Annotated in this window: 53 protein-coding genes and 1 tRNA gene (2 of these 54 cut by a window edge); 5 read left to right on the top strand and 49 right to left on the bottom strand. The window is 35.8% G+C overall.

Going from position 1 to position 57,671, the window contains the following annotated elements; translation table 11 throughout:
• From ftsY to C7390_RS00445, 20 genes are all read right to left on the bottom strand, one after another.
• Positions 1–799, bottom strand: partial view of a signal recognition particle-docking protein FtsY gene (ftsY, locus tag C7390_RS00540; protein WP_022501717.1) — the 5' portion only. Its footprint begins 137 nt before the window's first position; only the first 799 of its 936 coding nucleotides appear in the window; it begins with the start codon at positions 797–799; its stop codon lies beyond the left edge, outside the window.
• Position 800: 1 nt separating this feature from the next.
• Positions 801–4,379: a chromosome segregation protein SMC gene (gene smc, locus C7390_RS00535; protein ID WP_116443397.1), complete on the bottom strand. Its 3,579-nt coding sequence runs from the start codon at positions 4,377–4,379 to the stop codon at positions 801–803.
• Positions 4,380–4,395: 16 nt separating this feature from the next.
• Positions 4,396–5,106 (bottom strand): ribonuclease III, encoded by a 711-nt coding sequence (gene rnc, locus C7390_RS00530; RefSeq protein WP_022501715.1) that lies wholly within the window; start codon positions 5,104–5,106, stop codon positions 4,396–4,398.
• A 235-nt stretch (positions 5,107–5,341) separates the two neighbouring features.
• Positions 5,342–5,575, bottom strand: a complete 234-nt coding sequence (gene acpP / locus C7390_RS00525; protein WP_022501714.1) for an acyl carrier protein — start codon at positions 5,573–5,575, stop codon at positions 5,342–5,344.
• Positions 5,576–5,772: 197 nt separating this feature from the next.
• Complete coding sequence (plsX, locus tag C7390_RS00520) at positions 5,773–6,789, bottom strand: phosphate acyltransferase PlsX (protein ID WP_055306619.1); 1,017 nt, start codon at positions 6,787–6,789, stop codon at positions 5,773–5,775.
• A gap of 291 nt (positions 6,790–7,080) precedes the next feature.
• Complete coding sequence (rpmF, locus tag C7390_RS00515) at positions 7,081–7,260, bottom strand: 50S ribosomal protein L32 (protein WP_022501712.1); 180 nt, start codon at positions 7,258–7,260, stop codon at positions 7,081–7,083.
• A gap of 4 nt (positions 7,261–7,264) precedes the next feature.
• The gene (locus tag C7390_RS00510; protein WP_022501711.1) at positions 7,265–7,789 is read right to left on the bottom strand and encodes a YceD family protein; all 525 of its coding nucleotides are present in this window, start codon (positions 7,787–7,789) and stop codon (positions 7,265–7,267) included.
• Positions 7,790–8,014: 225 nt separating this feature from the next.
• On the bottom strand, positions 8,015–9,214 hold the full coding sequence (locus C7390_RS00505; protein ID WP_055174816.1) for an acetate/propionate family kinase: 1,200 nt from the start codon (positions 9,212–9,214) through the stop codon (positions 8,015–8,017).
• Positions 9,215–9,463: 249 nt separating this feature from the next.
• Positions 9,464–10,465 (bottom strand): phosphate acetyltransferase, encoded by a 1,002-nt coding sequence (pta, locus tag C7390_RS00500; RefSeq protein WP_116443396.1) that lies wholly within the window; start codon positions 10,463–10,465, stop codon positions 9,464–9,466.
• A 241-nt stretch (positions 10,466–10,706) separates the two neighbouring features.
• Entirely contained in the window at positions 10,707–11,261 is a 555-nt protein-coding gene (locus C7390_RS00495) for a 2'-5' RNA ligase family protein (RefSeq protein WP_116443395.1), read from the bottom strand.
• A gap of 97 nt (positions 11,262–11,358) precedes the next feature.
• A complete protein-coding gene (locus tag C7390_RS00490; RefSeq protein WP_318295440.1) occupies positions 11,359–12,717 on the bottom strand; it encodes a tRNA(Met) cytidine acetate ligase in 1,359 nt (452 codons plus the stop codon).
• A gap of 483 nt (positions 12,718–13,200) precedes the next feature.
• Positions 13,201–14,565, bottom strand: a complete 1,365-nt coding sequence (locus C7390_RS00485) for a PFL family protein (RefSeq protein WP_022503197.1) — start codon at positions 14,563–14,565, stop codon at positions 13,201–13,203.
• Positions 14,566–14,615: 50 nt separating this feature from the next.
• Complete coding sequence (locus C7390_RS00480; protein ID WP_022503196.1) at positions 14,616–14,888, bottom strand: ACT domain-containing protein; 273 nt, start codon at positions 14,886–14,888, stop codon at positions 14,616–14,618.
• A gap of 76 nt (positions 14,889–14,964) precedes the next feature.
• Positions 14,965–15,762, bottom strand: a complete 798-nt coding sequence (locus tag C7390_RS00475; RefSeq protein ID WP_022503195.1) for an MBL fold metallo-hydrolase — start codon at positions 15,760–15,762, stop codon at positions 14,965–14,967.
• A 59-nt stretch (positions 15,763–15,821) separates the two neighbouring features.
• On the bottom strand, positions 15,822–18,029 hold the full coding sequence (locus tag C7390_RS00470; protein ID WP_116443393.1) for a cell division FtsA domain-containing protein: 2,208 nt from the start codon (positions 18,027–18,029) through the stop codon (positions 15,822–15,824).
• Positions 18,030–18,072: 43 nt separating this feature from the next.
• A complete protein-coding gene (gene coaE, locus C7390_RS00465; RefSeq protein ID WP_022503194.1) occupies positions 18,073–18,663 on the bottom strand; it encodes a dephospho-CoA kinase in 591 nt (196 codons plus the stop codon).
• Positions 18,664–18,711: 48 nt separating this feature from the next.
• Positions 18,712–21,396, bottom strand: coding sequence for a DNA polymerase I (polA, locus tag C7390_RS00460; protein ID WP_116443392.1), 2,685 nt, complete (start codon positions 21,394–21,396; stop codon positions 18,712–18,714).
• A gap of 73 nt (positions 21,397–21,469) precedes the next feature.
• Positions 21,470–21,838: a zf-HC2 domain-containing protein gene (locus tag C7390_RS00455; RefSeq protein ID WP_022503192.1), complete on the bottom strand. Its 369-nt coding sequence runs from the start codon at positions 21,836–21,838 to the stop codon at positions 21,470–21,472.
• Positions 21,839–22,187: 349 nt separating this feature from the next.
• Complete coding sequence (locus tag C7390_RS00450; protein WP_082421574.1) at positions 22,188–23,219, bottom strand: cytidylate kinase-like family protein; 1,032 nt, start codon at positions 23,217–23,219, stop codon at positions 22,188–22,190.
• Positions 23,220–23,231: 12 nt separating this feature from the next.
• A complete protein-coding gene (locus C7390_RS00445) occupies positions 23,232–24,572 on the bottom strand; it encodes a sodium:proton antiporter (RefSeq protein WP_116443391.1) in 1,341 nt (446 codons plus the stop codon).
• Between the two features lie 345 nt (positions 24,573–24,917).
• Here C7390_RS00445 and C7390_RS00440 point away from each other — a divergent pair, with 345 nt between their 5' ends.
• Positions 24,918–25,265, top strand: a complete 348-nt coding sequence (locus tag C7390_RS00440; RefSeq protein WP_090141423.1) for a hypothetical protein — start codon at positions 24,918–24,920, stop codon at positions 25,263–25,265.
• Between the two features lie 64 nt (positions 25,266–25,329).
• Here C7390_RS00440 and C7390_RS00435 read toward each other — a convergent pair.
• From C7390_RS00435 to spo0A, 4 genes are all read right to left on the bottom strand, one after another.
• Positions 25,330–25,412: transfer RNA gene (locus C7390_RS00435), tRNA-Leu, on the bottom strand.
• 165 nt (positions 25,413–25,577) lie between these two features.
• Entirely contained in the window at positions 25,578–27,017 is a 1,440-nt protein-coding gene (glgA, locus tag C7390_RS00430) for a glycogen synthase GlgA (RefSeq protein WP_022503188.1), read from the bottom strand.
• 91 nt (positions 27,018–27,108) lie between these two features.
• Complete coding sequence (locus C7390_RS00425) at positions 27,109–28,191, bottom strand: C40 family peptidase (protein ID WP_055174840.1); 1,083 nt, start codon at positions 28,189–28,191, stop codon at positions 27,109–27,111.
• A gap of 137 nt (positions 28,192–28,328) precedes the next feature.
• Positions 28,329–29,117, bottom strand: coding sequence for a sporulation transcription factor Spo0A (gene spo0A, locus C7390_RS00420; RefSeq protein WP_055174841.1), 789 nt, complete (start codon positions 29,115–29,117; stop codon positions 28,329–28,331).
• Between the two features lie 272 nt (positions 29,118–29,389).
• Here spo0A and spoIVB point away from each other — a divergent pair, with 272 nt between their 5' ends.
• Positions 29,390–30,658 (top strand): SpoIVB peptidase, encoded by a 1,269-nt coding sequence (spoIVB, locus tag C7390_RS00415; RefSeq protein ID WP_055174844.1) that lies wholly within the window; start codon positions 29,390–29,392, stop codon positions 30,656–30,658.
• A gap of 92 nt (positions 30,659–30,750) precedes the next feature.
• Here the strand turns inward: spoIVB and recN are convergent, their stop codons facing one another.
• The 20 genes from recN to C7390_RS00315 all read right to left on the bottom strand — a co-directional run bounded on the left by recN (position 30,751) and on the right by C7390_RS00315 (position 48,501).
• Positions 30,751–32,433, bottom strand: coding sequence for a DNA repair protein RecN (recN, locus tag C7390_RS00410; protein ID WP_116443390.1), 1,683 nt, complete (start codon positions 32,431–32,433; stop codon positions 30,751–30,753).
• Positions 32,434–32,464: 31 nt separating this feature from the next.
• The gene (gene argR, locus C7390_RS00405; protein ID WP_022503183.1) at positions 32,465–32,917 is read right to left on the bottom strand and encodes an arginine repressor; all 453 of its coding nucleotides are present in this window, start codon (positions 32,915–32,917) and stop codon (positions 32,465–32,467) included.
• Between the two features lie 19 nt (positions 32,918–32,936).
• A complete protein-coding gene (locus C7390_RS00400) occupies positions 32,937–33,788 on the bottom strand; it encodes an NAD(+)/NADH kinase (protein ID WP_022503182.1) in 852 nt (283 codons plus the stop codon).
• A 46-nt stretch (positions 33,789–33,834) separates the two neighbouring features.
• Complete coding sequence (locus C7390_RS00395) at positions 33,835–34,641, bottom strand: TlyA family RNA methyltransferase (RefSeq protein ID WP_022503181.1); 807 nt, start codon at positions 34,639–34,641, stop codon at positions 33,835–33,837.
• A complete protein-coding gene (gene dxs / locus C7390_RS00390; protein ID WP_022503180.1) occupies positions 34,631–36,517 on the bottom strand; it encodes a 1-deoxy-D-xylulose-5-phosphate synthase in 1,887 nt (628 codons plus the stop codon). Before dxs ends, C7390_RS00395 begins: the two co-directional genes overlap by 11 nt.
• Before the next feature lie 20 nt (positions 36,518–36,537).
• A complete protein-coding gene (locus C7390_RS00385; RefSeq protein ID WP_022503179.1) occupies positions 36,538–37,446 on the bottom strand; it encodes a polyprenyl synthetase family protein in 909 nt (302 codons plus the stop codon).
• Complete coding sequence (xseB, locus tag C7390_RS00380) at positions 37,439–37,648, bottom strand: exodeoxyribonuclease VII small subunit (protein WP_022503178.1); 210 nt, start codon at positions 37,646–37,648, stop codon at positions 37,439–37,441. The genes C7390_RS00385 and xseB overlap by 8 nt, the downstream gene beginning before the upstream one ends.
• Before the next feature lie 13 nt (positions 37,649–37,661).
• Complete coding sequence (gene xseA / locus C7390_RS00375) at positions 37,662–38,858, bottom strand: exodeoxyribonuclease VII large subunit (protein WP_022503177.1); 1,197 nt, start codon at positions 38,856–38,858, stop codon at positions 37,662–37,664.
• Positions 38,859–38,910: 52 nt separating this feature from the next.
• On the bottom strand, positions 38,911–39,309 hold the full coding sequence (nusB, locus tag C7390_RS00370; protein WP_022503176.1) for a transcription antitermination factor NusB: 399 nt from the start codon (positions 39,307–39,309) through the stop codon (positions 38,911–38,913).
• 71 nt (positions 39,310–39,380) lie between these two features.
• Positions 39,381–39,767, bottom strand: a complete 387-nt coding sequence (locus tag C7390_RS00365) for an Asp23/Gls24 family envelope stress response protein (protein ID WP_116443389.1) — start codon at positions 39,765–39,767, stop codon at positions 39,381–39,383.
• A gap of 74 nt (positions 39,768–39,841) precedes the next feature.
• On the bottom strand, positions 39,842–40,426 hold the full coding sequence (locus tag C7390_RS00360) for a SpoIIIAH-like family protein (RefSeq protein ID WP_022503174.1): 585 nt from the start codon (positions 40,424–40,426) through the stop codon (positions 39,842–39,844).
• A gap of 15 nt (positions 40,427–40,441) precedes the next feature.
• The gene (locus tag C7390_RS00355; RefSeq protein ID WP_022503173.1) at positions 40,442–40,909 is read right to left on the bottom strand and encodes a hypothetical protein; all 468 of its coding nucleotides are present in this window, start codon (positions 40,907–40,909) and stop codon (positions 40,442–40,444) included.
• A 134-nt stretch (positions 40,910–41,043) separates the two neighbouring features.
• The gene (locus C7390_RS00350; protein WP_055306630.1) at positions 41,044–41,625 is read right to left on the bottom strand and encodes a stage III sporulation protein AF; all 582 of its coding nucleotides are present in this window, start codon (positions 41,623–41,625) and stop codon (positions 41,044–41,046) included.
• Positions 41,626–41,636: 11 nt separating this feature from the next.
• Positions 41,637–42,758 (bottom strand): stage III sporulation protein AE, encoded by a 1,122-nt coding sequence (locus tag C7390_RS00345; protein WP_318255868.1) that lies wholly within the window; start codon positions 42,756–42,758, stop codon positions 41,637–41,639.
• A gap of 128 nt (positions 42,759–42,886) precedes the next feature.
• The gene (locus C7390_RS00340) at positions 42,887–43,267 is read right to left on the bottom strand and encodes a stage III sporulation AC/AD family protein (protein WP_022503170.1); all 381 of its coding nucleotides are present in this window, start codon (positions 43,265–43,267) and stop codon (positions 42,887–42,889) included.
• A gap of 12 nt (positions 43,268–43,279) precedes the next feature.
• A complete protein-coding gene (spoIIIAC, locus tag C7390_RS00335) occupies positions 43,280–43,474 on the bottom strand; it encodes a stage III sporulation protein AC (protein WP_022503169.1) in 195 nt (64 codons plus the stop codon).
• Positions 43,475–43,503: 29 nt separating this feature from the next.
• Positions 43,504–44,025, bottom strand: a complete 522-nt coding sequence (locus tag C7390_RS00330; protein WP_055306632.1) for a stage III sporulation protein AB — start codon at positions 44,023–44,025, stop codon at positions 43,504–43,506.
• Entirely contained in the window at positions 43,995–44,891 is an 897-nt protein-coding gene (spoIIIAA, locus tag C7390_RS00325) for a stage III sporulation protein AA (protein WP_318255867.1), read from the bottom strand. Before spoIIIAA ends, C7390_RS00330 begins: the two co-directional genes overlap by 31 nt.
• Positions 44,892–45,063: 172 nt before the next feature.
• Positions 45,064–47,772, bottom strand: a complete 2,709-nt coding sequence (locus C7390_RS00320) for an ABC transporter permease (protein ID WP_116443386.1) — start codon at positions 47,770–47,772, stop codon at positions 45,064–45,066.
• A gap of 27 nt (positions 47,773–47,799) precedes the next feature.
• Positions 47,800–48,501, bottom strand: a complete 702-nt coding sequence (locus C7390_RS00315; RefSeq protein ID WP_022503165.1) for an ABC transporter ATP-binding protein — start codon at positions 48,499–48,501, stop codon at positions 47,800–47,802.
• A 119-nt stretch (positions 48,502–48,620) separates the two neighbouring features.
• On the opposite strand from C7390_RS00315, the gene C7390_RS00310 reads away from it, so the two are divergent.
• Together C7390_RS00310 and C7390_RS00305 are read left to right on the top strand one after the other, a co-directional pair.
• Entirely contained in the window at positions 48,621–49,940 is a 1,320-nt protein-coding gene (locus C7390_RS00310; RefSeq protein ID WP_116443385.1) for a D-alanyl-D-alanine carboxypeptidase family protein, read from the top strand.
• A 124-nt stretch (positions 49,941–50,064) separates the two neighbouring features.
• A complete protein-coding gene (locus C7390_RS00305; RefSeq protein WP_055174874.1) occupies positions 50,065–50,934 on the top strand; it encodes a polysaccharide deacetylase family protein in 870 nt (289 codons plus the stop codon).
• A gap of 144 nt (positions 50,935–51,078) precedes the next feature.
• Here the strand turns inward: C7390_RS00305 and C7390_RS00300 are convergent, their stop codons facing one another.
• The 5 genes from C7390_RS00300 to C7390_RS00280 all read right to left on the bottom strand — a co-directional run bounded on the left by C7390_RS00300 (position 51,079) and on the right by C7390_RS00280 (position 56,928).
• Positions 51,079–52,389 carry an ABC transporter permease gene (locus C7390_RS00300; RefSeq protein ID WP_022503162.1) on the bottom strand — a complete coding sequence of 437 codons (1,311 nt, stop codon included), beginning with the start codon at positions 52,387–52,389 and terminating at the stop codon, positions 51,079–51,081.
• On the bottom strand, positions 52,389–53,435 hold the full coding sequence (locus C7390_RS00295) for an ABC transporter ATP-binding protein (protein ID WP_116443384.1): 1,047 nt from the start codon (positions 53,433–53,435) through the stop codon (positions 52,389–52,391). The genes C7390_RS00300 and C7390_RS00295 overlap by 1 nt, the downstream gene beginning before the upstream one ends.
• A gap of 224 nt (positions 53,436–53,659) precedes the next feature.
• On the bottom strand, positions 53,660–54,457 hold the full coding sequence (locus C7390_RS00290) for a gluconate 5-dehydrogenase (RefSeq protein ID WP_055174880.1): 798 nt from the start codon (positions 54,455–54,457) through the stop codon (positions 53,660–53,662).
• 222 nt (positions 54,458–54,679) lie between these two features.
• Complete coding sequence (gene kduI, locus C7390_RS00285; protein WP_116443383.1) at positions 54,680–55,522, bottom strand: 5-dehydro-4-deoxy-D-glucuronate isomerase; 843 nt, start codon at positions 55,520–55,522, stop codon at positions 54,680–54,682.
• Positions 55,523–55,611: 89 nt separating this feature from the next.
• A complete protein-coding gene (locus C7390_RS00280; protein WP_055306637.1) occupies positions 55,612–56,928 on the bottom strand; it encodes a pyrimidine-nucleoside phosphorylase in 1,317 nt (438 codons plus the stop codon).
• A gap of 209 nt (positions 56,929–57,137) precedes the next feature.
• On the opposite strand from C7390_RS00280, the gene C7390_RS00275 reads away from it, so the two are divergent.
• Positions 57,138–57,671, top strand: partial view of a 3-deoxy-7-phosphoheptulonate synthase gene (locus C7390_RS00275; RefSeq protein WP_022503158.1) — the 5' portion only. 498 nt of this gene lie beyond the right edge of the window; the window shows 534 of its 1,032 coding nt (coding positions 1–534); it begins with the start codon at positions 57,138–57,140; the stop codon falls past the right edge of the window.

Here is a 57,671-nt window from a genome sequence, read left to right as displayed (position 1 = left end):
CAACGGCGATACCACCCTTAGCTGTTCCGTCCATCTTAGTAAGAATAATTCCTGTTATATTAGTTACATCATTGAATTCGCGTAGCTGTGAAAGTGCGTTCTGACCAGTTGTCGCATCAAGGACTATAAGATTTTCCCTATACGCATCAGCATACTCTCTTTCAATAACTCTGTCAATCTTGCGTAATTCTTCCATAAGATTTTTCTTATTCTGAAGCCTTCCGGCTGTATCACATAAAAGAACATCTGCGTGCCTTGCTTTTGCCGCTGCTATAGAATCATATATTACAGCCGCTGGGTCAGAGCCCTCATTCTGTGCAATTATATCTGCACCTACCCTGTTAGCCCATTCTGTAAGCTGTTCAATGGCAGCAGCCCTGAATGTATCAGCCGCAGCAAGGACAACCTTTTTGTTCTGCTCTTTTAAATGGCCTGCAAGCTTTCCTACAGAGGTAGTCTTTCCAACACCATTAACACCAATAAGCATAACAATTGACTTAGTATTCTCAAATTCATATGCATTGGGCCCAAGGTTCATCTTCTCTTTGATTGTATCAATCAATAACTGCTTGCAATCTTTAGGGTCTTTTATTTTATTCTCTTTAACCTTAGCCTTAAGGTCTTCAATAATCTCATCAGTTGCCCTGACACCAATATCTCCCATAATAAGAGTCTCTTCAAGTTCTTCGTAGAAATCATCATCAATTGAAGAAAAGCCATTAAATATATTATCAATGCCCGATACGATATTATCTCTGGTCTTTGTAAGACCTTCTTTAAGTTTACTAAAAAGTCCCATATTAACTCTTCCTTTCTTTAGGCTCATTCAGATCATTGGCAATAAGGTCTACAGAAACAAGAGTTGATACACCCTTCTCCTGCATAGTAATACCATATAATCTGTCTGCCGCAGCCATAGTTCCACGTCTGTGGGTAATTACAATAAACTGTGTATGCTTTGTAAGCTTATGAAGATAATTAGCATATCTTCCAACATTAGAATCATCAAGTGCAGCTTCAATTTCATCAAGAAGACAGAATGGTGATGGCTTTAAGTTCTGTATGGCAAATAATAACGCTATTGCTGTGAGAGCCTTTTCTCCACCTGATAACTGCATCATATTCTGAAGCTTCTTTCCTGGTGGCTGGGATACAATTATAATTCCTGCTTCAAGTATATCTTCATCTTCCACAAGTTCAATTGTACCACGTCCGCCGCCGAATAATTCCTTGAATACCTTATCAAATTCCACTTTTATCTCTTCAAATTTGGCAGTAAACTGTGTTCTCATTCCATTATCAAGTTCAGTTATAACCTTCATAAGTGACTGTTCAGCCTCAATCATATCATCGTGCTGTGTCTTTAAGAAAGTATAACGCCCACTGACTTCTTTATATTCTTCAATAGCATTAACATTTACATCACCAAGCTTCTTAATAGAAGCTTTAAGTATATTAATCTGCTTTCTTAAGTCATTAAGATTAGTTAATTCATCACTCTTTAATTCCAATGCATAGCTGTATGTAAGCTCATACTCATTCCACATATAATCAACAAGCGAATCATTAGATTCATCAAGCTTATCGTGCTGGTTATGAAGACGCATACTTTCTTTTTCAAGAAGGATAATCTGCTCATTAAGGGTTTCTCTTTTCTTAAAGAACTCCTTATGGCTTGCAGTAACCTTTTCTTTGTCAGCTTTAAGCTTAGCCAGCTTCTCGTTATTAGCTTCAAGCTCTTTAACTGTCTTTTCAATATTATCCTTAACATCAGTTATTTCCTGCTGTTTAGTCTTTATTAATTCTGCTGTCTGATTTATCTTATCGTTAATACTCTCTTTTTCATTATCAAGACTATTAATCTCATCAGAAAGTCTTTGAATATTTTCATTAATAAATGCAGCTTTCTGTTCAACTGATGAATGTGATATCTTTAAATTCTCAAGCTTAAGTGATACTGCCGCCTCATTCGCTTTCTTTTCTTCAAGCAGCTTATTAAGGTTCTCAATCTCTTTTCTTGAAGCCTCATTCTCGCTGTCAAGCACATTAAGACTTCCGCTTACCTGCTGTTTATTGCTGTTGACTTTTGATATTTCAGCATCTATGCCTGCCTGTTCATTTACTGCATTTGAATATCCATCAATTATCTCTTTTAACTTGTTATCAGCCTGCTTAAGAGTTACATCTAAAGTATTCTTCTTAATATGTATCTCTCTTTGCTGTTTATTTAACTGGTCAAGATTATCCCTGTTCTTACCGACTTCACTTCTAAGCTCCGATATAGAAGCTTTGGTTTCTGTTATTGTCTTGCTTATGCTTGAAACCTCTGTCTTAAGCTCTTCAATCTCTCTTCTTCGTCCAAGAAGGTTGCTTGAATTCTTAAAAGCACCACCAGTCATTGAACCGCCTGGATTAAGCTGCTCACCTTCAAGTGTTACAATTCTTAATGAATATTTATACTTTCTTGCAATTACCAGAGCATTTTCTATATTATCAACTACAAGAATACGGCCAAGCAGATACTTGGCAAGTCCTTCATATTCAAAAGACACTCTTACAAGATTGCTCGCAACTCCTACAACACCCTTTTCATTAATACAATTATCATTCTCTAATGTATTTCTTGAATGAATAGCATTGAGTGGTAAAAATGTTGCACGGCCAAGCTTATTTACTTTAAGGTAATTAATAAGCTCCTTAGCAGTATTCTCTTTATCAGTAACTATGTTCTGGATTGTTCCACCAAGTGCAGTTTCAATAGCAGTTTCATACTGCTTCTCTACTTTAATAATATCTGCGATAACACCAAGAATACCAGGGTTACTGTCCTTTAATTCCATTATCTTACGGATACTGTTGCCATATCCGTCATATCGTTCAGTTATATTAACTAAAGATTCAAGTCTTGACTTGCTTCTATGGTAATTCTGTGTAAGCTTGTCAAGTTCCTGTGTCTTCTCAGCTATTACACCCTTAATAGATGTTACATTGGCATTGCCTTCTGCAATAGAAGCATTGATACTGCTTATATTAACATCACATTCTTTTAACTGTGAAGTAATAGAAGCTATTACCTGTCTTTGTGCTGTTTCATCACTTTTTCCAGTTATTATCCTGCTGTTTAACTGCGATTTACGGATTTCAAGCTGTTCAAGCATTGTAATGAACTTCTGGTTCTCTGCTTTGATAGATGACTGTTCTGTCAGATTATCATATATAAGTGTCTGACGGTTCTCTATCTGTCCTGATATTCCGTCTATCTCAGCCTTTACAGCCTCAGCTTCCTCATTAATGGCATTAAGCTTTGTGTTATATTCATTAATCTCTGTATTAATCGCCTCTGCCTGCTTCTTTAATTCATTAATCGAAGCTGTCTTGGCAGTCTTATCCTTCTCAATGTCATTAATTCTCTCAGAATGAAGCTGCTTGTTGGCGTTAAATGTCTTAACCTGTTCCTCAAACAGATTAATCTCACCCTTGAACTTCTGGTTATCAAGCTCTAATGCAGAAGATACCTGATTAGTCTGCTCGATTGTAAGATTAAGCTCATTAAGCTGGTTCTCAGCCTCTTCATATTCTGCCTTAGTAGCATCATATTCATTTCTTGAGCCAGCCAGATCATTATCAGCAATCTCTATTTTATTATCAAGCTCAGCAATTTCTTTTCTTATACGGTCAGTTTCTAATAAAAATGCGTTGACATCATATTTTTTCAAATCTGACTTTAAATTAAGATATTCCTTGGCTTTCTCAGACTGTACCTGTAATGGTCCAACCTGCTTTTCAAGCTCTGATAAAATATCATTAACACGGACAAGATTATTTCTTTCATTGTCAAGCTTCTTAATAGCCGCAGCTTTACGGCGTTTAAATTTAACAATACCTGCCGCCTCGTCAAAAAGCTCCCTGCGCTCCTCAGGTTTACCACTAAGAATTTTATCAATCTGTCCCTGTCCGATAATTGAATAACCTTCTTTACCGATACCCGTATCATAGAACATCTCTGTTACATCTTTTAATCGACAGGTATGTCCGTTAATCTTGTATTCACTTTCCCCTGAACGGTACACTCTTCTTGATACCGTAACTTCATCATATTCAACAGGAAGCGCATGGTCACTATTATCAAGTGTTATTGCAACATACGCAAAACCAACAGGTTTACGGTTCTGTGTTCCTGCAAATATGACATCTTCCATTTTCGCCCCACGAAGCTGCTTCGCACTTTGTTCACCAAGAACCCATCTTACAGCATCGGCAACATTACTTTTCCCAGAGCCATTAGGACCTACAATGCCTGTAATTCCGTTATGAAAGTCAAATACTATCTTATTGGCAAATGACTTAAAACCCTGAACCTCTATACTCTTTAAATACATATATACAATTCCTTTGCTATTTTCTTATAGGAAATTCATATCCCTGCTTCTTTAATTCCACAAGTGCCTCATATGCCGCGTGCTGTTCAGCGTGCTTCTTGGTATGACCCTTGGCTGTAACGTGGAACATTCCATCGACCTTCGCACTTGCAATAAAGTCTTTATCGTGCTCTGGTCCTGATTCTCCTATAATCTCGTATACAACTTCCTTATGTGCCGCCTGTACGACTTCCTGTAAAATAGTTTTGCTATCATAAAAGAGTTGCTTGCTTTCCAAATCATTAAGAATAAATGATTTAACGAATTCTTTTGCATTAGCAAAACCACCATCCAGATATATTGCTCCTATTACCGCTTCACAGGCATCTGATACTATAGAATCTCTCTTTCTTCCGCCTGTTAATTCCTCACCTTTACCTAACATTATGAAATTATCAATTCCAATAGCTCTTGCACATATAGCAAGTGTAGGTTCACATACAATACTTGCACGAAGTCTTGTCATCTGGCCCTCATTCATATTGCTGTAATTCTTATAAATGTAATCGCTTGATGTAAGTTCCAGAACTGCATCACCAAGGAACTCAAGTCTTTCATTATCCTTATACTTCTTAATCGTCTTCTCATTAGCATAAGAGCTGTGAGTAAGTGCATTTTTTAAAAGATTAATATCTTTAAACTGATAATTAATTTTATCCATTAACTCAGATAAATTCTTATTATACATTCAATCTCCAATCTGGTGTCAATCTTATAATTATGTCCAATTTATTCAAAAAAGAAAATACAGTCAGATAAAATCCTGCCAGATTACTTTATATGTAACAGGGAATTCTATCAAAATTTCCTGTTACATAAAAAAGCATTAATTTATCCGTGTAATATGCACACTTATAAATTAATGCTCTATTGACACATATTATAGACCCCTGCTATATCAACACCAATATTCTTTATATTAATTATTTAGCAAGTGCATTCTGAATCTGAGTTGCTGCATCTCCTACAGTAACAATATTCTCAATTGCATCGTCTGGAATCTGAATACCGAACTGGTCTTCAATCTCTGTTATAATCTGGAATACATCTAAAGAATCTGCCTTAAGGTCATCAACAAATGCTGATTCTTTAGTAATCTTATCCTCGCTTATATTAAGTACATCTGCAATAATTCTCTGTAACTTCTGAAATTCCATATAAATCCTCCATTCTGACCTGATATCTTAATTATATGAATATCAATATATATCAGGCGTTATACACAATTCTAAATCTGATATTCTTATTATAAATATAACATCTATTCTTGTATTACTATTATAAATATAATATCCGTTCTTGTACTACTTTTATAAATATAATGTACATCCTTGTACTACTATAAATATTATATCTATTCTTCTGTTAATTCCGGCATATGCGAAAGTGACTCAACAATCTGCTCATTAATATTGCTTTTTGAAAATGTCACGCATTGAAGAATTGAATTCTTTACCTCTTTAGCTTTGGCACTTCCGTGTGTCTTAACAACAAGACCATTAAGACCTATAAGTGGTGCTCCACCATACTCTGATGCATCCATAGTCTTAAGTGTACTCTTAATTGAGTCCTTAACAAGCATTGCTCCAATCTTTGACTTAAGATTAGAATAAAATGCACCCTTAATCTTAGATATAATTGTACCAGCAAGACCCTCGTAAAGCTTTAATATAACATTACCAACAAATGCATCACACACGATAACATCTGCACCGCTTCTTGGTATCTCTCTTGCTTCAATGCTTCCTATAAAGTTAATATCATCACACGCTTTAAGAAGTGGAAATGTCTCCTTAACAAGCTGGTTGCCTTTCTCCTCTTCAAGGCCAACATTAACTATCGCTACTCTTGGCTTCTTAATCCCAAGACAGTTCTCCATATATATAGAACCCATCTTAGCCCACTGCACAAGAAAAGCTGGTCTGGCATCAACATTAGCCCCACTGTCAACTATCAGCACACAGCCTTTATCAGTAGGAACAATCGCACCTATTGGTGGTCTTTCAACGCCTGGAAGACGTCCAACAATAACCTGTCCACCAACTAATATAGCACCAGAACTTCCTGCTGATACGAAAGCATCAGCTTCTTTATTCTTAACCATATTAAGAGCCTTAACCAAAGATGAATCTTTCTTATGTCTTATAGCCATAACAGGTGGCTCACCTGTTTCTATAACCTCTGTAGCATTAACAACTTCTATCTGCTCTTTGCTATAAGTATATTTGGAAAGTTCGTTATTAACAACATCTTCTTTTCCAACAAGATATACAAAACATTCTTTGCTTGTATTTACGGCATCTACCGCACCTTTAACAATCTCGCCAGGGGCATTATCTCCACCCATAGCATCAAGTGCAACTTTTATCATAAATATACCATTCCTTATATAAATTATGCCTTTTAAATATACTACTAAAATGCTATTTATGCAAGCAAAGCTTAAAAGAAAGCATATGCTAAAAATGTATTTCACCTATATTCTTAATAAGGATCCAAAAAGAATATATCTATGAACAGGAACACCTTTGGTCTTAGCCGTATCCGTCCCACCATCCAGGCAGATTAGAAACTTTCATTTATTAGAAACGTACACGAAAGGCATAAAAAATGAGCCTGCCCTCTAAAGGACAGACTCATTAAATAAGTTACTCTATAGAAATTAATCTACAGTAACGATTTCTTTCTTGTTGTATGAGCCACAAGACTTACATACTCTATGAGGCATCATTAATGCACCACACTTGCTGCACTTTACGAGATTAGGAGCGCTCATCTTCCAATTAGCTCTTCTCTTATCTCTTCTAGCCTTTGAAGATTTATTCTTAGGACAAATTGACATTCGGTTACACCTCCTTAAAATTCTTTAAAATATCTTTGAAAACAGACATTCTTGGATCCAGGATATCCCTGTCACAACCGCACTCTCCTTTGTTCAGATTCGCACCGCAAATCAGACAAATTCCTTTGCAGTCCTCCTTACATAAGGTCTTTCCCGGCATGGATATCAGTATTTCGCCGAAAACTAACTTGTCCACGTCGAGGTCGTATCCATCAATATAGTCTTTTTCTTCTTTTGCTTCTTCCTCGGATGCGTTATCATTAAAGTCAACAATCTCATCAACCGTATAGTCAACGCGTGTATCAACTGGCTCTAAGCATCTGTCACAAGGAATACTAAGGGTAACATAAGAATCAGCCTTAATAGAAAGCTTATTCTTACCTAGCTTCTTAATGATAACATCAACCGCAGGCTTATCAATTATATCATAATCAGAAGAACCTGTATTAAATGTATTCATCTCAATATCTGCTTTATAACTCTTCTCATCCTGTGAACCGGATAAAAGCTCTCTTAAATCAATTAGCATAATTGTCTCCAATTCATACTATATATAGTAAATAAGCATAACGCTTACCACACTTGGTCTATTATACGCACCTGATATTGGTTTGTCAATAACTAATTTAATATATTTAATCACGATATATCAAACCGCACGATATATTTATTCATAATATATTCAATTATAAAATATTCAACCATACGATATATCCAATTATGATATATTCAATCAATTAACACATGTCATTAATTACTTTACAAGTGCTAATGTTTCTCTTGCAATAGCAAGTTCTTCATTTGTAGGAATTACGCAAAGCTTAACCTTTGATTCTGGTGTAGAGATGATGCCTTCAACACCGCAAGCCTTCTCAGAAGCTGCTTCATCAAGTTCAACACCAAGGAAGCCAAGATACTTGCATACCATTGGTCTTAACCAAGCTGCATTTTCACCAACACCAGCTGTAAATGTGATAGCATCAACACCATTCATAGCTGCTGTATAAGAACCGATGTACTTAGCTACTCTGTAAGCATAAGCTTCAAGTGTAACCTTAGCTACTTCATTGCCTTCGTTAGCTGCTGCGTTAAGATCTCTGAAGTCAGAAGAAATACCACCTGACATACCAAGTACACCTGACTTCTTGTTAAGAATATTAAGCATTTCGCTTACTGTAAGATTCTCATGGTTGCAAAGGTATTCGATAATAGCTGGATCAAGATCACCTGAACGAGTACCCATAATAAGACCTTCAAGTGGAGTAAGACCCATAGATGTATCTACACACTTGCCACCGATAGAAGCTGAGATTGAAGCACCATTACCAAGGTGGCATACGATAACCTTAGCTGTCTTAGGGTCAAGGTCAGCAAACTTGATTGTTTCCTTTGATACAAAGCTGTGGCTTGTTCCGTGGAAACCATATCTTCTTACACCATACTTTTCATAATATTCACGAGGAATAGCGTAAAGATAAGCCTTTGGCTCCATTGTTCCACCAAATGCTGTATCCCATACAGCTACATTTGGCTTACCAGGCATAGCAGCTTCAACAGCTTCAATACCGATAAGGTTAGCTGGGTTATGAAGAGGTCCTAAATCGAAGCACTCTCTTACTACCTTCTTAACATCTTCTGTTACAAGACAAGACTCGATATACTTCTCACCTGCATGAAGTACTCTGTGACCTACAGCAGCAATTTCGTCTGTAGACTTGATCACACCGTGTTCTGCATCCATAAGAGCATCAAGTACAAGCTTAACAGCAATGTTGTGATCCTTCATAGGTGTTTCAACAACATACTTATCCTTTCCTGTTGGCTTATGTGTAAGGATAGAACCATCAATACCGATTCTTTCTACGAGACCCTTTGCGATAACGCTCTCATCTTCCATATTGATTAACTGATACTTAAGTGATGAGCTTCCGCAGTTTAATACTAAAATATTCATTCTTATTAATCTCCTATAAAATTAAATATAAGTTATATAATCATTTAATATAATATAAATCATTTAACAATACTTTCTTTATCGGTTCACCGATAGCACTATATTCAAAATAAAAATATCATATTAAATAATCAGTCTATGTTAGTTATACAAACAATATGAGGGGCAAATAATTCGTCCCTCATATTATTATAAATGATGTACCTGACTGCCGCGTAGCAATCATATCATCAAAATGTATGTACACAATTATTTAGCAGCATCCTGAGCCTGAACTGCTGTCATAGCTACAACACCAACGATATCTTCTGCGAAGCATCCTCTTGAAAGATCGTTAACTGGCATTGAAAGACCCTGAAGAACTGGACCATAAGCGCCAGCCTTAGCAAGTCTCTGAACTAACTTGTAACCAATGTTACCAGCTTCAAGTGAAGGGAATACTAATGTGTTAGCCTTACCAGCAACCTTGCTGTTAGGAGCCTTAAGTGCTGCAACTTCTGGAACTAAAGCAGCATCTAACTGAAGTTCACCATCAACAGCAATGTCTGGGTACTTTTCGTTAGCAATCTTAACTGCATCAGCTACCATAGTTACTCTTTCGTGCTTAGCACTTCCGTATGAAGAGAATGAAAGCATAGCAACTTTAGGTTCTGCACCAACAAAGCTCTTGAATGAATCTGCAGATAATGCTGCAACTTCTGCAAGCTTCTCTGAATCAAGATCTGGGTTAACAGCACAGTCAGCGAATACGAATAATCCATTCTCGCCTAATTCACAGTTAGGAACCTCCATAAGGAAGAAACCTGATACACTGCTGATACCTGGCTTAGTCTTTAATAACTGAAGAGCTGGACGGATTGTGTTACCTGTTGAATGGCAGGCACCTGAAACTGCACCATCAGCATCACCGCACTTACACATAAGGCATGCATAGTACATATAATCCTTCTCCATCTGTTCCTTAGCCATCTCAGGTGTAACACCCTTCTTAGCTCTTAATTCAACGAACTTGTCGATATATTTCTGCTTATTAGGATCATTGAATGGATCTACGATTGCAGCACCTGTAATATCATATCCCTTGCTGTTCTCAGCGATTTCTTCTGGTGTACCGATGATTATAAGATTAGCGATACCTTCCTTTAAAATCTTCTCAGCAGCTGCGAATGTTCTCTTATCCATAGATTCTGGTAAAACGATAGTCTTCTTATCTGCTTTTGCTCTAGCGTAAATTGTGTCAATAAATGCCATGATTACTGACTCCTCCTTAAAATATGAATTTCGGCACATTATGTTTACCATTATGTTACCGCTACTTTTGCCCTCATTATATACCTTTTTTTGCGTAAGACAAGGTGAGGATTGTTCTAAATGTTAAGCAATTTTACTGAATTATGTCTATAATCCAATGTTATTTAAGCTGCTGCATTATCATTTATGGTATCTATAACCTTTTTAATTCCAAACCACACAGTTAAATCTGTGAATATATCTACAACGCTACACTCATCACTTCTCTATATGGATTGACCGTAGACAATCCTATTTTAGCAATCCAACCATCTATAGGCATAAATAAATCCTGTAATACAGCAAATGCCTGTCTCATCTGCTCCTTATCAAGACATTTGCCAAGTGTAATATGCGGCATCCACGAATATGGCTGATAAAATTTGCTTATATTAGTTTCTGGAATTGTTGCAAATTCATTATATATTGATATTGAAAGATTCATCATATACTCGTTAAGTACAGGTGCGGCATATATCACGCGAGGAAAAAGCTGTCCGACCGATACTATATTTATCGTATTATTTATATTTACAACGCCTTTTTCATCTAAAGGCTGTAACTTTTCCCTGCATACCTTTTCAAATGCTGGAATTAACACATCAACATTCCTTGCCTCAATTGCGCTGATTGTAAGATGAGGCATAACATTATTCCTTATCATAAAATCATTGCCTGTTTTATCGGCAATTCTTTGTTGCAGATGTTTCAATATTTTATTAGTATTTTCATCAAAATACGCTGATATTAAATACATACCTAACACTCCCTGAATATATAACCTGTGCCAACAGCATACTATTTTCCAACAGTTGAATTGTATATGTTTCCTCTTATTTAACTCACACTTTTTATCATACCCTGACAGGTCCCCTCACAAAATCCCCCAGTTCTTTAACTCCATATTTTCCAGCAACAATCATATTATAAATATTAGCCGCGTGTATATCATCAAGCAGCATTTCCTTATAGTCAGCGGTCTTTGTTATAAGTGGGACTTCCACAGTTTTTCTTATATATGAAAGATACTCCTGCCCCTTTTTATCAAATCCAAGCACTCTTATATATGGTGCATTGGAATATTTTTTCATGTGTTTTTTATCAAGCCCTAGCGTTATCCTTACAAGTGCTCTTTTTATTCTGGAAAGCGGCACTTCTTTTGTCTTTATATGTTCGCACAGGCTTCCAAATGAAAACGCCCCATTATCTTCACTTTCTGACCTCTGTTGTACTGTTCTTGTTATCATATCCATAGCGGACTTATATAATCTGCCAGCAATCTCCTTGTTTACATCTGGATACTGCATAACATTTTCTATAAATACATTTTTATCATAACTACTCGCAAAAAGTATATCTAAAAGTCTGGTAAATAACGCTTCTGTTATGTCATCAGGATATATATAATTCGTATTTGAGGATAATATTAACCCCGCTTTTACAGGTATATATTCCGATATATTAATAATATTAATATTATTATTTTTTTCATTATTTATATCATTATCATCTTTCGTTATAGTATCTATAGTGTCACCAGCTACGCAATCACTATCTATACATTTTTTCATTCCATTTTTAAGATTTTCTCTCAATGCCGTCGCACTTGCATACTCACTTCTTATATCTGTATCATTATAACTATCCCCCTGTCTTTGTACGGTATAAGGCTTAATAGCATAATTATTTTTTATAACAGCTTTCAGATATTCAACCGCAAGTATATTATTAGAACTTGTAAGCATTGCCGCAGTATCTTTATCCGTCAGCTTCTCCACAACCTTCTGTCTTGCAGCGGCGTAGGATATTCCATTGGCAGTGTATTTAGATATTTCCTTATATAGCGTATCTTCATTATCGCACAAAACGTGTGCAAGCTTAGAAAGCCTTTCTATATCCCCGCTCTCACTCCCAAAAGCAATACTGTCAGCTTTTATATAATCAAGAACCTTTAAAGCACCAGCGGCAAAGTTCTCAGCACTAGACACAGCATAATTAACAGGTAGTTCAACGACAAGATTAACTCCGCTGTTAAGTGCCATAGAAGCACGCGTATATTTATCAATAACAGCCGGTTCTCCACGCTGTACAAAATCCCCGCTCATAACAGCAACGCTTATATCCGCCCCTGTAAGCTCCATTGCTTTATTAAGATGATATAAATGTCCATTATGAAATGGGTTGTATTCTGTTACAAGTCCTACTGCTTTCATATATAAATCCCCTTGTATTTTAATTCTATGAATAAATTCCATAAATATTATGTGCTCTGCGTTGCTTTTCCACGCATCCGAAGTTTCGAAGAAACTTCTAAGTGACTACGAAGTAGTCATATTATATCATATGCCCTGCGTTGCTTTTCCACGCATCCGAAGTTTCGAAGAAACTTCCAAGTGACTACGAAGTAGTCATATTATATCATATGCCCTGCGTTGCTTTTCCACGCATCCGAAGTTTCGAAGAAACTTCCAAGTGACTACGAAGTAGTCATATTATATCATAACATAAATTATAATTAATATTAAACACAGCGAATATATCCAACACATAAAAATGCCTCTGAAGCTTTTGCTCCGGGGGGATTTTTACTATGTAAGTTATTTCAATATATATGTCACTTCGTTATATATATTAACCACCATATAACTTATGTTGTCATATAACTTACAGCAATATATTAATTCTAAAATGTGTAATTAATTCTTAAAACTATGTATAGGCGCAGGTATTCTTCCTGGTCTGTTTACAAATGCTGAGCAGTCAAATGTATTAACCGGCATAATAGGAGCATAGCCTAAAAGTCCGCCGAATTCTACAGTTTCGCCAACACCTTTTCCAACAACAGGTATTACTCTTACGGCTGTTGTCTTCTGGTTTACCATACCGATAGCTGCTTCATCTGCAATGATACCAGATATTGTAGATGCCTTTGTATCTCCTGGTATAGCAATCATATCAAGACCTACAGAACATACACATGTCATAGCTTCAAGCTTTTCAATAGTAAGTGAACCCGCATTAACTGCATCAATCATTCCCTGATCTTCACTTACCGGAATAAATGCACCACTAAGTCCGCCTACATATGATGAAGCCATTACGCCGCCTTTCTTAACCTGATCGTTAAGAAGTGCAAGTGCTGCTGTTGTTCCCGGAGCACCGGCTCTCTCAAGTCCGATTTCTTCAAGAATTTCTGCAACAGAATCACCAATTGCCGGTGTTGGGGCAAGTGAAAGATCAATTATACCAAATGGTATGCCAAGTCGTCTAGAAGCTTCCTGAGCAACAAGCTGTCCTACTCTTGTTATCTTAAATGCTGTCTTCTTGATAGTTTCGCAGAGTACTTCAAAGCTTTCTCCTCTTACACTTTCAAGCGCATACTTAACAACACCCGGACCACTGACACCTACATTGATAATAGCATCATCTTCTGTAACTCCGTGAAAAGCTCCTGCCATAAATGGATTATCATCTGGAGCATTACATAATACAACAAGCTTTGCACAGCCAAGAGAGTCTGCATCTTTCGTTAATGCGGCAGTCTCTTTAACTATTTCGCCCATAAGTCTTACAGCATCCATATTAATACCCGTCTTTGTAGAGCCGACATTTACTGAGCTGCATATAAGTTCCGTAGATGCAAGTGCTTTAGGAATTGAACGGATAAGCAGTTCGTCGCTCTTTGTCATACCCTTTGATACAACAGCAGAATAACCACCTATGAAATTAACTCCGACTTCATGGGCAGCCTTATCAAGTGTCTTTGCAATAGTTACATAATCGTCAGGTGTTTTACAGCATGAGGCACCAACTAATGAAATAGGTGTTATAGAAATTCTTTTATTAACTATTGGAATACCTATTTCCCTTGAAATATCCTCTCCTGTCTTTACAAGGTCTTTAGCAAGAGTTGTGATTTTTTTATATATTTTTTCATTTACTTCATCAAGATTCTCGCTTGCACAGTCAAGAAGATTGATACCAAGTGTAATTGTTCTTACATCAAGATTTTCCTTCTCAACCATTTTGTTGGTTTCAGTAACTTCATATATGTTAATCATTTTTCTCCTCATTTCCGCATCGCCAATGGCGTATACTTAATAATAGTTAATTAAATTCTGTGCATCATATCAAAGATTTCTTCTCTCTGACATTTAATTACAACACCAATTTCCTTGCCAAGATTCTCAAGTGCTGTTACAACTTCATCAAAGCCTGTATTGGAATTTGATAAATCAACTATCATCATCATATTAAAATAACCTGATACGATAGTCTGTGAAATATCAAGAATATTAATTTCTGTCTTAGCAAGATATGTACACACCTTTGCTATGATACCAACAGTATCCTTTCCTACAACTGTAATTACACATTTTTTCATAATAGTCCTCCATTCTTTGCATTTGTGCATATGTATTTATGTAAATATGCTCTCGCATATTTATACCACTGTAGTGCTATATTTCAAGAAGTGTTGATGGCTCACTTCTCTTTGCTACCTCTATATGAAAATCTTTAGACTTGTATTCATTATCACTTAAGTCTATCTCTAACTTAACTGTTTCATATGCAAGCTTATCATAATTATTCTCTTTGCTTAAATGTCCAAGGTATATCCCTTTAATGTTATCATTAAGAAGGGAATTGATAAGCCTTGCTGATGAATCATTCGACAAATGTCCTTTATTGCCAAGTATGCGCTGTTTAAGATAATAAGGATAACTTCCTATCTGAAGCATATTAATATCGTGGTTGGCTTCAACAAGCATCATATCTGAATTCTCAAGATTATCAATAATATAGTCATCATAATATCCAAGATCTGTTATGACCGATGCCTTGTTATTATCACAATATACACTGTAGGCAACTGGTTCATTGGCATCGTGCGATACCCTGAAACTATGTATTGTCATATCTTTAAGATGAATATCTGTATCAGCTTCAATTATATGGTAATAATCTGAGTCTATATTTCCAAGGCTCGTAGCTGCCTTAATTCCATTAATTGTTCCGTCTGTTGAATATATTGGTATTCCATCTTTTCTTGACATTACGCCAAGTCCTTTTATATGGTCAATATGTTCGTGTGTAACAAATACTGCATCTATATCCTTTAATGATACATCTATGCTGTTAAGCCCTTCTTCTATCTTCTTACGGCTTATTCCAGCATCTATTAATATATGTGTATCATCTGAACCAATATATATACAGTTGCCACTACTGCCGCTTGCAATCGGCATCATTCTCATAAGTCAATCCTCATTTCTATTATTATGAATTATAAATTCTTCACATTACTTAAAGCTTGTTATTCCCAGAATATCTTTATATCATCACCATCATTTAGCGGTGCTGTATATTCACTTCTGATACCATTATGTAATATTACAATATTTCCCTTGGGTTTGGAAAGGTCAAAGTCATAAAACTGGAATAAATCAACAAGCACATAATCACTCTTTCCCTTTAATACAACAGGTGTCCCATTAACGATTATTGACACATCCCTGATTGGCCTTTGAATATCAGATGCTGTATTAAATGAAGCTTCATCGGCTGATTCTTGTGTATCACCGGCATTATTATTACCTTTAGTCGCATCAGACATATCAGACGAATTATTATCATCACTATCATTCTGGACTGCCGGTCCATTTCCAGCTTCATTATTCTGCTCAGTATTGTTATCTGAATAATAACCTCTGTCAGCATCTTCATTTTCTACATCATCTTCTAAATCAGCATAGCTAGTCTGCTTAGGCACATTGCTGAATGAAACCATAAAATTCTCATAAACCTTAGTATGTTTATTGGCTGGCATATTATTAACTAATACATCATAATCTTTATAGTCCAGGTCAAGGAATGTAAATAACTGTTCTACTGTATAGAAGTTCTCTATTCTTATTGAGTCTTCATTTCTGATATCATAGAATTCTGACTTTAATTCACCATTAACGTATGCAAATCTTGGGCAGACGATATTCTTTCCATTGACAACAAATGTTATATCTGAACCAAATTCTTCTATCTGTCCTAAAGTAATTGAAGCCGGCTCACCAATCGTTGACTCCTCAACAAATATGACATCATTCTGCTCAATTGCTGTATTAAGGCTGGCAGGCTTATTATTAAGTGTAATGACTGCACCTTCCCCGGCAAGACCTCTTACAAGCCTTACTTTGCCATTAACCATAAATTCAATCTGAGCACCCCGTCTTGGGAAAAGCTTCTCATTAGGATAACCTATCTGCATAATCGCATCAAATACTGTGAGCTTATTATTATCATATAACTTAATACGCTCATTATTGACATTAACAAATATAAACTTATTCTTCTGTGTATAATAATTCGTACATATACCTACTGGTGTTACATATAAAGAATCTTTCTCAAAGCCTTCAACATTAAAATCCACTGTTGTAAGGACTTCCTTTCCTCTTATTGCAACTCTTTCAGGTGCTATGCCAAGATTCTTAGCAAGTACCTTGGTGTAACTTGGCATTTTACCGCCACCACCTACAACGAATACAGCATTTACCGGCTTACCGCCATTAAGCTCGATAATCTTATCTGATGTCGACTTTGCCATATTATCAATTGATTCTTCTGCTATTGCCTGTATCTCGCTTGAAGCAACCCTCTGTTCAAGTCCCATAATATCATTGAACACAACCTCTTTATTGTCCGGATTGCTTGCGGATATCTTAATAGTCTCCGCTGTGTTGAAGTCAACAAGATAATTCTTTGCAATTTTTTCTGTTATCTCATCACCTGCTAATGGAATCATACCATAAGCCACAATGCTTCCATCTTTAGTAATACATATATCCGATGTACCCGCTCCGACATCGACAAGACATATGTTAAGAAGTCTGTACTGTTCTGGAATCGCAATATTCATTGAAGCTATTGGCTCTAATGTAAGTGAAGCAACATTAAGTCCAGCATACTCTACTGCCTCGTATAGTCCGTCTACAACTTCTTCCGGAAGAAATGTAGCAATAAGCTCAACAAATATTTTTCTAGCCTTATGCCCCTCAAGGTTACCTATATCATAACCATTAAGCTGATATCTTATAGGTGTATTGCCTACACAGTAAAATCTGTCTTTCTGTGTGGCATCATTGATTGAATGATGTGCATTCTCTACCGCAAGAAGATTAAGCGAATATATATCCTCCGCTGTAACTCTTGTCTCTTCTTCAAATTCATACTCGGCAGTCGCATTAACTGTTCTTAAAACCCTGCCCGCAGCAGCTATACATACATCTTTAAGTTCCATATTAAGCTGCCTTTCAAGTGCAAGCTTAACCTGACGTATTGTGTCGCCTACTTTATATATATCGTGTATCTGCCCATCAAGCATAGCACGCGTTGTATGGAGCTGCTGTGCCATTGCTGCTATTTTAAATCTGCCATATTCAAGATAACCTACAACGCCAACAACGCTCCTTGTTCCTATATCAAGACCAAACACATAACTATTGTTGGAATTCCTTTCTTTATCCATATCATATCCTCATTTCTGCCCACATTTTAACACAAGAGCCACTTTAGCTCAATAAAATGTTTTGTATCTGTCTGAAAGTATATTCTAAATCCTTATTATTATCAATACAATAGCTGCATTTATCTTTAATATTCTCTAATGCCTGCTGGCTCTTTAATATATTATCAATCTTCTCATCACTATAGCCACGGCTTTCTTTTAAGCGCCGTCTTCTTATATCCTCTGATGTGTCTATATACCATACCTCATCGCAGAATACATCATAATGTTCTGTAAGCAGCAGTGCTGACTCAACAAATGTATAATCTAATCTTCCAGCTATTTTATTATTCGTTATGCGTGTGATAACCTCCTGCTTTACTGCCGGGTGGACTATACTATTTACTGCCATACGTTTATTGGCATTAGAAAATATTATATCTGCCAGCTTCTTTTTATCAATCTCTCCTGTTTCATCGACAATGTCTTCGCCAATCAATGCTATCATCATTTCATATGTCTTAGAACCTTTTGTATACAATCCTTTGGCTACATCATCCGTCATAATAATATCACAGTTGTAATTATCAGCTAAATATTCAAGAACTGCTGATTTACCAGCACCAACTCCACCTGTTATTCCAATTGTCTTCATAAGTAGTCCTCATTTATAGTTATAATATACTTTTCTATACCTATAGCATTAATGTGCCTCAAGCCAGTTTTTACCCTGCTTTATATCTATTTCAAGTGGCACTTTAAGACTTACTGCCTCTTTCATACCCTCTGTTAATATCTGTCGTACTTCATCAATTTCATCTATAGCTGTTTCAACTAAAAGTTCATCGTGAACCTGTAATATAAGGTGTGATTTAAGACCTTTTTCCTTTAAAGCCCTGCTGACCCTAATCATAGCAAGCTTAATAATATCAGCCGCTGTTCCCTGTATTGGTGCATTCATAGCAACTCGTTCCCCAAATGAACGCTGCATAAAGTTACCAGATGAAAGTTCAGGTATCTCTCTTCTTCTGTTAAACATTGTAAGAGAATATCCTTTTTCTTTGGCAGAGCTTACAAGTCCGTCAATAAATTCTTTAATTGATGGATATGTCGCAAAATATTTGTCAATATAAGCCTTAGCTTCTTTTGGTGTAATACTTAAATCCTGACTAAGACCAAACGAACTCATTCCGTATATTATTCCAAAATTAACTGCCTTGGCATTGCTTCTCTGTAATGGTGTAACCTCATCTATAGGAGTATTAAATACTTCTGCCGCTGTTGCCCTGTGAATATCTTCTGATGAATTATATGCAGCTATTAGCTTCTCATCACCTGACATATGGGCAAGTATTCTTAACTCAATCTGTGAATAATCAGCATCAATAAACACATAGCCGTCTTTTGGAATGAATACCTTTCGTATCTTCTTTCCCATCTCCATTCGTATTGGTATATTCTGAAGATTAGGATCTGTACTGCTTATTCTTCCCGTAGCAGTAATTGTCTGGTTAAATGTTCCGTGAATCCGTCCATCTTCTTTAATATATGCTGTAAGTCCGACAGCATATGTTGAATTAAGCTTTGCTAACTGTCTATATTCAAGTATCTTCTTAACAATTGGATAATCTGGTGCAAGCTTATCTAAAATATCTGCGGCTGTAGAGTAACCACTTTTTGTCTTCTTTCCGTTAGGCATACCCATTTTCTCAAACAGAATAACACCAAGCTGTTTAGGCGAATTAATATTAAATTCTTCGCCTGCAAGCTCATATATCTCTTTCTCAAGGACATTTATCTTCTCTGTAAGTACCTTTGAGTAATCATCAAGCTCATTCTTGTCAACCCTTATACCGAATCTTTGCATATCGTAAAGCACGAATACAAGAGGCATTTCTATATCATTGTATAATGAATACATATCCTCTGATATAAGGACATCTATAACAGGCTGTGCACATCTATAATTTACATATGCCTTAAAGCAGGCAAGTTTAAACAAGTTCGCATCATCAATATCAAAGCTTTCCTTTATGCTTCTCTTTCCAAGAAGCTCTGTCTGTGACATAATAAGCATTGAAAGGTATTCTCTTGCCAGTGCTTCATAATCATATCTTTCATTGTTAGGATGAATAAGATATGCAGCAATTGCTATATCCATAAATGCCTGTTCTGATACTTCAAGGCTGTCATCGTTATTCTCATCTGTATAGTTATCAAAAATGTAAAGATAGTCTTTAAGATTATCTATTACAATATTCCTGTTATCTGAACACTTTATTAATATCATAAGCTTATCTTTTAAATAATCAGATGTAATAAAGCCTCCAGCTGGAATATAATATATATCCTCATCAGAATATGATATCGAAACTCCAAGAAGCTCGTCTTCTGCAATTATTCCAAGTCCGATTTTTTTATTTTCTTTAATATGTGAAGCTGCTGTTTCAAACACTTCCTCGGCTTTGGCAAAATCCTCCACCTTATAAAAATGTTTACAACATTCAGGCTCTGACTGTGTACCATTGTCACATCTTTTAAGCATATTCTTGAAATCGTAACGCTTAAAAAGCTTATATGACTCCTGATTAAACATATCATTAATATCCGCATTATTAATGTCATAATCGACATCAACATCTATCTTAATCTCTGATAAATAACGGCTTAATTTAATCTGCTCAATATTTTCTTCTATTGATTTCTTAGCCTTTGGCGGCTTTAATTCTGATATATTATCTATAATATTATCTATATTATGATACTTTATTATTAAAGCTGAGGCTGTCTTAGGGCCTATTCCCGGTGCACCAGGTATATTATCAGAGCTGTCACCCATAAGTGCCTTCATCTCTATGAATTCCGCAGGTGTTACGCCATAAAGTTCTTTTACATCTTCTGGATAATAATCTTCAACCTCTGTAACTCCCTTTTTAGTCTTTGGTATACGGATTTTGATATTAGTATCTGCAAGCTGCAACAAATCCCTGTCACCAGATACAATAGACACGTCAATTCCCTGCTTCTGCGAGTTCTTGGCTATTGTTCCTAGAATATCATCTGCCTCAAAGCCTTCTTTTTCTACTATAGTTATATTCATAGCTGTAAGTAGTTCCTTCATAAGCGGAACCTGCTGTCTTAACTCAGGAAGCATCGGCTTTCTTGTGCCTTTATAACCATCATATACTTTATGTCTGAAAGTTGGTGCACTAAGATCAAATGCAACTGTAACATAATCAGGCTTTTCCTCATCTATAAATTTAAACATAATATTAAGGAATCCATACATTGCATTAGTATGTATTCCTTCGCTGTTAGTTAAATCAGGCACTCCGTAGAATGCCCTGTTTAATATACTGTGCCCATCTATAAGCAGCAATTTACTCATTCTAAATCTCCATTCCAGCTGGAAATCCTGTAAATAGCAGGATACAAAATGCCGTATTACAACATTCCAGCTTTTAATAATATCTGATTATTATACAAATAATAAAAGTCAGAAGCATAATTACTTCTATCATAATATTCAATATTGTTATATTATGATTCCATTCTCTTATTGCATTGCATTTATCTATGCTTAGAGATAATTTCAAGTCAACTAATGTCTTAAAATCATAGCTGTCTATGCAGGCTTTGATAGCTGGAGGGGTATTTTTTGATATATTGTCTTCATCAAGTCCGTATGACACAATATAATATATCTCCAGTTCTTCTTTGCAGTCCTCACAGTTAAGGATATGCTGTATGAATTGTTCTTCCTGCTTTAATGAAAGATTGCCTTTGTCGTAATCTTTAATCATTTTCTGAATTTGCTTGCAATTATCCATAATATGCCTCACTGAGCCAATAGTTTGTCGGACGGACGAAATCGCACAAGATGTGCTCTTCTGGTGGTATCCGAATTTAGTTCTTAATTCAGGCTAAAACCATTGGGGTATTTTAGTACGCCGTGCAGGTTCTGGAAAGCTTTGCTTTCCAGAACTGTCGGGCATTCGCCCTATCAGTCTAAAGCCCAAAGAAGAACTTTGTGCAAGCACAGTTCTTCCTCAGGCTTCAGACTGGCACGGCTCATTGCTTACGCACATTATAGCAGAAAATGCACAGACTTTCCATTAAAAGTCTGTGCATTATTAAAAAATACATTACTAATTTCAGGTTGTTACATTTAACGGATATTTATTTATCCCTGTTAATAACTCTTAATATGAGGTTGACAGCTTCATCTATACCATAGCTTGCACTGTTAATACATAAATCATAGTTGTATGCCTGCCCCCATATATTATTGGTGTAGAATTTATAGTAACGTTCTCGCTTTTTATCCAATTTAACCAACCTCTTTAATGCCTTAGAATATGGAATTTTCTCAAGTTCCATAATACGTCTTGCTCTCTGCTGTACAGGTGCAGTAATAAATACACTGACGTGAGGTATATTGTTATTCTTAAGAATAACGTCAGCACAACGTCCGATAACAATAAAGTCCTCTTTCTCAGCAAGTTCCCTAAGAATTTCTGATTCATTAAAGAATGCCGCATCATTAGCTGGAAGTCCATGGTTACGGCTGAAACGTCTTGCCTTTTCTGGATTAATCATTTCGTGGCTTAAGTCAATCTTCTTGCTCTTCCATCTTGCATCTTTTTCTGCATCTTTACGGATAACAAGATCCTTGAAAATCTCAGCATCATAATAGTTAAGTCTTAATTTATCAGCAAGTGCAAATCCGATATCAGTACCAGCACTTCCCTCTGTACGGCTTATACATATTATCATTCTGTTATCGTTGTTATTTCTATGGAAGTTAGATACATTTAACTCACTGATTGATGTATCAAGTATATCAACTGAACCAAATCCGTGAGGAAGTTCTGCTATCTCGTTTAATATGTCATTATACTGACGCATAAACTTAGACTTAGCTTCCTTATCCTTAATTGTTCTTGCCATATTTCCTACAAGAGCAACTTCACTTCTTAACAGATATCCGTGTGGGTTAGTATATATAAGTGCACTAAGCTTATCAAGACATTTGTCCGCATCACCTATAAATACTCGTCCAAGTTCTGAACCTACACTCTCATATACATTGCTATCAAGTTCATATATCTTCTTAGCAAGATTGTAGGCAATTGTCTTAGCATCATAATTTGATGACTTATTCTCATTATTGATACTATTATCAATATTATTAATATTATTATCGCTCATATTGCCTTCCTCCTATAAAAAGAATATTAATGTGTCAAGTATAAACACAGGAACTAAAATACCTATAGACCAAAGCATATATCCGAAGAAACCAGGCATTCTGACACCATTCTCGTCTGCAATGGATTTAACCATAAAATTAGGTGCATTACCGATATATGTACCAGCTCCCATAAATACCGCACCACAAGATATAGCAGTAAGAAGCTTCACAGTTATAATACCTGCACTTGTTGTAATACCATTTGTAAATCCTAATGTACCAGCAGTGGTAAAGAATACAAGGTATGTTGGTGTATTATCAAGGAAACTTGAAAGTGCACCTGTTGTCCAGAACATCTGCCATGCCTTGTTAATTCCAAGTGTTGGACCAACAGCCTTAAGAATCATCAGAGCTGGCTGCATTGTAATAAATATACCTATAAAAAGTACAGCTACTTCCTGAATTGCACCCCAGTTGAAATGGTTCTTGGTTCTAATCTCAGATGGTGTTGTCTTAAATGACAATAACGCTGATAAAAGAATTATTGCAATCTCTATCATTGTAACAAATGAGAATGTTACTTCTCCAATATGTAATCCCTTAAGCTCTCCGTTAGCTCCGATAAATGCTGGGACATTAGTAAGTGTACCACTGAGTACAACGGCAATTACGATTGTTACTATAAATATAATATTGTGAGCACCCTGAAGCTTTAATTCTGTTGATTCCTTACTTATATCAGGCACACTACCCTCAGCAATATCAAGTCTGTAATTATGTCTGTCAATCATATAGAATATTGGAAGCAGAATTACAAGATTAAAGCATAATACTGGAAGCAGATGTAAACTCCATGTAAACGGAACCCCTCTCATAAATCCCATAAGAAGTGGTGGATCACCAATTGGTGTAAGACAGCCACCCATATTAGAGATAAGGAATATAAAGAATATCATAATATGACTTCTTCTATGTCTCCAGGAGTTCATCTTAATAAGCGGACGAACCAATAACATACTTGCACCAGTTGTTCCTATTAGGCTGGAAAGAAATGTTCCTATTAATAATGTAATTGTATTTACTCTTGGTGAACCAACCAAATCACCATCAACAGATATATTACCTGTAACACAGAATAAACCAAATAATAAAATAATAAAACTAAGATAATCGTTAATTATACATTCAAGCACCGTTTCCGCTGCTGTTGATGCACCTTTTGTTACCGCATATGGAATGATAAATAAAAGTGACCAGAATATAACTACGTGTATCTGATGACTTTCCCACCATTCAGCTTTCACAAGTGGCATAATTGCAATACATAAAAGTAATCCTGCGAAAGGGATACAAAGCCATAATGGCAACATAATAAATTCCTCCTGTTCATAATAATGATTATTTATTAGATAAACATAACCTCAATGTTTATTGCTAAAGAATTATAGTCCATTTATAAAAAAAATAAAAGCATTATTAAGTTTTTATTTAAAAACAACAAACCACTTTTCGCTTTTCACACAGCATTAATATATAAAAATACAACAAACAATATATAAGCATAACAAATAATATAAATACACAGACAACTATATATAAACACATAACAAGCAATCTATAAGTAAATGCCAAATTGTATATAAGCCATTTCTATTACATAGTCTATATGTTATACTTTAGACAAATAATTAATTAGTTTACTTATGGAGGTTATTATGTACGACTTAAATGTATTGATATTTGATATAAATAAAACTGCCGAAGATGAGGAACAGGTAAAGACATTAAACAACCTGTTAAGTCTCTTTGGCGGCAAAGCAGAGATAAAAAATAAGTTCGATAGAAACCAGCTTGTATTATCCTACGATGAAGAAAAGCTCAAAAAATGGAAAACAAGAAATGCAGGCCGCACAAGCAATTACTATAATCTTTCCGTTAAAGAAGTCAGGGAAATGATTAATACACTGGGTGCAGAGCAGGCAGCCGCCAAGCTTGGAATGACCAAGCAGGGAATGTATAAAAGGCTAAAACGCTGTCTGGAAATTGATACAGAACGATTCTAGCCATATCTTACACCAAAAATCACAAAAAGGAAGCCTTTATACAAAGACTTCCTTAATCTATTAATGCGGAAGATGGGACTTGAACCCACACGATGTCACCACCGGCAGATTTTGAGTCTGCTGCGTCTGCCATTCCGCCACTTCCGCATAACAATAAAATAATACCATAACATAATTAAAAAGGCAAGTAGAAAGTTTCTTTTACTGTTAAAAAAATGCCAGACCAACATACATCAGTCTGGCAGGTAAATAACAATATTCAATTACATAACACACAGCACTATATTTTATAATTCTTGCGCTCATTACATTCTAGAATAAAGAATTATATAATTCCTCATACTTCTTAGCTGAACTCTTCCAAGAGAAATCTGCTTTCATTCCTCTGTCAACTATCTTGTTCCACTCTCTCTTGTGGTTATAGTATACGCTCTTAGCATAATTAATAATCCCAAGCATTTCGTGGGCATTGTAATTAGCAAATGAGAAGCCTGTTCCTGTACTCTCATATTCATTATATGGCTCAACTGTATCCTTAAGACCACCTGTCTCTCTAACTATAGGCACTGTACCATATCTTAAAGACATAAGCTGGCTGAGTCCACAAGGCTCAAACAATGAAGGCATAAGGAATGCATCACAAGCTGCATATATCTTGTGTGACATCTCCTCTGAATAGTAAATATTAGCAGATACTCTGTCATTATATTTCCAGTCAAAATGTCTGAACATATTCTCATATTTCTCTTCACCAGTTCCAAGAACTACAAGCTGTACATCTTCTGCACATAACTCGTCCATAACATAAGCAATTAAATCGAGACCCTTCTGGTCTGTAAGTCTTGATACTATACCTATCATAAACTTGCTCTTATCCTGTGCAAGTCCCAGTTCTTTCTGGAGAGCAACTTTATTCTTCCACTTTTCTTTACGGAAAGTAATCTGATTATAGTTAGCCGCAAGAGATTTATCTGTCATAGGATTATATACTTCGTAATCTATGCCATTAACAATACCACTAAGAACATTAGCTCTTGCATTCATAAGACCATCAAGATTCTCACCATAGAAAGGTGTCTTAATCTCCTCTGCATATGTCTCGCTAACAGTAGTTACCCTGTCAGCGTATACTATGCCACCCTTAAGATAATTAGCATCTTTATATGCTTCAAGCTTATCTGATGTAAAATAGCTGTCATCTAATCCGGTAATATCCTTTACCTTCTTAAGATCCCATATACCCTGGAACTTAAGGTTATGTATAGTCATTATTGACTTTACACCATTGTAGAAATCCCCAAGTGCAAAACGCTCGTGTAAATATACCGGAATAAGTCCTGTCTGCCAGTCATTGCAATGTATTATGTCTGGCTTAAAACCAATAACAGGTATTGCTGACAAAGCAGCTTTGCTAAAGAATGCAAATTTCTCAATATCTTCGTGTATCCAGCTATAAGGCTTTGGTCCTCCAAAATAGAATTCATTATCAATAAAATAGAATGTAACTCCATCATACTCCATTTCAAATACGCCAACGTACTGTGTACGCCAAGCTAAATCAATATAGAAATGAGTCTTGTATACCATCTTCTCTCTGTACTCCCAAGGAATACATGTATACTTTGGAATCATAACACGAACATCAAATTCATCCTTATTAAAATACTTAGGAAGCGAACCAACAACGTCAGCTAAACCTCCTGTTTTAATGAAAGGTACTGCTTCTGATGCAATAAATAAAACATTCTTCATATAATCCCCTTTCTATACATCTATGTAACTAAATGTATAAATATAATCAATGTAATAACTATATTAAAACATATTTTTCAAAATATATCAATTACCAGTATCTTCTTACACCAATTATCTGCATTCCGATATTAACTGAAGAAACCTTTACATAATCACCAGGTACAGAAGCATGTATCATCTGTCCTCCGCCGATGTAGATACCAACGTGTCCCGGGTAACATATTACATCACCTGGCTGTGCGGCACTTATGCCACCTGATACAGCAACGCCTCCATATGCCTGTGAACTTGATGAACGGGCAACACCAGATATACCTGCCTGTGCAAGTACATATGATACAAGACCTGAACAGTCAAATCCACTTGGTGAAGCTCCACCACTTCTATAAGGAACACCAACATATCTGTAAGCTATTGAAACAATGTTAGATGCAACTGATGAATCATTATTAGCTGATGTAGGTATTGATGTAACTTTTGTCTTAGTTGTTGTCTGACCGCTTGTTGCAGCTGCTCTTGCTGCTTCTGCCTGTCTTTTCTGTTCTAATGCCTTAGCAGCTTTTTCATTAGCTTCTGCTAATAATTCGTCAAAGTTGCTGATATCACTCTGTGCAGCATCAATTGCTGTATAAAGTGTAGCCTGCTTGTTAGTAAGCTCCTTCTGCTTGTCATTAAGAGCTGCCTGCTTAGTCTCTAAATCACTTTTATATTCAGCGATAGATGCTGCTGTTGCAGCCATCTCTTCAAGCTTGTTACGATCATAGTCATATACCTGCTGCATATAACTTGCCTTATTAATAACATCACTCATATCAGATGCTGTAAGGAATACATCTGAAATTGATGTTGACTGGTCTTCATACATATATTTAATTCTTAATTTAGTATCATCAAACTGTTTCTGCTGTAACTGTTGTGCAGCTTCAAGATCAGCGTTAGTCTGGTCAATCTCATCTGAGAGATCTGCCATATCCTGTTCTAAAGAACTCATCTCTGTAAGAAGATAGGCAGCCTGCTGCTGCAGCTGATCAAGTTCATTCTGTTTATCCTGCTTCTGCTGTGTAAGTGTACTGATTTCGTCAGCAAATGCTGTTGAACCTATAATTGTTGTTCCCGCAATAGTTGTTGCCAATGCTGCTGCAGCAAACGTTTTGAATACTCTTTTACGCATATATAAAACTCCTAAATATTACAATTTTGTTAAAACATTTTTACAAATACGTTAATATTATAATATACAAAGTTCAATATAGCAAGAAAAAACCGCAAAAAAGCTGATAAACTGTCAGTATAATTCCTAAAAAACCATCAAACTGCTGTCTGATGAAGCCTTATATTATCTGATATAAGTGCTATGAATTCTGAATTAGTCGGCTTGCCTTTGCCATTACTGATTGTATATCCGAACAAATCGTTAAGAATATCCGGATTACCTCTGTTCCATGCAACTTCAATAGCGTGTCTTATAGCTCTTTCAACACGGCTTGGTGTTGTGTCAAACTTTTTGGCTATAGTTGGATAAAGGACTTTGGTAATACTATTTATTATATCCGGATCATTAACCGCAAGTGTTATAGACTCTCTCAGATACTGATAACCCTTTATATGTGCTGGAACACCAATCTCGTGTATCATTCCTGTAATCTCATTCTCAAGGATATGTTTGTTATGAGGAATACTGTCGTTAACCGATTTTTTTATATTGACAGGCTTTATATTAATAATTCCTCCAATATATTTAATGCGGTCAATCAGCATATTATTATCAAATGGTTTCATAACATAATATGTAGCTCCCATATTGAAAGCATCCTCTGTCACTGCTTCCCTTCCAACTGCACTAATAACAATAAATGCAGGATTAACACAATCATTATCCTCCCTTATCCTCTGCATAACAGTTAGTCCGTCAATCTGCGGCATAATAATATCAAGAAGTACAATATCAGGCTGTGTCTTTTTAATGACATCAACTGTATCCTCGCCATTCGTTGCTGTACCTACAACATCTAACTGCGGCTCTCCATTAATAACCTCTTTGATTACTTCTACCATTCTCTTGTTATCATCCGCAATTACAATTTTCAATGGATTCATAAGCAATTCTTCCCCTCGTCATATAATAATATATAAATATGCTATCCGCCAAAAGAACCTATCTTTCAGCACCGCATAATGAATATATTTATTATTATATATTTAAAAATGTAATTTTACAACGAAAACACATCGCAACTATCGACATAATTCGACAAATAAAATTAAATCATATAAATATATTGGCATTATAAACCTTTTTATTTAGCTTCATTATTGCAGATAATAATATCATCAGATAAATTTCAAATAAATTTTAAAGGAGGAAAACTATGCTTATTAATAAAAATACATTTTCTAATAAATTATTAAATAAGTATATTTACTGGTCAGGAATAATAACACTTTTATTTATTCTTATTACATCTTATGTAAACTATGTTAATAAGCATTTTCCTGAACAGATATATATAACTGAGCAAAGCGATACAAGTATCAACCTGTCACTCCCCGTTACCGGAAGCGTTCACAACACGCAGAATGGTACTAATAACAGTCTTGCAAATGCTGATTTCAGCCGAGAGGTTACTTTTATAACCGGCAGTCCTGGAAGTTACCACATCGACCTTCATCTGTTCGGCTTCTTATTTTTAAAGACAGTAAATGTCAATGTAGTTGATGAAAAATACGTCTATCCCTGTGGCTTTCAGGCTGGCTTATATCTGAAAAGCAGCGGAATACTTGTAGTAAAGACCGATTCCATCGAGAGCAAATCAAGTGGTACAATAACCCCCTGCGAAAATATTATTACCAAAGGCGATTACATTTTAAGAATCAATGATGAAGAAATCAATTCCAAGAAGCAGTTATCTTGCAAGGTAAATGAATGTGCTGGCGAGAAGCTTAATATAGAATTACTGCGTAATGATGAAATAATAAATGTAACTGTAACCCCTGTTGAGGATAAAAACAGTGAATATAAGCTAGGTCTGTGGGTAAAAGATGATGCACAGGGTATAGGAACAATAACTTATATTGATACAGATTATAACTACGCTGCACTTGGTCACCCGATAACTGATAATACCACCGGCAAAGCCCTTAATATTAAATATGGCAGATTATATAACACAAGAATTCTATCAATAATAAAAGGACAGAATGGCACTCCTGGAGAATTGCAGGGAATTATAGACTACAAGAACAGTACCCCGATAGGAACAATTGACAAGAACAGCTCTTACGGAATATATGGAACAATCGACAACTCTATTGTAAAGAAGCATTCTCTTTCACTTATGAGTGTCGGTTACAGATACAGTGTCCACAAGGGTAAAGCATATGTAAGATTTTACAGGAATAATAAATATGATGACTACGAAATTAAAATTACACAGCTTAACAATAACGATTCCAAAAATATCAGTTTTGTTGTTACCTCTGAAGAACTTCTTGATATGACTAATGGAATTGTACAAGGTATGTCTGGCTGTCCTATTATTCAGGACGGAAAGATAATAGGTGCTGTAACACACGTTCTTATTGATGACTCAAGAAGCGGATATGGCATATATATAGAAAATATGCTTAATGCTTCATAAAATTAACAGCTGGTATATACATACCAGCCGTTAATTTTTCAGAGTGCTTTTACTGTTCCAGATATAATTATTATAATAACTATATCTAAAAATCACAACTCTGATTTCACTTTATCAGCCATAATCTTTAATTCTTTGGCATTCTCAAGCACAGAGTCTGTAAGTGTCTCACCGGATAACATTCTGGCAATTTCATTAAGACTATCATCTCCTGCGACCCTCTGGATATTACTGTAGGTCTTATTATCGTGTACACTCTTTTCTATTATGTAATGGGCATCTGCCATAGCCGCAATCTGTGGCAGATGTGTTATACATATTATCTGATGCGATAACGAAAGCCTTGCAAGCTGATTAGATACCTTTGAAGCCGTCTTACCACTTATACCTGCATCAATCTCATCAAATATAAGTGTCTTATCTGCATCTTCTGACATAACTGTCTTTATGGCAAGCATAATTCTTGAAAGTTCACCACCCGAAGCAATCTTTGATAATGGCTTTAAATTCTCACCAGGGTTCGTTGATATCATAAATCTTACATTATCACAGCCCTTTGAAGATAAAGATGGTTCTTTAGCAAAATCTATTCTGAACTTTACATCTAAAAAGTTAAGATTCTTTAAAGAAGCTATGAATTGCTCTGCAAGCTTTACTGCTGCCTGCTGTCTTATGGAACTTAGCTTTTGGGCTATATCCCACGCCTTACAGCATGCTTCTTCATACTCTTTTTTCCTTCTGCTTATAAGCTCATCAAAATTGTAATAATCTGCAAGCTTCGCATTAACAGCCTTTAAGGTATCATTAATAGCCTCTATTGAACTTCCATATTTGTTCTTAAGATTATTAATAAGATCAAGTCTTTCCTGTAGTTCGCTAAACTCTCTTGGATCATATTCAGAGTTCTCTATATATGAACTGATACTGTGTCCGGCATCACGAATAAGTCCTTCAGCATCAGACAAAGTATCACAGCACTCTTTCAATACATCATCATATTCACTTGCTGCTATAAGTGACTTTAATGCAGTTCCTATCATATCACTTATATTATCATTACCTGAATTCAAAAGCATATCTGCATACGAAAGCTCATTAGTAATCTTCTGGTAATTATTAAGCTTATGATATCTTGCTTCAAGCTCCTCATCTTCATCTGGCTGTATATCGGCCGTCTGTATCTCATTAGCTTCATACTCAAGAAATGCTATCTCTTTTTGAAGTTCATCTTTATCCTTATCAATAAGTTCTAACGCTTTCTTTGCTTTAACCATATCTTTATATGCCTCTTCCATAGCCTCTCTTAATTCAGCTATTTCATCAGCACAGAATGTATCTACAACCGTCAGATGATTAGCATCATCCATAAGTATCTGGTTATCGTGCTGTCCATGAACATCTATAAGATAGCGTGCAAGCTTCTGTGTCTGTGCCGCCGTAAAATTCTGTCCATTAACCTTTATCTGCGAACGTGTTGGTGTTATCTTTCTTGAAATAAGCAGTTCACCATTCTCAATATCTATAACTCCAAGCTCTTTTATGCGTTCAACTACATTATCATCTTCAATATTAAAAAGCAGTTCTGAAAGTCCATATTCTGCACCTGTTCTTATAAAATCAGGCGATGTCTTGGCACCTAGTGCCGCATTAATAGAACCCAATATAATAGACTTACCTGCACCTGTCTCTCCTGACAGAATATTAAGCCCCTCTTCAAAATCAATATTTTCTTCTTCTATAAGTGCAAGATTCTTAACATGTAAATTAGATAACATATTCCTCCTCTGATACTATATCTTTATAATACTATGCCTTTATAAGTTTCTTAAGTTTATTAGAAACATTTACAGTATCCTTAACAGTCCTTACAGCACACATAATAGTGTCATCACCTGCAATAGAACCAACTATCTCATCAAGCTTAAGTGCATCCAGTGCCGCACACACCGCCATTGCCATACCCGGAACAGTCCTTATAACAAGAATATTCTGTGCCATATCCATAGAAAGATAGCCTTCCTTTAGCACTCTTATATATTTGTCATTAGGTACAGGACTGCTATGTGAAAGAGTTGTATACTTCTGATTAACCCCGTCAATTGTGACCTTGGTAAGATTAAGTGCTCTTATATCCCTTGAAACAGTCGCCTGAGTCACATTATATCCTGCTTTATTAAGTGCATCAGCAAGCTCTTCCTGAGTTCCTATATTATTATCAGCTATAAGTTCTAATATTTTTTTATGTCTGTCTGATTTCACTTTTCTTCTCCTATTCCGGCTACATTTTATTCCTTATCCTTTCAAGGAAAGAAATTCTGCTTGTCTTTATAAGCCGTGCTGTCTTATCAGAACGGGTAATAACAACTCTGTCCCCTGTTATGACATTACAATAGCTTTCTCCATCATATGTAGCTACTCTTTCTTCTGATAATTTCTTATTATCATTCATCTGTATTACAATCTCATCATTCTGTTCAAATATTATACTTCTCTGAGTAAGTGTATGTGCACATATTGGTGTAATCATTATAAGATGTGCATTCGGCTGGACAATTGGTCCGCCTGCCGATAAAGAATAAGCTGTAGAACCTGTCGGCGTAGATACTATAACTCCGTCTGCCGCGAACGAATTAAGATATTCTCCATTGACATATATATCAAAATCTATAACCCTTAATATTCCCCTTCTGCTAAGAACTACATCATTAAGTGCTACATCTTCATATATAAGCTCGTCATCACGGTATATCTTTCCATCAAGCATCATCCTTGTATCTATCTCATAACAGTCATTAATAAGGCTTTCAAGGGTATCATACACTGTGTTCATATCTGTATCAGTAAGATACCCCAGCGTTCCTATGTTAACACCAAGAAGAGGTATATTCTTAGAATTAAGGTCTCTTGCCGCCTGTATAAGCGTACCATCCCCACCAAGAACAATTATGCATTCTGTATCATCTGGCACAATATCAGCATTCGTATAACAATAATCAGTATGTTCTACATCTGCCGAGTCAGGATTATATATACAGCTTACATTGTGCTTGTTAAGATAATCCAGAATACTGTTTGTATATACAAGGTCTGGATCTTTAGTTGTATTCGTGACTATGTAAAAAGATTTCATTAACGCCTCTATACTTTAAATTAATATTAATATCTATATGAATATATTACAATGTTTCGTGGGCTTTGTCTACTATATTTTGTATTGTGAAAGGAATATTATCATAGGTTCCTTCTATATGTTTCTGTAAATGAAGAAGATATTCGATATTTCCTTCCGGACCCTTAACTGGCGAGAATTCAAGGTTAAGTATCTCAAATCCAATTGAAATTGCATAATTAATAACCATTTCTATAACTTCGATGTGTACCGCCTTATCCCTTACAACACCGTGTTTACCAACCTTTTCTCTTCCAGCTTCAAACTGTGGCTTTATAAGACATACTATCTGCCCGTCATCTGTAAGAAGATTTTTCACTGGAAGCAGCACCTTTGTAAGCGATATAAATGATACGTCAATGCTTGAAAAATCTATCTTATCCGCAATATCTTCCGGTGTTACATATCGTATATTAGTCTTTTCCATACATACAACACGCTCATCATTACGAAGCTTCCAAGCAAGCTGTCCGTGTCCTACATCAACAGAATATACTTTAACAGCACCATTCTGAAGCATACAATCTGTAAAACCACCTGTTGATGAACCAACATCCATACATATTTTCCCTTCAATCGTTACATCAAAATTCTCCATAGCTTTTTCAAGCTTTAACCCGCCACGGCTTACATACTTAAGTGTATTGCCTCTTACCTCAATATTAACAGTCTCATTAAATGATGACCCAGCTTTATCTTCCTTCTGTCCGTCAACATATACATTTCCAGACATAATTATAGCCTTTGCCTTTTCCCTGGAATCAGCAAGCCCCCTGTTCACTAACAGAACATCTAATCTTTCTTTACTGCTCATTATTATTATCTCCAATATTATTATAAACTGCTGTTATACGTTTAACAATTGTATCTTCATCTATTCCTGTCTCACGCCGTAATATATCAACACTTCCGTGTTCTATATAATCATCAGGAAGTGATATGTCAAGCACATAGTTATGAAGTTCTTTATCATTGATATATTGACAGACTGCACGCCCAAATCCGCCCGATGATACATTCTCTTCAAGTGTTACTATAAGCTTATGTGTTGTGCTTATTTTATCAATCATTGCACTGTCTATAGGCTTTACAAAACGTGCATTTACAAGTGTCACGTTATAGCCCTGCTCTTTAAGTCTTTCCCTTACATTAAATGCTGTATCAACCATACTTCCAAGTGCAAGAATTGCTATATCACTTTCTTCATACATAAGCTCAGCCTTGCCGTATTCAACCGGTGCATTAAATTCGCGAAATCTGACAACTGCCTCGCCTCTTGGATATCTTATAGCTATCGGCCCATTAAATTCTTCCAGAGCGAACTCAAGTGATGACTTTAATTCATAATCATTCTTTGGTGCCATAATAGTCATATTAGGTATTGATGACAGGAATGATATATCAAATATCCCCTGATGTGTCTCTCCATCACTTCCAACAAGTCCTGCCCTGTCTATTGCAAACACAACGTGAAGCTGTTGTATACACACATCATGTAATATCTGGTCATAAGCTCTCTGTAAAAATGAAGAATAAACCGCAAACACTGGTTTTAATCCGCCTGCTGACAATCCTGCCGCAAATGTTACAGCGTGAGCCTCAGCAATTCCGACATCAAAAAATCTATCCGGAAACCACTTTGAGAACTTAGCAAGCCCAACTCCGTCTGGCATAGCCGCTGTAATAGCACATACAGACCTGTCTTTCTTGGCTATTTCACATATAGAATTAGAGAACACCTGCGAATATGTTGGCCGGTCAGATTTATTAATCTCCATACCTGTCGCCACATCAAATGGTCCAATACCATGAAACTTGCTTGGATTGCGCTCTGCCGGCTTGTAACCACGTCCTTTCTGCGTAACAACGTGGACAAGCACAGGTCCATTTATTCTTTTTGCAACTGTAAGTATCTTGATAAGCTTATCCATATCGTGTCCGTCAACTGGTCCAAGGTAATATATACCCATACTTTCAAACATCGAATCGTGAAGAATCACCTGCTTTAGATTCGACTTTGTCTTCTGGATAAGCTTTACAACCTTGTCCCCTTTAGGAAGCTTATATAATACATTGCCTATATTCTCTTTTAAATCATAGTAAGAGTCTGACGAACGTATTTCACTAAGCATATTGGATACGCCGCCGACATTTTTAGAAATTGACATTGTATTATCATTAAGTATAATCACAAAATTACCCTTAATACCTGAAGCATTATTTAAAGCTTCATATGCCATACCACCTGTAAGTGCACCATCACCTATAACAGAAACTACACTGTAATCTTCGTGCTGTACATCTCTTGCCATAGCAATTCCAAGTCCTGCTGATATTGATGTCGAGCTGTGACCTGTATCAAAAGCATCGTAATCACTTTCATTTCTCTTAGGAAAGCCGCTCATACCGCCGAATTTTCTTAATTCATCAAATTGATTTTTCCTTCCTGTAAGTATCTTATGCGTATATGACTGATGTCCTACGTCCCATATAAGCTTGTCCTTTGGAAGATTAAATACAATATGAAGTGCCATAGTAAGCTCCACAACGCCAAGATTAGAAGCCAGATGTCCGCCTGTGACACTTATCTTATCAATAAGAAACTGGCGTATCTCATCAGCAAGCTGGTTGTATTCTATTGGTGATAATTTCTTAATATCGTTAGGTTTATTGATTTTCTCAAGTATCATAATTAACCTCTTTCACACGATTACCTATCCCTATGTATAAGCATTGTGATTAAATCCTCCAGATACTCGTTATGTCCAATAGTTTTGAGTGTTTCCAATGCTTTTACAGACATATCAGCAGTATCTTTTTCTGCTTTTTCCATTCCATAAAGTGTAACATATGTTGTTTTATTATTTCTCTCATCACTTAACACAGGCTTTCCAAGTACTTCCTGTGTGCTTGTAACATCAAGAATATCGTCCTTAATCTGAAATGCGAAGCCTATATTATAACCTGTTTCCTCAAGAAGCTTAGTGACATTTTCATCACAACCTGCAATAATTCCACCAGCCATAAATGCTGCTTCTATAAGAGCACCCGTCTTTAATCTGAAAATGTAATCAAGCTGTTCTTCATTCATCGGCTTATCTGTAAGCATTACATCAAGCGATTGTCCTCCGACCATACCATCAACACCAGCCTTATTAGCTATCACATCTGCGGCAGCAGAATATCTTAATACAGCCTGTGCATCACCTGTCTTTGCTGCTTTATGTATAGCTGAAAGCATTGTTTCATACGCAAGATTCAAAAGTCCGTCACCCGCTAATATTCCAAAATCTTCACCAAATTTCTTATGTGTTGTAAGCTTTCCTCTTCTATAGTCATCATTATCCATAGCAGGAAGATCATCATGCACCAAAGAATAAGTGTGTATCATCTCAAGAGCCGCCATAAATGGATACAATTCTTCCTCGTTAGTACCATTACACAACTTGTAAGTTTCAAGCATAATCATTGGTCTTATTCTCTTGCCGCCAGCTTCCACGCTGTAATCCATCGCAGATTTAATATATTCTGCGTGTCCCTTAGCTTCTGGCAGGTACTTTTCTATTATATTATCTATACAGGAGGTCTCTTTGCTTAACTGTTCTTTGAAATTATTCATTATTATCCACCACCCCATTATCATCAATTATAACAATCTGTTTTTCAACCTTATCAAGCATAGTATTACATTTATTGAGTAATTCCATACCTTCTTTATATTTTTTAAAAGACTCATCTAATGTAAGCTCGCCCTGTTCCATTTCATTAAGAACTGCCTCAAGCTTATTAAATGTATCTTCAAGATTAGAAGCCTTTGCCATTAATTATACCTCATTAAACATTATCAATATTTATGACCTTAGCTGTCACAGTACCATCTTTTAAATAAAGCGTTAACAAATCATCTACTGATACATCGTTAACCGACTGTACTCTCTGTTTATTATTCTCTACATAGCTGTAGCCCTTGTCAAACTTCTTTAAAGGACTTACATTATCAAGTCTGTACGCAGCTAATGACAGCTTCTGCCTGTAGCGTTCCACTGCTTGTGTCATCTGGTTATTTAATATATCCTCTATATGAATAAGACGTTGTCTTCTTTCATATATCTGGTTAATAGGATTGTATATCTGCAAAGAAAGCTTGTCCTTCTCTGCCCTGTTCTTATATCTGGCAAATACATTATCCAGAGCATTTCTTAAACGTCTCTTGTATGCCTGCATATAATCATCAACCTGTACCATATCAAATACTGCACACTCTGCAGCGGCAGATGGTGTTGGAACTCTTAAATCTGCCACAAAGTCTGTGATTGTAAAATCTGTTTCGTGCCCAACCGCTGATATAACCGGTGTATTACAGCTAAATACTGCCTCTATAACCTCTGGTTCATTAAATGCCCACAAGTCTTCAAGTGAACCTCCTCCACGTCCAACAATAATGCAATCCACCCCGAACTTATCAAGCACAGCTATTCCCTTGGCAATACTGTACTTGGCATATTCGCCCTGAACTAATGCAGGATACAGATACAGACTTACATACGGATTGCGCCTGTGTGATATATTCATTATATCGTGTATAGCAGCCCCTGTTGAAGCTGTTACAATTCCTATCTTTCTTGCAAAACGTGGTATCGGGCGCTTATATGATGAATCAAAATATCCCATATCATCATACTGCTGTTTTAATTGTTCAAACTTCTTATATAAATCCCCCATACCACTTTCGGTAATATTAACGGCATACAACTGATACCTGCCATCACGTTCATATATATCAATTCTGCCATCTACTACAACAGACATTCCATTTTCAAGCTTTATATCAAGCTTTGATGCATAAGAGGCAAACATAACAACTGCAATCGTTCCACCCGAATCTTTTAAAGTAAAATAAATATGACCGGATGTATGATACTTGCAATTAGATATTTCCCCTTTTATCTGAATACGATTAAGTACAAAATCCTGTCTAAACATATTCTTAATATAGGAATTAATCTGTGTTACAGTATATACTCCAGCCATCGTTCCTCTTTCTTAATCTCTTTATTATGCTCTTTAATTCAGCAAAAGGTTATTATACAAGCTTTGCAAGAACACCATTGACAAATGATGCTGCATTATCATCAGAGCCATAACTTTTAGCTAACTCTACAGCCTCATTAATAGCTACATTAACAGGAATATCATCATCATAAAGCATCTCATAGACTGCAAGCCGCATAATAGCAAGCTCTGCCTTACCAATACGGTCAACCGGCCAGCCTTCTGATACCGAATTAATCTTCTCGTCAAGCTCATCGCTTAATTCACATACAAGAAGTGCCTTATTCTTAATATATTCGTAATCTTTCTCATTGACATCTGTCAAATCATCAAAATAGTAGTCAATCTGTTCTCTTAATTCATTCTTATCGTGGAAAGGAACACGGAATATAAGCTTAAAAACGTGTTCTCTCATTTCTGATCTTGTCATAGGAATCCTCTCATCAATTAATTACTCAAACAGGACTGCCCATTAAGGACAGTCCCAAAAGCTTACTGTACTTAGTTGTCAATATTAACGCCAGCAATCTTAATATTAACTTCTGATACTTCAAGACCTGTCATTGTCTCGATTGCTGTCTTAACTCTGTCCTGTACTGTGGCTGATACCTTAGGTATCTCACAGCCATATTTAATATTAAGTGCAAGATTGACTGTCACATCATTCTCACCAACGTGAACCTTAACACCCTTAGATAAATTCTTCATTCCAAGCTTGCTTACAAGTTCATTAGTGATGTTGCCAGCCATACTCTCAACGCCTTCCACCTCTGTAGCAGCAAGACCTGCAATAATAGCAACAACCTCATCTGCAACTCTTACTTCGCCAATATCCTTGCTTTCGTGAATTGTATAAGTATTACCTCTATCTTCAAACTCTTTTGTCATAATGCCCTCCTGACTGTTATTAACGTAATCTTTAATCTATTATAATAAAAAATATAAATAAATGCAATGATAAGTTACTTAATAACGTTAATGGTAATTTTATCCGATGTAACCCCTGTCTTTCTCTTTGCTATATCTTCAATCTGAGCTTTCTGGCTGTTTTCTAATGTCTGCTGGTTAATTACAATATCAACGCTGTCTTCTGCCACTGAAGCCACCACATCATTAAATCCCTTTGCCTCTAATAACAACTCAATAGCTGCCTCTTTTTCTGAATATTCTGCAATTTTGGCAAGTTCATTTATCGCCTCTGTCTTTGAAGCCTTATCGATTGCTGTATCATTGACTATATTAGTAAGATTTTCTGTATTCTTGGCACGTATCTGTTCTCTGTTAAGCTTAGCTTCAGAGATTACACTTGAAGACACGCCCTGTCCTGATGTAAGTATAACACTCCCCGGTTCTTCAAGACTCTCATCATCTGGTTCTTCCTCTGTAAATATTGTATCATCTGTTGATGTATTGACAACTTTACTGCCGCTCTTACTGCTGACAGATATTATATCTGAAATGTTTCCTGCATAATTAATATATCCCGCAACAGCTATCATAATAGCAAGTGCTGTAATAATAACCTGATTTTTCTTAACTCTTTTCACAAAAAACCTCCATATTTAAGACATTTTCATTACTTTGATTTTATGTACAGGAACATTTAAAAGCCCATATACAGCATTCGTAATCTCACTTACAAGCTCTTTATTATCACCACCCTCACATACTATTATCACACCTTCAATAACAGGCATATTCTCCATTACTACATATGGCGTATTACCATTAGCTGTATCATAAAAAATGTGTGTCTCTGTTTTTTGCGTACTATTGGAATTCTCATCATTATTCCCATTAACTTCTTCATCAGAATAATCTGTATCCTTGGCAAGTATCTTTTCAGACGAATTCTTAAGACTGACCATAACTTTAACCTTTCCTGCCCCCTCAACATCAGATAAGGTATCTTCTAATCTTTTCTCTACATATTCCTCATACATTTTCTGTGTGGCCTCACCGCTTTCCTGATTAGATGTTGTGTTTTCTGATACAGTCTGTCTGTCTTTTACAGGAATTGATATAACCATAAGCAGTATGCCTGCTAGTATTACTATTAATATTTTATCTTTGCCTAATTTATTCAATATATTTTCATAATTAAATATAATAATTCTCCTTTCCGTCCTGAACATCGGAATACGAAATATTCTCTGTACCTGGCTTAATGTATATTGATAAGTATTTCATCTATACTAAAATTATCCGCTACCATTTTAGCGAATTGCTCTATGTCCGATTTATTCAAAGCCGTTTTAGCATTCTGTGTGCTTTCCAAACTTGAAACACTTTTTTTGTTTTTTACTGATATATCAATCCCTGTAATTACAGATGAATAATCGGTGTCTGATTTATTCAATATGCTCTTATCGTTTAATTCAACCTTTACATTATTAACTTCAACTTTGCACTCCTCTGCTATATTTAACACCCTGCTTATAACTGTCTGTTTTACTGCATTGCTCACATAGCTGTAATAGTCTGATTGAAGGCTGCTATCACCAGTATACGAACTTGAATAGCCTGCAATGTTTTTACTATAATCATTATACAATGTATTTACCCTGTCAGTTATATATTCCTCATTAAATAAAAGCAGAAGTACAGGCTTTAATAAAATCATAAGGAATATAAGCCTCATTACCACCTTATAGCTGCCCTCATACCTGGGTGGAATAATATTCGTTAATACAGCCGACATAACCATAAATATGAGCAATGCCCTAAGCCACGAATACAGTTTCATTGTGCCTCCTTTCATACTGATACACAGTTAGTTGCAACACATATAATTGCTATTGTTAATATAAACAGGACAAGTGTAATCATCATAATATATACAATCATTCCAAGTGCCTGCCCAAGCGAACTGACTGCCCTTACCATTCTCTTATCACTTATTGGCTGTAGTCCTGCAGCAATCCCCTGATATATAACCGCAAGAAGACCAATCCGCAGCAACGGAAAGAACATACACATAACAATAGCAATAATTCCCGACACACCGATTGCATTTTTTATTAATGCAGAAGATGAAAGTATCGTATTGGATAACACCTGTGCTGTGTCACCTATACCAGGTATAAGGCTTATCCCCATAAATATACCTTTAGAATTAACCGTGTCCTGAACAGGTGTTAATATGCTCTTAATTGCATTAAGTCCAATAAACACTGTAAGTATCGTATAGCAGCACCATTTCACCCCTTTTTTAATAAGGTTACACGCCTTATCCATATGTGCTTCTTTGTCTATACAGTCACATAACGAAATTATGAGATATATTTTATTTGTTTTTAATAATATATTTTTAAAAAATATATTGCTGACCGCAATCATAGCAATTATTATCTGGTAATACACAGCTTTACTCATTATTGCACCAGAAGCACTTATTGCCGGCAGGAACACCATACTGATTGCTTTATAAAGATTAATAATCGATGTAAGAGTGCTGCTGGCTGTATCCGAAGCCTGTATGAACACAATAAACAATACCGTTATAAGAGATATTGCTATAACACTTAATGTGCTTTCGGTAAGCTGCTGTTTATTAAAAAATGGGCCAAATACATTTATAAATGCAGATAATATACATAAAATAAGTATCTTCATACAATCATTACGGTTACTGCTTATAACCTCTGTTATATACTGTACAATCTTCTTACCCGAATCCCTCGTTGAATTACCCGAATATATGCTGTCTACTATATCCTCAAAGGTAACCGAATTGTAACTGCTTTCTTTTAATATCTTATCAATATCCTTATAATCATAATCAGACCAGCCAGATGTATCCGTGACAGTTTCCTGTCCGTTAGTTTCCGCTTTAATCACATTGGCATTATTGTATACAAGCATTAATATTACTGACATTAGTAATACGCTTTTTAATAGCGGTAGTATATAATTAAGTTTCATAAATATATATTTCCGCCCAGTAAATATGCTTCTTAATAATGACAACATATATTGGGGGCAGTTATTGTGCATTAATATATATCTTATTTTATACATTTATTAATCATCTCCATAAGCGACAGTACAATTGGAATACTTATTGTTGCAACAGCAATCTTACACATAATCTCAAGCTGTGATGCCGCCGCGTTAAACCCATTATCCCTACACACATCAGATATAAGCTGCGTTATAAAGGTTATTCCTATAATCTTCATTATTATCTTTATATACACATCACCAATTCCTGTTAAAGAAATCATTACTCCAAGCTGTCCTGTTATGGCTGATATGTTATTTATTATATTAATTGAAATAATAAGGCATAACGAAAGTCCTATAACAGAAGCTGTTACCGGTGACTGTTTTTTTATAAGCAGTGATGTTATAACCGTGCATAATGCAAGCATAGATATTTTCAGCAATTGTTACTCCTTTTACATATCAAACAATTTCTGCATAGTTGTAAACAGTTCTAATATGTATGGAAGTATCCAATAAAGCACAAGCAGAAGTCCTGCAAGCCCTGTTAAGAAAGCCTGGTCATCTCTTCCACTATGCTTTAATATCTGATTAAGTATAGAGATTATTATTCCAACGGCAGCTATTTTAAATATCAAATTAATTTCCATACACATCCCCATTCTTTATTATGCTGTGTTCATATCAGCATTATTGCTATAAACACTCCTGCTGTTATTCCACCAATCCTGCAGATTTTCATTCTCGGTGCAATATCCATTGCCACATTTTCATTTATTCTTTTGAGCCTTTCAATTGATAATTCCAGATTTTGAACCTGCATATTTTTATCAATATACGAATTAAAATGCGACAATTCATACATTACATTAAGTTCGTCTTTTTTTAATATTTTTCTCCTGTTAAGTACATTTACAGCTACCTCCCACACAGCTTCATATGTAACAATGCCCTCATCACTTAATGTCTTCGCTGCATAACTGAACATTTCCTGAACATAGCAGTTATCAGAATTAACAGATAAATCCCTGAATATGTCAGGGAGCGTGCTTGAAGCATAACCTATCTGTGCCTTAATATAATGAAGGGCTGTTATTAGCGATTGTATAATCCGTGTTCTCATATATAGGTTACTGCTTAAATAAAAGCCATAATATGTACATGCAGTTATTATGAGTGCTGCTCCCGATAATTTAAACATTGCTCCACCGTCCCCTTTCCCATTCTTCCTGACAATATTATTATCTTGTTAAAGTAATCAGAACTTATAAGCTCACCCATAAAAGGCTTGTTCATTACATTTTCAAGCGAATAACCGTGAATTGTAGCAATAATCGTACAGCCACAGGCTATGCAGTATTTAATTGCCTGCACATCATTCTGCCCACCTATCTCATCTACAGCTATTATACCCGGCGACATAGCCCTGATTGCCATCATCATTCCTGCATCTTTTGGACAGCCATCATATACATCTGTACGTCTGCCTATATTATTCTGCGGGATTCCCATATAGCAGCCTGCTATCTCCTGTCTTTCATCTATAAGACTTACATTAATATGAAGCCTGTCATTATCAGATATATTTCTTACAAGATCCCTTAAAAGCGTTGTCTTGCCACAACCCGGCGGTGAAATAATAAGCGTATGGTCAATACCTCCTCCATATACGAAATCAACAACCTTATTACTACACCCTATAACCTCATGTGCCACCCTTATACAAAGAAAGGTTATGTAATTAAAATTCTTAATGACATTATTCTCTATAATCGCATGTCCTGATATCCCAATCCTATGCCCTCCCTCTATTGTAATAAACCCCTGTTTGAAACTTTGCTCATACGCATAGATAGAGTAATTGGAAGCTAATTCCAGCATTTTCATTATGCAGTCCTTGGTAACCTTAATATCATACATTATCTCTTTATTGTCATATATTAAAGTTACATTTCTGCCAACTCTTAATCTTAGCTCGTTGAGCCTGCCAAATGACAACGTATGCAGTCTAAGCTTGTCAGCCAGAGCTGGCGGCAGAATTTTTATAATTTGTCCAATATCCCCCATACAAAAATAACCTCCACATATATCGTTTTTCACAATATATGTGGAGGCTCTTATTAATATTACCATTATTTGTGCAGGCTTGTCAGCTTATCTATTCTTTAATTCCTGCACTAAATTATTCATCAAATCATTAATTAAATTCTCAATTAAATCCTTTATCAGCAATCACGAATTATTCTATTGACTTTAAAGATTCCACCATTGGAATTTTCTTAAGTGACGGATACATAATTGCATTAATAATCAATGAAAAAATTAATGTAATTCCATATGATAACAGGAATGAACTTAAATTAATTCTTGTTCCAAACATTACTCCGTCTAATTCTATTGTTGTCATTATGTATGTATGAAGTGCTCTTCCTAATAAAAGTCCTGCAAGACCGCCTATAAGTGTAAGTATGATATTCTCCCTGTATATATACTCTCCAACTTCATTATCATAAAAGCCAAGAACTTTTATTGTCGCAATCTCCCTTATTCGCTCAGATATATTAACATTAGTAAGATTATACAATACAACAAACGCCAGCATACCTGCAGATATTATAAGCACCCATGTAACAAGATCCAGGGACTGTATCATATTCTCAAATCTTGACATATTAACCTTTAAGAATGTAAGCGACTTAACTGCTGAATTAGACAAATATCGTTCTCCGATAACTGCCTGAACATTATCGCTGTCATCACTAAGTATACCTAATACTCTGTTATTATCTGGTGTATAGCCAAATGTGTCATTGAAATAACCTGATGTCATAAAAATATAATTATTAATATATATTTCCATAATTCCAGTCACCTTAACTGCCGCCTGCCTATCATTAATATCACATATAGTAATATTATCACCAACAGAAACCTTCAGATCCTTTGCAAGCTTTTCAGATATAATAACACCGTCATCATTAAGCTCTAACTGGTTATGCTTCTTTCTTGTCCTGAATGTAACAAAATCACTATACTTATCTGTATCATCCACAACAGTTATCTCAGTTGAATAACTGTCACCACCACCTAATGCTTTCACATCAGCAGTATATCCATAATCTGTAGTGTATTCTTTATAATATTCATCTTTATTTATAGATGATATTATATTGTTAATTTCTTCACTTTCAACATCACTCTTAAATGTAATTACATTATCATAATGCAGTATCTGTTCATACTGGTTATCAATAACACACTGTATACTGTCCTTAATTCCAAAACCTGCCGTTGTCAACGCTGTACATCCTGCGATTCCGATTACTGTCATAAAAAATCTTTTCTTATACAGGAATATATTACGCATAGTAACCTTCCTTGTAAATGAAAGATGCTTCCATATAAATGTATGCTCTAACAATATCTTTCTTCCACTCTTAGGAGCTTTAGGTCTCATAAGTATAGCCGGCACTTCTGAAAGATCATTGTAACACGAATAGAATGCCGCAAGAAATGTTACCGCTACAAGACAGATAATAACTGCCACAGATAATAATGTATGGCTTGCATAAGTTATATGCGGCATCTGGTATATTATGTTCCACGAATTATATATTATATACGGAAACAGCTTTAAACCAACAATACAGCCTATTACACTTCCAGCAAAGGAAGCTATAAAGGCATAGGCAACGAACTTGAATACTATAGTACCTTTTCCATAACCTAAAGCCTTGTATGTTCCGATTAAACTTCTCTGTTCTTCTACCATTCTTGTCATTGTTGTAAGACACACAAGACCTGCAACAATTATAAAGAACAATGGGAATACTGTAGCTATAGCTTTCATTCTGTCAGCACTCGACTCATAATCCCTATACGAATATTGCGACTGTCTTGTAAGCACATACCATTCCCAGTCGTCAGAGTTATTCAAAGTTTCATTCATCTGCTCATCATACTTTGCATATACCGCATCAAAGTCAAACTCTTGAACTGCTTTAATATACGCTGGTTCAATATAAGGTGCTATCATTGAAGACACATCATATCCCGGATAATATTCCTGATACTGCTTCGTAATAGACTCTGTTACCTTCTGTCTTATTGTATCAAGCAGTTCCTGTTTCTTATCTTCCTTGGCTTTGGCAAATTCTTCTTTTATATCCTTCTTTCTGTTATCAAGCTGTCCTGCTGCTATATTCTTAATTCTGTTCTGTACATTTTCAACCTTTTTATCATATTCATCAGAATATGTATCAAGCTCTTTTGCTCCGTCTACTACAGCGTAAGCTTCTGTATAATAATCATTCTTAAATTCATCATCTCCAACATATACACAATAGCTGATATTGCCGTTACCAATATCAGACGAACCTAAATCATAAGAAACGAAGCAAGGCGAATATACTACTCCAACAACTGTATATTCAGTATCCTTAAATGTATCGTTAATATCATCAGAAGTTCCAGACTTAAATTTTAATACATCGCCCACTTTGACAGCTTCCCTTGTAGACTCGTACTTCACAACACATTCTTTATCATTCTGTGGCAGTCTTCCCTCTTTAATGCGAAGTCTGTTAATATAGCTGTCATCATTATCATCTGCATTAAGAGGAATACTTAAAACATGCGCAACTGACTCTTTATCATCATAATTGATGAGCACATCTTTGCTGTTGGCACCATATACTGCCTTTACTCCCTGCGCTTTTGCAATTACCTGCAAATCATCATCTGTAAGCCCTATAGATGATATTATTCTTATATCATTCATATTATATTCATCATAATAGTTATCTGACGAACGCTTCATATCGCCCGAAGATGCTGTGACTCCGGCAAAAAATGCAGCTCCTATGGCTGTGATTGCCATTATTGAAATAAATCTTCCAAGCGAACCTTTTATCTCTCTTATTAAATCTTTAAATACCGACTTTCCCATTATGTTAATTCCGCCTTTCCATATTAACTACCATTCTATCTGCTCTATTGGAAGCGGATTTTCATTGACAGTCACACTGTCAACTACTCCATTTTTCACTTTGATAACCTTATCGCCCATAGCTGTCAGTGCAAGATTATGTGTTATAACTACAACTGTAACACCTCTTTCACGGCATGTATCCTGCAACAGCTTTAATATCTGCTTGCCTGTATTATAATCAAGTGCTCCCGTAGGTTCATCGCATAACAGAAGCTTTGGATTTTTGGCCAACGCTCTTGCTATTGCAACTCTCTGCTGTTCACCACCTGATAACTGTGCCGGAAAGTTAGAACTTCTTTCCTTAAGTCCCACTGCTTCTATAACCTCATCAACATCAAGCGGATTCTTACATATCTGTGTTGCAAGCTCAACATTTTCCCTTACAGTAAGATTTTGTACAAGATTATAGAACTGGAATACAAATCCTATATCATATCTTCTGTATGTTGTAAGCCTCTTAGCTGTGAACTTTGACACATTCTCTTTATCTACAATAATCTTTCCTGTCGTAGCTGTATCCATACCGCCCATAAGATTAAGTATTGTACTCTTACCTGCACCACTCGCACCTGCTATAACTGCAAACTCTCCCTTATCTATCGTAAAGCTTGCACCGTTAAGTGCTTTTATCTTTACATCACCCATTTTATAAATCTTCTTTACATCATCAAATTCTATGTAGCTCATACGCACCTCTGTAAATTAATATGATTATTTATGTAGTAAATATATAATAACTCATTTTAGGTATAATAGCAAAACAAAAGTGTATAATTTATTAATTATAATAACCGGGTTTCTTATTTATGCTATCAGCAGTTACTTATTTTTTTCAAAAGCTTATACAGCCATTAAAATTCATAATTTTAATATGTCTGATTATTTCAATCGTCTTAACTCCATTTAATCGTGTAAATGCTAAAGAAAACGACTCATCTCTGAAAGATAATGAAATACACGCCAGATTTGCAGCAGTAATAGATGCCGATACTAACAGGCTTCTATATGGTAAAAATGCTGACACCAAAGCACCTATGGCAAGCACCACCAAGATTATGACATTAATAACCGCCCTTGAGATATGTCCTGATGATTATATTGCCACCACTTCTGCATATGCGGCTTCTATGCCAGATGTACAACTTAATGCTGTAAAAGGCGAACAGTTTTCAATAAAAGACCTGTACTATTCCCTTATGCTTCGTTCCCATAATGATACCGCCGTTATAATTGCAGAAAATACCGCCTACTATTATATCTGTTCTTTAACCGATAAAGAACGCAACGAACTTACCTTTGACATTTCTTTTATAAATGACTACTCTTATAACTCACATTTTATTGAGAATATATCCAAAGAACAAAGCAAAGCACTTGTGCTGGTATTTACTAATTTAATGAATAGAAAAGCCACCAGTCTTGGCTGTAATAGCACGCATTATATAACGCCTAATGGTCTTGATGCTTCTGATGATGCAGGCATTCACTCGACAACAGCCTATGAATTGGCAGTTGTTATGTCCTACTGCATTAAAAACGAACATTTCCTTTCTATAACACAGACACACGATTACAGTTTTACAAGTCTTTCCGGCAGAAAATATTCTGTAAGCAATGCCAATGCTTTTCTTAATATGTATGATAACATTATATCCGGCAAGACGGGCTTTACTGGCGATGCCGGCTACTGCTATGTATGTGCCTATAGGGATAACGACAGGACATTTATCGTTGCCCTGCTTGCCTGTGGCTGGCCTGACAACAAGACTTATAAATGGTCTGATGCAAAACGTCTTCTTGACTACACCAGAGCCAGCTATACAAATCAGGACATACTTATCTGCCCTAAAGTCTTTAATATAAAGATTAAAAATGGCTCTAAAAGTTCCATTGATATACTATTTGATAAAAAACTGTCTGCCTGCATAAGCGATAATGATAATGTAGAAGTCGTGTACAACATTCCATCAAGCATTACTGCACCGGTTAATAACGAGTGTATTATTGGAAATGTATGTGTTAACATTAATGATAAGGAAATTCAAAGATACAATATATATTGTAATGAAAACATAAAAAAAGTTTCATTTATTAGTAAAATAACACAAAAAGTCAAGAAATTATAATTTATTATTGTATTTTTTGTGTATTTGATTAACAAAATAATGACACACTAATGTTAATATAGTATAATTATAAAATATGAGATTGTATACATTATGTTAATATATACAAGAATGGAGGATTATTATGAACAGAATATACAAATGCTTTCCAGGAGGTAAATTCAAGGTATTAACATTAAGCTACGATGACGGCAAGCTTGAAGATAAAAGACTAGTTGATATATTTAACAAGAACGGCATACGTGCTACCTTCAATGTCAATTCAGGGTTAACAGATATGCCAATCAGACTGCCTGCAAGCGAATGGAATGATTTATATGACAATCATGAAATAGCCCTTCATACATGCACACACCCTACTATGAACAGATGTGGTAGCTATGAGATAGCAAGGGAAATTCTTGAAGATAAGACTAATATTGAGAAAATAATACATAAACCCGTAAGAGGAATGGCTCTTCCTAATGGAGCCGGCAACAAGCTTATTACTTCTATTGCTGCTGACCTTGGCATTAAATATATACGACCAGCCACTGACCAGTACGCTGTTGTCAAATCAGCACTCGAATATGCCAACGATTGTGAAGGTCCTATTCTTCTTGGTGATGAAAATGGCTTTTCTATGCCAACAGATTATATGAACTGGATACCAACCTGCCACCACAATCATAATCTTGTTGAGTTTGGCAAGCGTTTTATGAAGCTTACTAAAAAGCAGTACCTATATATGATGTATGTATGGGGACACAGCTTTGAATTTGAACGTAATAACAATTGGGAAGTTATGGAAGAATTCTGTGAAATGATTGGTCACCGTGATGATATATGGTATGCTACTAATATCGAAATCGTAGATTACAACGAAGCCTTTGACAGGCTTCAGATATTCGCTGATAATGAATATATCTATAACCCAAGTGCCTGTTCTGTCTGGGTTGCTGTTAATAATGTCCGTGTCGTTGAGATACCAGGTGGAGAAACTATAAAGTTATAGTTATATTTACAATATGTTAAGCCATTATATCAATACCTGTATGCAGCCCTGATTATCTCACATATTGTTTTATGTATAATAATACCTCCAGATATGACATGAATATCTGGAGGTATTAATTATTTCTTGTATAAAATAATCAGATTATTTATTCTTCTGCTTGCGAAGGCTCTTTATTGCTGTAGTTATCTTAATTGGATTGCCATATCTAAGCGTTCCCATTCTGTATATTGATGAACCTATCATACCAACACCTATAATGCTTGCTACAAGTATTATAAATGAAACAACAACTTCCCAAACAGCTACATTTCCCATTGCAACACGGGCAAACATCGCACTGTATGAACTGATTGGCAGATATGACAATACCTTCATAGCAATACCATCTATATTCATAAGCTGAAAAAGAGTAATAAAGTATACAATCATAATAACCATCTGTATGCTTCCGGCACTCTTATTAATATCCTCTGTCTTAGAAACAAGTGCACCAAATGCTCCATATATAAATGTATAGAAAAGCACACCGCCAAGTCCGAATAACGCATAGGTAACAAGTACATTTGCAGGAATATCAAGTAACATATCTAACATTCCGCCCCACGCACTCTGATTAAACTTATATGCACCGACAATCGCAAGCATAAGTATTCCAGCCTGACATAACGAAGCTATTGTACCAGCAAGCACCTTTCCAAAAAATAAAATCTTAGTATCAGCACTTGTTACAAGCACCTCTATAGTCCTGTTGGACTTCTCCTGAGTAACTGATGTCGCAACCATAACACCATAGAATATTATTATCATAAATATAATGATAATGAGTGCATAACAATAAAAATAATTATTTCCCATATCCTTGCCAAGAACAACTGTCTGACTGTTAATCTCTGGATTAAATGCCGTTATTATCTGCTCATAATCAAGATTATGGATACTGCAGTACACCATCTGGTTAAGTGCTGTAAGTACCTGATTAAACTGCATATCAATGCTGTCAGTCATACTCTTATTGTATACAATATACTCATAATCTGTAAGACTGTGAACCACAAAGCCTGCCTTGACTTCTTCATCTGACACTTTATCCTTTAATTCACTTTCTGATGACACTTTTTCAACCTTCATATCATCAAAAGCTGCCTGAATTATCTGAATATCTGAAAATGTTCCAGACTCATCATATATAAGAATTACATCTTTATTATTGTCTGCTTTATTATCTTTATCAGAATCACTCTTACCATCAACATTATCTTTATCGCTGTCAGAATCACCAGAATTCTGTTCTGTACTATTAGTAATTCCTGTGATGGCACTTATATCTATAAATCTTGGCACAAACATAATAGCAGCAGCTATAACAGCTATAACAACCGTACTGATTACATACGACTTATTCTTAATATAAGTCATAAGCTCATATTGAAGAACTACACCTAACTTTTTCATCAGCGTACACCTCCCTCAACAGACTTTTTATGTTCACTGATTTCGCCTTGCGGTAACTCATCAACAATATCTCTATTATAACTATTATCGTCATTACTATTATTCTTATAATCTACCACTTTGTCGTCTTCCATATCATCACCTACAAGAGATACAAATATATCATTAAGAGATGGCTTATAAGTTTCAAAATGCTCAATTTCTATACCACACGCAATCATTCTTTTAAGAATATCCGCCCTTGACACGCCATTTATATTCCTTACAATAATCTCCTCTCTTGTTCTTCCAGTCTCTGTTATTATGTCAGACACATTGTCTTTTATAATCTGTGACAACTCATCAAGCCCCATATTAACATCTGATATAACCAGCTGATTCTCGCCATACTGTCTCTTAATGTCTTTAAGATTGCCTGCAAGTGCTATATTTCCCTTATCTATTATCGCTATGTCACGACAGAACTCCTCTACATAACTCATCTGGTGGCTTGAAAATATAACTATTCTTCCTTCGTTTATGACTTCTGTCACAACATCCTGAAGTATCTTTGAATTCACCGGATCAAGCCCGCTAAATGGCTCATCGAGTATAACTATCTCTGGTTCACACGCAAGTGTTGAAGCAAGCTGTACTTTCTGCTGATTACCCTTGGATAATGTCTCTAACTTTCTGTTGGCATACTCATCTATCTCAAGACGCTTTAGCCACTTCTTTGCATTACTGACTGCCTCTTTCTTGGAAAGTCCTCTAAGTCTTGTAAGATATACTATCTGTTCAAGCACTGTCTTCTTGGGATATAACCCTCTCTCTTCTGGCAGATACCCTATAAGATGCTTCTTAGGGTTAAACGGCTCATCGTCAAGATATACCTCACCCTCATCTGCTTTAAAGACATCCATAATAATTCTTATCGTAGTTGTCTTACCTGCTCCATTTCTTCCAAGAAGTCCAAGTGCACTGCCACTTTCAACTTCAAAAGAAATGCCGTGTAGAACCTGATTACCTTCAAAAGACTTTGTCAGGTTTCTTACTTCAAGTTTCATTAAAATGTTCTCCTCTCATATTTGTAAAACTTTTATAGTAATTGTATCATATGAAAGAATATTTTGACAGTCAAATTTTTGTTGAATTTTAAGAATTTTGGGAAATATTCTTTCTATATATTCCTATTGAAGTTCAAAACCAAAAAGAGCCTGAAACAAGCAAACTTGTTTCAGACTCTTCTGTCATTATCTATACACGCACATCGTGCTTGTAATATTATTTATTACTGTGGCTGCTTTCCGATGTAAGCAAGGATACCACCATCAACATAAAGAATATGTCCGTTAACGGCATCTGAAGCTTCTGAAGCAAGGAATACAGCTGGACCAGCTAATTCTTCTGGCTTTAACCATCTGTTAGCAGGTGTCTTAGCACAGATGAACTGATCGAATGGATGTCTAGAACCATCAGCCTGTCTTTCTCTTAATGGAGCTGTCTGAGGTGTCTCGATGTAACCAGGTCCAATACCATTACACTGGATATTGTACTGACCATACTCAGAACAAATATTTCTTGTAAGCATCTTAAGACCACCCTTAGCAGCAGCATAAGCTGATACTGTTTCACGGCCTAACTCTGACATCATAGAGCAGATGTTAATAATCTTACCGTGACCTCTTTCGATCATTGATGGAATAACTGCCTTAGATACGATAAATGGTGCATTAAGGTCAACGTCGATAACCTGTCTGAATTCAGCAGCTGTCATATCGCACATTGGAATTCTCTTAATGATACCAGCATTGTTAACAAGGATATCGATAGGAGCTACATCCTTAGCAATCTGAGCAACCATAGCGTTAACCTGCTCTTCGTTAGTTACGTCACATACATAACCGTGAGCATCGATACCAGCTTCCTTGTAAGCTGCTAATCCCTTATCTACTAATTCCTGCTTAATATCGTTAAATACGATTGTAGCACCTGCCTTAGCCATTCCGCTAGCGATAGCAAAACCGATACCATAAGAAGCACCTGTAACTAAAGCAACTTTTCCTTCAAGTGAAAAATTTACTGACATTTTAAAATCTCCTTTTCTCTTAATATTATATCAATGAACTCCAGAGCTTATGGAATATCACAATATACTCCATACCTCTATGAGAATCATCCATCATAATGGATTATGCCATTAATATTAAACAGCATAATGTGTATGTAACCTATAATAATACAGCTACTCTTTATATATCAATCAATAACAATAAAATAATCTTGTTAAGCAATTATAAAGACATTCTGATTATCTAAGATCCTTCATATCTACATCATCCATATCATCGAAGTCCTGGTTCTCACCAACCATACCCCAGATGAATGTATAAGCGTGAGTAGCTGAAGCTGAGTGAATTGACCAACTTGGTGATATAACAGCTTCTTCATTTCTCATAACAATGTGTCTTGTCTCTGTTGGCACACCCATATAGTGGAATACAACAGCATCTTCCGGAACTTCAAAGTAAAGATATACTTCCATTCTTCTGTCATGTGTATGACATGGCATTGTGTTCCATACGCTTCCTGGTTCAAGGCAAGTCATACCCATCTCTAACTGGCAGCTTTCAACCTGTCCTGGAAGGATATACTTATTGATTGTTCTATGGTTAGCACTCTCAAGACATCCAAGTTCCTTTTTATTCTCAGGTAAAATGTCCTTAGCTGGATCAATAAATACTGTTGGGTATGTCTTATGTGCTGGTGCACTGTTAAGATAGAACTTAGCCGGGTTCTTAGGGTCTTCACTCTTGAATGAGATATCCTTAGCACCCATACCTATGTACATACCGTCTTTATATTTGAAATTATATTCCTTGCCATCTACTGTAACTGTTCCGTTACCGCCGATGTTAATGATACCCATCTCTCTTCTTTCAAGGAAATACTTAGCTCTAAGTTCAGCACCTGCTTCAAGAACAAGTTCCTTATTAACTGGTGTAGCAGCTCCTACTATAATTCTGTCAATCTGGCTGTAGATTGTCTTAATCTCATCAGCTACAAATAAATTCTGAATTAAAAAGTCATGTCTTAATCTGTCTGTGTCATAGTTCTTGACATCAGCAGGATTTGCTCCTGGTCTTACTTCCATTTTTATGTCTCCTTTTCTTGTTCAAATATGATTATGGATAACTTACAATAATATCATCCAGCTCATTTTATATAATATAATACCATTATTTATATATTTTTACAACTAATAATTCGTTTAATAAGCGGACTTGTCTTTACAATATCCTCTGATATTTCAAATGCTTTGATAATTAAGCCCTCTGCCTCTAATATTTTATCTTTATTGGCGGCATAGATTGTGGCAAGGCAGTCACCACATTTTACATAATCTCCGCGCTTGGCTGACAGCTTTACGCCGACAGAATAATCTATAACATCTTCTTTTGTCATTCTTCCGCCACCTAATATCATCGAGGCTTCTCCTATAAGTTCTGACTCAATTCTTTGAACATAGCCTTCTTTATCTGCTTTAACCTCTATTTTATAATTACATTCTGTAAATTCATCTAAATCGTCAAATACAGTTATATCCCCACCCTGACGTTTAATGAATTCCAAGAATTTATTATATGCACTTCCATCATCTATGGAATTCTGTAACATACCTCGTGCCTTGTCTGCATTTTCTTCTACTTTAGAAGCAATAAGCATCTGTGTGCCTAATTCAAGGCAGAGATTAATAAGGTCTTCTGGGCCTTCTTTCTTTAAAGTCTTTACCGCTTCCGCAACCTCCAGTGCATTACCTACAGCAAGGCCCAGCGGTTCATCCATATCTGATATTACTGCTATTGTGTTTCTGCCAGCAAGACTTCCTATCTTAACCATCTCTTCTGCAAGTTTCTCGGCATCCTGCATATTTTTCATAAATGCACCGCTTCCGACTTTAACATCAAGCACAATTGCCCCTGCACCTGCGGCAATCTTTTTGCTCATTATACTGCTTGCTATAAGCGGTATGCTGTCAACAATGGCAGTAACGTCCCTTAAAGCATATATCTTCTTATCTGCCGGAGCAAGATTGCCTGTCTGTCCTGTAAGTGCAAGTCCTATCTCTTTAATATTATCAATAAATTCTTCTTCACTTAACTTAGTCCTGAAGCCTTTAATGCTCTCTAGCTTATCAATTGTTCCGCCAGTATTGCCAAGTCCACGTCCGCTCATCTTGGCAACCTTGCCTCCACAGGCAGCTACCATTGGTGCAAGTATAAGTGTTGTCTTATCACCAACACCGCCTGTGCTGTGTTTATCTACATTAATGCCGCCTATCTCTGACAAATCCATCATATCACCGCTATGTGCCATCGCAAGCGTAAGATTGGTTGTTTCCTCATAATTCATTCCATTAAAATATATTGCCATAAGAAGTGCCGACATCTGATAATCCGGAATTGTGCCATTGGTATATTCATTAATAACATAATCAATTTCTTCTTTTGACAATGATTCATTATATTTTTTCTTGGATATTATATCAAACATTCTCATAGCTATCACTCCTCAAACAATTGATTTTTAATTGTAACACTCTGCTTTATTTTACATTTTTGTGAATTTCTGTTTCGTAACATTGTATTTGATTATATACTAACATTTTTCTGTAATTTATGCTATTATTATTAGCAGAATTCTTAAAATAAGAATGCAGACAGCAGTTATTGCCTGCGGTTATTAATATAATACAAGGAGATATAATAATGAGTTTTGAATTTATACGAAAGCTTCCTACACCAACGGATATCAAGCGTGATTTTCCAGTTCCTGAAAGGGTTGCTGAATTAAAGAAAGAACGAGATAAAGAAATTGCCGATGTAATTACTGGCAGGTCAGATAAATTTCTTGCTATAATCGGACCTTGTTCTGCCGATAACGAGGACGCTGTATTAGACTATACATTAAGACTTAAAAAAGTTCAGGAAAAGATTGCTGACAAAGTACTAATCATTCCAAGAGTATATACTAACAAGCCAAGAACCACAGGCACTGGCTATAAAGGTATGCTCCACCAGCCTGACCCAGAGAAAAAGCCTGACCTTCTTGCTGGACTTGTTGCTATCAGAAAAATGCACATAAGAGTTATGGAAGAAACAGAACTTATGCCAGCCGATGAAATGTTATACCCTGAGAATTACTGGTTCCTTGCTGATGTACTCTCATATGTTGCCGTTGGTGCAAGATCTGTTGAAGACCAGCAGCACAGACTTACTGTAAGTGGTATGGACGTTCCTGCT

The organism is Bacteroides galacturonicus, assembly GCF_003096855.1.
In the GTDB taxonomy this organism is placed as follows: domain Bacteria; phylum Bacillota; class Clostridia; order Lachnospirales; family Lachnospiraceae; genus Lachnospira; species Lachnospira rogosae.
The sequence above is the reverse complement of the archived record's forward strand: the minus strand, read 5'-3'. Positions and strand labels throughout refer to the sequence as shown.

Coding starts and splice junctions, on each gene's coding strand:
- smc (WP_116443397.1), bottom strand. CDS start 4,379: ATGTATTTAAAGAGTATAGAGGTTCAGGGTTTTAAGTCATTTGCCAAT.
- rnc (WP_022501715.1), bottom strand. CDS start 5,106: ATGTATAATAAGAATTTATCTGAGTTAATGGATAAAATTAATTATCAG.
- acpP (WP_022501714.1), bottom strand. CDS start 5,575: ATGGAATTTCAGAAGTTACAGAGAATTATTGCAGATGTACTTAATATA.
- plsX (WP_055306619.1), bottom strand. CDS start 6,789: ATGATAAAAGTTGCACTTGATGCTATGGGTGGAGATAATGCCCCTGGC.
- rpmF (WP_022501712.1), bottom strand. CDS start 7,260: ATGTCAATTTGTCCTAAGAATAAATCTTCAAAGGCTAGAAGAGATAAG.
- C7390_RS00510 (WP_022501711.1), bottom strand. CDS start 7,789: ATGCTAATTGATTTAAGAGAGCTTTTATCCGGTTCACAGGATGAGAAG.
- C7390_RS00505 (WP_055174816.1), bottom strand. CDS start 9,214: ATGAATATTTTAGTATTAAACTGCGGAAGCTCATCACTTAAGTATCAG.
- pta (WP_116443396.1), bottom strand. CDS start 10,465: ATGGCATTTATTGACACAATTTACGCTAGAGCAAAAGCAGATAAGAAG.
- C7390_RS00495 (WP_116443395.1), bottom strand. CDS start 11,261: ATGTATTTAATATCAGCGTATTTTGATGAAAATACTAATAAAATATTG.
- C7390_RS00490 (WP_318295440.1), bottom strand. CDS start 12,717: ATGAAAGCAGTAGGACTTGTAACAGAATACAACCCATTTCATAATGGA.
- C7390_RS00485 (WP_022503197.1), bottom strand. CDS start 14,565: ATGATTAACATATATGAAGTTACTGAAACCAACAAAATGGTTGAGAAG.
- C7390_RS00480 (WP_022503196.1), bottom strand. CDS start 14,888: ATGAAAAAATGTGTAATTACAGTTGTAGGAAAGGATACTGTTGGTATC.
- C7390_RS00475 (WP_022503195.1), bottom strand. CDS start 15,762: ATGAGAATGATGCCGATTGCAAGCGGCAGTAGTGGCAACTGTATATAT.
- C7390_RS00470 (WP_116443393.1), bottom strand. CDS start 18,029: ATGGATAAAGAAAGGAATTCCAACAATAGTTATGTGTTTGGTCTTGAT.
- coaE (WP_022503194.1), bottom strand. CDS start 18,663: ATGAAGACAATTGGAATAACAGGTGGAGTTGGTGCTGGTAAATCAGCA.
- polA (WP_116443392.1), bottom strand. CDS start 21,396: ATGAGTAAATTGCTGCTTATAGATGGGCACAGTATATTAAACAGGGCA.
- C7390_RS00455 (WP_022503192.1), bottom strand. CDS start 21,838: ATGGATAATTGCAAGCAAATTCAGAAAATGATTAAAGATTACGACAAA.
- C7390_RS00450 (WP_082421574.1), bottom strand. CDS start 23,219: ATGAGCGATAATAATATTAATAATATTGATAATAGTATCAATAATGAG.
- C7390_RS00445 (WP_116443391.1), bottom strand. CDS start 24,572: ATGTTGCCATTATGGCTTTGTATCCCTTTCGCAGGATTACTTTTATGT.
- C7390_RS00440 (WP_090141423.1), top strand. CDS start 24,918: ATGTACGACTTAAATGTATTGATATTTGATATAAATAAAACTGCCGAA.
- glgA (WP_022503188.1), bottom strand. CDS start 27,017: ATGAAGAATGTTTTATTTATTGCATCAGAAGCAGTACCTTTCATTAAA.
- C7390_RS00425 (WP_055174840.1), bottom strand. CDS start 28,191: ATGCGTAAAAGAGTATTCAAAACGTTTGCTGCAGCAGCATTGGCAACA.
- spo0A (WP_055174841.1), bottom strand. CDS start 29,117: ATGAATCCATTGAAAATTGTAATTGCGGATGATAACAAGAGAATGGTA.
- spoIVB (WP_055174844.1), top strand. CDS start 29,390: ATGCTTATTAATAAAAATACATTTTCTAATAAATTATTAAATAAGTAT.
- recN (WP_116443390.1), bottom strand. CDS start 32,433: ATGTTATCTAATTTACATGTTAAGAATCTTGCACTTATAGAAGAAGAA.
- C7390_RS00400 (WP_022503182.1), bottom strand. CDS start 33,788: ATGAAATCTTTTTACATAGTCACGAATACAACTAAAGATCCAGACCTT.
- C7390_RS00395 (WP_022503181.1), bottom strand. CDS start 34,641: ATGAGCAGTAAAGAAAGATTAGATGTTCTGTTAGTGAACAGGGGGCTT.
- dxs (WP_022503180.1), bottom strand. CDS start 36,517: ATGATACTTGAGAAAATCAATAAACCTAACGATATTAAGAAATTATCA.
- C7390_RS00385 (WP_022503179.1), bottom strand. CDS start 37,446: ATGAATAATTTCAAAGAACAGTTAAGCAAAGAGACCTCCTGTATAGAT.
- xseB (WP_022503178.1), bottom strand. CDS start 37,648: ATGGCAAAGGCTTCTAATCTTGAAGATACATTTAATAAGCTTGAGGCA.
- xseA (WP_022503177.1), bottom strand. CDS start 38,858: ATGGCTGGAGTATATACTGTAACACAGATTAATTCCTATATTAAGAAT.
- nusB (WP_022503176.1), bottom strand. CDS start 39,309: ATGACAAGATCAGAAATGAGAGAACACGTTTTTAAGCTTATATTCCGT.
- C7390_RS00365 (WP_116443389.1), bottom strand. CDS start 39,767: ATGACAAAAGAGTTTGAAGATAGAGGTAATACTTATACAATTCACGAA.
- C7390_RS00355 (WP_022503173.1), bottom strand. CDS start 40,909: ATGGTTATATCAATTCCTGTAAAAGACAGACAGACTGTATCAGAAAAC.
- C7390_RS00350 (WP_055306630.1), bottom strand. CDS start 41,625: ATGAAACTGTATTCGTGGCTTAGGGCATTGCTCATATTTATGGTTATG.
- C7390_RS00345 (WP_318255868.1), bottom strand. CDS start 42,758: ATGTCAGTAATATTAATGCTTGTATACAATAATGCCAATGTGATTAAA.
- spoIIIAC (WP_022503169.1), bottom strand. CDS start 43,474: ATGGAAATTAATTTGATATTTAAAATAGCTGCCGTTGGAATAATAATC.
- C7390_RS00330 (WP_055306632.1), bottom strand. CDS start 44,025: ATGTTTAAATTATCGGGAGCAGCACTCATAATAACTGCATGTACATAT.
- spoIIIAA (WP_318255867.1), bottom strand. CDS start 44,891: ATGGGGGATATTGGACAAATTATAAAAATTCTGCCGCCAGCTCTGGCT.
- C7390_RS00320 (WP_116443386.1), bottom strand. CDS start 47,772: ATGGGAAAGTCGGTATTTAAAGATTTAATAAGAGAGATAAAAGGTTCG.
- C7390_RS00315 (WP_022503165.1), bottom strand. CDS start 48,501: ATGAGCTACATAGAATTTGATGATGTAAAGAAGATTTATAAAATGGGT.
- C7390_RS00310 (WP_116443385.1), top strand. CDS start 48,621: ATGCTATCAGCAGTTACTTATTTTTTTCAAAAGCTTATACAGCCATTA.
- C7390_RS00305 (WP_055174874.1), top strand. CDS start 50,065: ATGAACAGAATATACAAATGCTTTCCAGGAGGTAAATTCAAGGTATTA.
- C7390_RS00300 (WP_022503162.1), bottom strand. CDS start 52,389: ATGAAAAAGTTAGGTGTAGTTCTTCAATATGAGCTTATGACTTATATT.
- C7390_RS00295 (WP_116443384.1), bottom strand. CDS start 53,435: ATGAAACTTGAAGTAAGAAACCTGACAAAGTCTTTTGAAGGTAATCAG.
- C7390_RS00290 (WP_055174880.1), bottom strand. CDS start 54,457: ATGTCAGTAAATTTTTCACTTGAAGGAAAAGTTGCTTTAGTTACAGGT.
- kduI (WP_116443383.1), bottom strand. CDS start 55,522: ATGGAAGTAAGACCAGGAGCAAATCCTGCTGATGTCAAGAACTATGAC.
- C7390_RS00280 (WP_055306637.1), bottom strand. CDS start 56,928: ATGAGAATGTTTGATATAATATCCAAGAAAAAATATAATGAATCATTG.